58 protein-coding genes (2 of these 58 running past the window's edge) are annotated in these 57,671 nt (G+C 43.1%); 21 read left to right on the top strand and 37 right to left on the bottom strand.

Going from position 1 to position 57,671, the window contains the following annotated elements; all coding sequences use genetic code 11:
• The 24 genes from L1070_RS04270 to L1070_RS04155 all read right to left on the bottom strand — a co-directional run.
• A protein-coding gene (locus tag L1070_RS04270; RefSeq protein WP_237124605.1) for a chemotaxis protein CheA crosses the window boundary here: on the bottom strand, positions 1-2,014 show its 5' portion. Its footprint begins 182 nt before the window's first position; the window shows 2,014 of its 2,196 coding nt (coding positions 1-2,014); it begins with the start codon at positions 2,012-2,014; the stop codon falls past the left edge of the window.
• A gap of 13 nt (positions 2,015-2,027) precedes the next feature.
• Entirely contained in the window at positions 2,028-2,810 is a 783-nt protein-coding gene (locus L1070_RS04265) for a protein phosphatase CheZ (protein ID WP_070984552.1), read from the bottom strand.
• Between the two features lie 20 nt (positions 2,811-2,830).
• On the bottom strand, positions 2,831-3,214 hold the full coding sequence (gene cheY, locus L1070_RS04260; RefSeq protein ID WP_070984550.1) for a chemotaxis response regulator CheY: 384 nt from the start codon (positions 3,212-3,214) through the stop codon (positions 2,831-2,833).
• Positions 3,215-3,253: 39 nt separating this feature from the next.
• Complete coding sequence (locus tag L1070_RS04255) at positions 3,254-3,988, bottom strand: RNA polymerase sigma factor FliA (protein WP_237124604.1); 735 nt, start codon at positions 3,986-3,988, stop codon at positions 3,254-3,256.
• 2 nt (positions 3,989-3,990) lie between these two features.
• A complete protein-coding gene (locus L1070_RS04250; protein WP_070984548.1) occupies positions 3,991-4,851 on the bottom strand; it encodes a MinD/ParA family protein in 861 nt (286 codons plus the stop codon).
• Positions 4,844-6,316: a flagellar biosynthesis protein FlhF gene (gene flhF / locus L1070_RS04245; protein ID WP_070984545.1), complete on the bottom strand. Its 1,473-nt coding sequence runs from the start codon at positions 6,314-6,316 to the stop codon at positions 4,844-4,846. The genes L1070_RS04250 and flhF overlap by 8 nt, the downstream gene beginning before the upstream one ends.
• A 21-nt stretch (positions 6,317-6,337) precedes the next feature.
• Positions 6,338-8,434, bottom strand: coding sequence for a flagellar biosynthesis protein FlhA (gene flhA, locus L1070_RS04240; RefSeq protein ID WP_237124603.1), 2,097 nt, complete (start codon positions 8,432-8,434; stop codon positions 6,338-6,340).
• 64 nt (positions 8,435-8,498) lie between these two features.
• Entirely contained in the window at positions 8,499-9,629 is a 1,131-nt protein-coding gene (gene flhB, locus L1070_RS04235; protein ID WP_070984540.1) for a flagellar biosynthesis protein FlhB, read from the bottom strand.
• A gap of 3 nt (positions 9,630-9,632) precedes the next feature.
• Complete coding sequence (fliR, locus tag L1070_RS04230; protein WP_070984538.1) at positions 9,633-10,412, bottom strand: flagellar biosynthetic protein FliR; 780 nt, start codon at positions 10,410-10,412, stop codon at positions 9,633-9,635.
• A 2-nt stretch (positions 10,413-10,414) separates the two neighbouring features.
• Complete coding sequence (fliQ, locus tag L1070_RS04225) at positions 10,415-10,684, bottom strand: flagellar biosynthesis protein FliQ (RefSeq protein ID WP_070984537.1); 270 nt, start codon at positions 10,682-10,684, stop codon at positions 10,415-10,417.
• A 1-nt stretch (position 10,685) separates the two neighbouring features.
• Positions 10,686-11,426, bottom strand: coding sequence for a flagellar type III secretion system pore protein FliP (gene fliP / locus L1070_RS04220; protein ID WP_070984535.1), 741 nt, complete (start codon positions 11,424-11,426; stop codon positions 10,686-10,688).
• Positions 11,419-11,781 (bottom strand): flagellar biosynthetic protein FliO, encoded by a 363-nt coding sequence (fliO, locus tag L1070_RS04215; RefSeq protein WP_070985574.1) that lies wholly within the window; start codon positions 11,779-11,781, stop codon positions 11,419-11,421. The genes fliP and fliO overlap by 8 nt, the downstream gene beginning before the upstream one ends.
• Before the next feature lie 35 nt (positions 11,782-11,816).
• Entirely contained in the window at positions 11,817-12,218 is a 402-nt protein-coding gene (gene fliN / locus L1070_RS04210; protein ID WP_070984533.1) for a flagellar motor switch protein FliN, read from the bottom strand.
• Between the two features lie 28 nt (positions 12,219-12,246).
• Positions 12,247-13,338 carry a flagellar motor switch protein FliM gene (fliM, locus tag L1070_RS04205; RefSeq protein WP_070984530.1) on the bottom strand — a complete coding sequence of 364 codons (1,092 nt, stop codon included), beginning with the start codon at positions 13,336-13,338 and terminating at the stop codon, positions 12,247-12,249.
• An 8-nt stretch (positions 13,339-13,346) separates the two neighbouring features.
• Positions 13,347-13,868: a flagellar basal body-associated protein FliL gene (fliL, locus tag L1070_RS04200; protein ID WP_070984524.1), complete on the bottom strand. Its 522-nt coding sequence runs from the start codon at positions 13,866-13,868 to the stop codon at positions 13,347-13,349.
• Between the two features lie 57 nt (positions 13,869-13,925).
• On the bottom strand, positions 13,926-15,962 hold the full coding sequence (locus tag L1070_RS04195) for a flagellar hook-length control protein FliK (protein ID WP_237124602.1): 2,037 nt from the start codon (positions 15,960-15,962) through the stop codon (positions 13,926-13,928).
• Between the two features lie 143 nt (positions 15,963-16,105).
• Positions 16,106-16,546: a flagellar export protein FliJ gene (gene fliJ, locus L1070_RS04190; RefSeq protein WP_070984519.1), complete on the bottom strand. Its 441-nt coding sequence runs from the start codon at positions 16,544-16,546 to the stop codon at positions 16,106-16,108.
• Positions 16,546-17,877, bottom strand: coding sequence for a flagellar protein export ATPase FliI (fliI, locus tag L1070_RS04185; RefSeq protein WP_237124601.1), 1,332 nt, complete (start codon positions 17,875-17,877; stop codon positions 16,546-16,548). Before fliI ends, fliJ begins: the two co-directional genes overlap by 1 nt.
• 14 nt (positions 17,878-17,891) lie before the next feature.
• Positions 17,892-18,710 (bottom strand): flagellar assembly protein FliH, encoded by an 819-nt coding sequence (gene fliH, locus L1070_RS04180; protein ID WP_237124600.1) that lies wholly within the window; start codon positions 18,708-18,710, stop codon positions 17,892-17,894.
• Between the two features lie 3 nt (positions 18,711-18,713).
• Positions 18,714-19,751, bottom strand: a complete 1,038-nt coding sequence (gene fliG, locus L1070_RS04175) for a flagellar motor switch protein FliG (protein WP_070984512.1) — start codon at positions 19,749-19,751, stop codon at positions 18,714-18,716.
• On the bottom strand, positions 19,744-21,453 hold the full coding sequence (gene fliF / locus L1070_RS04170) for a flagellar basal-body MS-ring/collar protein FliF (RefSeq protein WP_237124599.1): 1,710 nt from the start codon (positions 21,451-21,453) through the stop codon (positions 19,744-19,746). The genes fliG and fliF overlap by 8 nt, the downstream gene beginning before the upstream one ends.
• Before the next feature lie 22 nt (positions 21,454-21,475).
• Complete coding sequence (fliE, locus tag L1070_RS04165; protein WP_070984510.1) at positions 21,476-21,808, bottom strand: flagellar hook-basal body complex protein FliE; 333 nt, start codon at positions 21,806-21,808, stop codon at positions 21,476-21,478.
• A gap of 155 nt (positions 21,809-21,963) precedes the next feature.
• On the bottom strand, positions 21,964-23,358 hold the full coding sequence (locus L1070_RS04160) for a sigma-54 dependent transcriptional regulator (RefSeq protein ID WP_237124598.1): 1,395 nt from the start codon (positions 23,356-23,358) through the stop codon (positions 21,964-21,966).
• On the bottom strand, positions 23,355-24,458 hold the full coding sequence (locus L1070_RS04155; protein WP_070984505.1) for an ATP-binding protein: 1,104 nt from the start codon (positions 24,456-24,458) through the stop codon (positions 23,355-23,357). The genes L1070_RS04160 and L1070_RS04155 overlap by 4 nt, the downstream gene beginning before the upstream one ends.
• 172 nt (positions 24,459-24,630) lie before the next feature.
• Here L1070_RS04155 and L1070_RS04150 point away from each other — a divergent pair, with 172 nt between their 5' ends.
• Positions 24,631-25,236, top strand: coding sequence for a DNA-3-methyladenine glycosylase I (locus L1070_RS04150; RefSeq protein ID WP_070984502.1), 606 nt, complete (start codon positions 24,631-24,633; stop codon positions 25,234-25,236).
• On the opposite strand, the gene L1070_RS04145 is transcribed toward L1070_RS04150, so the two are convergent.
• Both L1070_RS04145 and L1070_RS04140 read right to left on the bottom strand, forming a co-directional pair.
• Positions 25,233-26,672 (bottom strand): sigma-54-dependent Fis family transcriptional regulator, encoded by a 1,440-nt coding sequence (locus L1070_RS04145; RefSeq protein WP_237124597.1) that lies wholly within the window; start codon positions 26,670-26,672, stop codon positions 25,233-25,235. The genes L1070_RS04150 and L1070_RS04145 overlap by 4 nt on opposite strands.
• 148 nt (positions 26,673-26,820) lie before the next feature.
• Positions 26,821-27,606 carry a flagellin gene (locus tag L1070_RS04140; RefSeq protein ID WP_070984498.1) on the bottom strand — a complete coding sequence of 262 codons (786 nt, stop codon included), beginning with the start codon at positions 27,604-27,606 and terminating at the stop codon, positions 26,821-26,823.
• 224 nt (positions 27,607-27,830) lie between these two features.
• Here L1070_RS04140 and pseB point away from each other — a divergent pair, with 224 nt between their 5' ends.
• From pseB to L1070_RS04125, 3 genes are read left to right on the top strand one after another with little or no spacing between them, the layout of a single operon-like run.
• Positions 27,831-28,832, top strand: a complete 1,002-nt coding sequence (gene pseB, locus L1070_RS04135) for a UDP-N-acetylglucosamine 4,6-dehydratase (inverting) (protein ID WP_070984497.1) — start codon at positions 27,831-27,833, stop codon at positions 28,830-28,832.
• Positions 28,829-29,989, top strand: coding sequence for a UDP-4-amino-4,6-dideoxy-N-acetyl-beta-L-altrosamine transaminase (gene pseC, locus L1070_RS04130; protein WP_237124596.1), 1,161 nt, complete (start codon positions 28,829-28,831; stop codon positions 29,987-29,989). The genes pseB and pseC overlap by 4 nt, the downstream gene beginning before the upstream one ends.
• 31 nt (positions 29,990-30,020) lie before the next feature.
• Positions 30,021-31,154 (top strand): Gfo/Idh/MocA family oxidoreductase, encoded by a 1,134-nt coding sequence (locus L1070_RS04125; RefSeq protein WP_237124595.1) that lies wholly within the window; start codon positions 30,021-30,023, stop codon positions 31,152-31,154.
• 20 nt (positions 31,155-31,174) lie between these two features.
• On the opposite strand, the gene L1070_RS04120 is transcribed toward L1070_RS04125, so the two are convergent.
• Genes L1070_RS04120 through pseI form a run of 4 tightly spaced genes read right to left on the bottom strand, consistent with a single transcriptional unit; the run spans position 31,175 to position 35,566 of the window.
• Complete coding sequence (locus L1070_RS04120) at positions 31,175-32,680, bottom strand: class I adenylate-forming enzyme family protein (protein WP_237124594.1); 1,506 nt, start codon at positions 32,678-32,680, stop codon at positions 31,175-31,177.
• Between the two features lie 20 nt (positions 32,681-32,700).
• Positions 32,701-34,281 carry a pseudaminic acid biosynthesis protein PseG gene (locus L1070_RS04115; protein WP_237124593.1) on the bottom strand — a complete coding sequence of 527 codons (1,581 nt, stop codon included), beginning with the start codon at positions 34,279-34,281 and terminating at the stop codon, positions 32,701-32,703.
• Entirely contained in the window at positions 34,278-34,529 is a 252-nt protein-coding gene (locus tag L1070_RS04110) for a phosphopantetheine-binding protein (RefSeq protein ID WP_070984484.1), read from the bottom strand. Before L1070_RS04110 ends, L1070_RS04115 begins: the two co-directional genes overlap by 4 nt.
• Positions 34,526-35,566, bottom strand: coding sequence for a pseudaminic acid synthase (gene pseI / locus L1070_RS04105; RefSeq protein WP_070984481.1), 1,041 nt, complete (start codon positions 35,564-35,566; stop codon positions 34,526-34,528). The genes L1070_RS04110 and pseI overlap by 4 nt, the downstream gene beginning before the upstream one ends.
• A gap of 184 nt (positions 35,567-35,750) precedes the next feature.
• On the opposite strand from pseI, the gene L1070_RS04100 reads away from it, so the two are divergent.
• The 17 genes from L1070_RS04100 to L1070_RS04020 all read left to right on the top strand — a co-directional run bounded on the left by L1070_RS04100 (position 35,751) and on the right by L1070_RS04020 (position 51,240).
• The gene (locus L1070_RS04100) at positions 35,751-36,476 is read left to right on the top strand and encodes a glycosyltransferase family protein (protein WP_237124592.1); all 726 of its coding nucleotides are present in this window, start codon (positions 35,751-35,753) and stop codon (positions 36,474-36,476) included.
• A gap of 158 nt (positions 36,477-36,634) precedes the next feature.
• Positions 36,635-37,582 carry an SDR family oxidoreductase gene (locus tag L1070_RS04095; RefSeq protein WP_237124591.1) on the top strand — a complete coding sequence of 316 codons (948 nt, stop codon included), beginning with the start codon at positions 36,635-36,637 and terminating at the stop codon, positions 37,580-37,582.
• A complete protein-coding gene (locus L1070_RS04090) occupies positions 37,579-38,190 on the top strand; it encodes an SIS domain-containing protein (protein ID WP_237124590.1) in 612 nt (203 codons plus the stop codon). Before L1070_RS04095 ends, L1070_RS04090 begins: the two co-directional genes overlap by 4 nt.
• Entirely contained in the window at positions 38,183-39,172 is a 990-nt protein-coding gene (locus tag L1070_RS04085; RefSeq protein ID WP_237124589.1) for a GDP-mannose 4,6-dehydratase, read from the top strand. Before L1070_RS04090 ends, L1070_RS04085 begins: the two co-directional genes overlap by 8 nt.
• 7 nt (positions 39,173-39,179) lie before the next feature.
• Positions 39,180-39,842 (top strand): class I SAM-dependent methyltransferase, encoded by a 663-nt coding sequence (locus L1070_RS04080; RefSeq protein WP_070984473.1) that lies wholly within the window; start codon positions 39,180-39,182, stop codon positions 39,840-39,842.
• Between the two features lie 12 nt (positions 39,843-39,854).
• A complete protein-coding gene (locus L1070_RS04075) occupies positions 39,855-40,754 on the top strand; it encodes a sulfotransferase family 2 domain-containing protein (protein ID WP_237124588.1) in 900 nt (299 codons plus the stop codon).
• Entirely contained in the window at positions 40,755-41,561 is an 807-nt protein-coding gene (locus L1070_RS04070) for a thiamine pyrophosphate-dependent enzyme (protein WP_237124587.1), read from the top strand.
• Positions 41,558-42,478: a transketolase C-terminal domain-containing protein gene (locus L1070_RS04065; RefSeq protein ID WP_237124586.1), complete on the top strand. Its 921-nt coding sequence runs from the start codon at positions 41,558-41,560 to the stop codon at positions 42,476-42,478. Before L1070_RS04070 ends, L1070_RS04065 begins: the two co-directional genes overlap by 4 nt.
• Complete coding sequence (locus tag L1070_RS04060; protein ID WP_237124585.1) at positions 42,475-43,086, top strand: HAD family hydrolase; 612 nt, start codon at positions 42,475-42,477, stop codon at positions 43,084-43,086. Before L1070_RS04065 ends, L1070_RS04060 begins: the two co-directional genes overlap by 4 nt.
• Positions 43,087-43,114: 28 nt before the next feature.
• The gene (locus L1070_RS04055) at positions 43,115-44,425 is read left to right on the top strand and encodes a hypothetical protein (RefSeq protein ID WP_237124584.1); all 1,311 of its coding nucleotides are present in this window, start codon (positions 43,115-43,117) and stop codon (positions 44,423-44,425) included.
• Positions 44,415-45,086 carry a methyltransferase domain-containing protein gene (locus L1070_RS04050; protein WP_237124583.1) on the top strand — a complete coding sequence of 224 codons (672 nt, stop codon included), beginning with the start codon at positions 44,415-44,417 and terminating at the stop codon, positions 45,084-45,086. Before L1070_RS04055 ends, L1070_RS04050 begins: the two co-directional genes overlap by 11 nt.
• 3 nt (positions 45,087-45,089) lie before the next feature.
• Positions 45,090-46,052: an aminoglycoside phosphotransferase family protein gene (locus L1070_RS04045; protein WP_237124582.1), complete on the top strand. Its 963-nt coding sequence runs from the start codon at positions 45,090-45,092 to the stop codon at positions 46,050-46,052.
• Positions 46,053-46,062: 10 nt separating this feature from the next.
• Positions 46,063-47,139: a class I SAM-dependent methyltransferase gene (locus L1070_RS04040; protein ID WP_070984458.1), complete on the top strand. Its 1,077-nt coding sequence runs from the start codon at positions 46,063-46,065 to the stop codon at positions 47,137-47,139.
• Between the two features lie 14 nt (positions 47,140-47,153).
• Entirely contained in the window at positions 47,154-48,209 is a 1,056-nt protein-coding gene (locus L1070_RS04035) for a zinc-binding dehydrogenase (protein ID WP_237124581.1), read from the top strand.
• The gene (locus L1070_RS04030; RefSeq protein WP_237124580.1) at positions 48,209-49,066 is read left to right on the top strand and encodes a sugar nucleotide-binding protein; all 858 of its coding nucleotides are present in this window, start codon (positions 48,209-48,211) and stop codon (positions 49,064-49,066) included. The genes L1070_RS04035 and L1070_RS04030 overlap by 1 nt, the downstream gene beginning before the upstream one ends.
• Entirely contained in the window at positions 49,066-50,520 is a 1,455-nt protein-coding gene (locus tag L1070_RS04025) for a PfkB family carbohydrate kinase (protein ID WP_237124579.1), read from the top strand. The genes L1070_RS04030 and L1070_RS04025 overlap by 1 nt, the downstream gene beginning before the upstream one ends.
• Before the next feature lie 3 nt (positions 50,521-50,523).
• Positions 50,524-51,240 carry a nucleotidyltransferase family protein gene (locus tag L1070_RS04020; RefSeq protein WP_070984449.1) on the top strand — a complete coding sequence of 239 codons (717 nt, stop codon included), beginning with the start codon at positions 50,524-50,526 and terminating at the stop codon, positions 51,238-51,240.
• A 46-nt stretch (positions 51,241-51,286) separates the two neighbouring features.
• Here L1070_RS04020 and L1070_RS04015 read toward each other — a convergent pair whose 3' ends face one another.
• The 7 genes from L1070_RS04015 to L1070_RS03985 all read right to left on the bottom strand — a co-directional run.
• A complete protein-coding gene (locus L1070_RS04015) occupies positions 51,287-53,359 on the bottom strand; it encodes a 6-hydroxymethylpterin diphosphokinase MptE-like protein (RefSeq protein WP_237124578.1) in 2,073 nt (690 codons plus the stop codon).
• Between the two features lie 17 nt (positions 53,360-53,376).
• Entirely contained in the window at positions 53,377-53,670 is a 294-nt protein-coding gene (locus L1070_RS04010) for a hypothetical protein (protein ID WP_237124577.1), read from the bottom strand.
• The gene (gene fliS / locus L1070_RS04005) at positions 53,660-54,088 is read right to left on the bottom strand and encodes a flagellar export chaperone FliS (RefSeq protein WP_237124576.1); all 429 of its coding nucleotides are present in this window, start codon (positions 54,086-54,088) and stop codon (positions 53,660-53,662) included. Before fliS ends, L1070_RS04010 begins: the two co-directional genes overlap by 11 nt.
• Positions 54,089-54,099: 11 nt before the next feature.
• A complete protein-coding gene (gene fliD / locus L1070_RS04000) occupies positions 54,100-55,521 on the bottom strand; it encodes a flagellar filament capping protein FliD (protein WP_237124575.1) in 1,422 nt (473 codons plus the stop codon).
• A gap of 24 nt (positions 55,522-55,545) precedes the next feature.
• The gene (locus L1070_RS03995) at positions 55,546-55,965 is read right to left on the bottom strand and encodes a flagellar protein FlaG (RefSeq protein WP_070984439.1); all 420 of its coding nucleotides are present in this window, start codon (positions 55,963-55,965) and stop codon (positions 55,546-55,548) included.
• An 85-nt stretch (positions 55,966-56,050) separates the two neighbouring features.
• Positions 56,051-57,013: a flagellin gene (locus L1070_RS03990; RefSeq protein WP_070984437.1), complete on the bottom strand. Its 963-nt coding sequence runs from the start codon at positions 57,011-57,013 to the stop codon at positions 56,051-56,053.
• Between the two features lie 149 nt (positions 57,014-57,162).
• Positions 57,163-57,671: the 3' portion of a flagellin gene (locus tag L1070_RS03985; RefSeq protein WP_070984434.1), read on the bottom strand. 457 nt of this gene lie beyond the right edge of the window; the window shows 509 of its 966 coding nt (coding positions 458-966); the start codon falls outside the window, past its right edge; the stop codon is at positions 57,163-57,165.

Here is a 57,671-nt window from a genome sequence, read left to right as displayed (position 1 = left end):
CTATTTGTACTATAACTACGTGTCCGTGCGCTTTACGGGTTGTTCTGTCAGCACCTTTAACTAGCCAATGTTCCAGATAAAATAACGGAATCGCTTTTTCACGTACGATTATCGTCAACTGTCCGTCAACAATATTCGTCTTGGTTAAGTCTAAGTGGAAAATTTCACTAACACCGGCAAGCGGCAACGCAAATGTTTGCTCGCCTACAATGACCATGAGTGTTGGTAAAATAGCTAAGGTCAGCGGTACTTTTATTTCTAAAATAGTACCCACTCCTAACTCAGATTGGATATTAACTGAGCCATTGAGTTGGGTGATTTTAGTTTTTACCACATCCATGCCCACACCACGGCCTGAAATATCAGATATTTCTTCTTTGGTTGAAAAGCCCGGCGCGAAGATTAAGTTGTATGCCTCAGTGTCCGATAACCGACTAGCTTGGTCCGAATCTATCACGCCCTTACTAATTGCTATCTTCTTGAGCTTTTCAGGGTCCATACCCGCACCATCATCGCGAATGGTTAGCAAGATATGATCCCCCTCTTGAGATGCAGACAACGTCACAGTACCTGTACGTGATTTACCCGCGGCTTCACGTACGCTAGGCATTTCGATGCCGTGATCGACAGAATTACGCACAAGGTGAACAAGCGGGTCTGCCAGTGCTTCTACCAAGTTTTTATCTAAATCGGTGTCTTCACCTTCCAATACCAAGTTTATATCTTTTTTCAGGCTTCTAGCTAAGTCTCTAACAACTCGTGGGAAACGACCAAATACTTTTTTAATCGGCTGCATGCGCGTTTTCATTACCGCGCCTTGCAAGTCAGCCGTCACCACATCTAAATTTGAAATGGCCTTGCCCATCGCTTCGCTGTTGGTATTATTTGCCAAACTCACTAAACGATTACGTACTAATACCAGCTCACCCACCATGTTCATTATTTGATCAAGCCGCTTGGTATCTACGCGAACTGTGGTTTCAGCTTGAGCTGCTGGCGCTTTTTTCGCAGCTGCTTTATTTTCAGCAGCAGGAGCAGGAGCGCTCTTCGCCGCTGGCGCTGTAGGTTGAGAAGCCGCTGGTTTCACAGGTTGCGCTGGCTTTTCTGGTTCCTTAGGTTGCTCAACTTTAGGGGCTGCAGGCGGAGGTGCTGCATTTTCAACTGAACGCGGCGCAGTTCCTTTCCCATGAAGCTCATCTAATAACGCTTCAAATTCGTCGTCATTAATTTCATCATCGCTATTGCTTGTCGACTGAGTCTCAGGTTCGCTTGCTGCAGCAGCGGGAGCCGGTTGTGACTTACTAATTTCACCAAAGCTGCCAACACCATGTAACTCGTCTAACAGGCTATCAAATTCATCGTCAGTAATGTCACCGTCACTGTCTGTTTCATCACTGGTTGCCGTTTCACTCACTTTTGCGGGGCCATTACCCGCTCCATGTAACTCATCCAGTAAGCTTTCAAACTCATCTTCAGTGATTTCATCGATGCTACCGTCACCTTGGTTCGACTCAGTGACATCCGCATCCAGATCGAAGAAAATATCATCAGTGCCGACATCTTCGGTTGAGGGTTGTTCAGCTATAACTTCTTGTTGTGGAATATCAATGACTTCGTCTTCTGTTTGCGGCTTGCTAAGTTGATGAAGTGTTTCAAGTAGTGCAGGGTCGGCAGGTTCAGGTTGCTCTCGATTTTGAATATGCGCGAACATTTCATTAATCGTATCGAGGGATTGCAAAATGACATCCATTAATTCTGATGTAACTTTGCGTTGCCCTTGGCGTAGCACATCGAACACATTTTCAGCACCATGACAGGCATCAACCAGTTCGGTCATACTTAAAAATCCAGCACCACCTTTAACTGTGTGAAAACCACGGAAAATTGCGTTAAGCAGCTCTTTGTCTTCAGGGTTATTTTCTAACTCTACGAGCTGTTCAGACAGTAACTCAAGGATCTCTCCAGCTTCAACGAGAAAGTCTTGTAAGATATCTTCATCGACCTCAAAGCTCATGCATACTCTCCTATTAGAAGCCTAAACTTGACAGTAAATCATCCACTTCATCTTGACCTGAAACAACATCATCTCGCGCTTCAGCATCAATAATGGGACCTTCTGGCCCTGAAATTTCATTTACGTCAATATCAACCTCACTTTTCGCAGCGACCTGAGCTTCAGAACCTTTCTTCTTGCTCGGTAGCTCGTCCGTGGTGCCAAAAACGGTTAATAAATTAATTAGGCTATCTTCGACTTCTCTAACTAGCTCTATAACCCGACGAATAACTTGCCCTGTCAAATCTTGATAGTCTTGAGCCATTAATACATTTGTCATCAAACTTTGTAATTCATCTGTACGTGTTTGTGACCCCTGCATAAACTTGTCTAAATCGTGACATAAAGACTTAAACTCTCCTAGCTGAATGTCACGCCGCATAAGGCGGTCCCAAGTTGGTTTAATATTCGATAAGTCATCTGCTAGCTCTTGGGCTAACGGAAGACTCGCCTCAACTGCATCCATGGTTTTGTTGGCGGCATTTTCTGTCATTTCCATGACATAGTTTAAACGTTGTTTAGCATCGGGGATGGCATCAGTCGTCAAATCAGCAAGACGCGTGTCGAGTTCAAAGTTTTTCAAAGATTCATGCAGTTGGCGAGTTAATTTACCCACCTCAGCAAACAACTCTGATTGCTCTTTGTTGGCAGCTTCCAAAATTAATTGATCTGCCTTTTCTTGTTCACCTTGTTCCAAATAAGCAACTAGCTGCTTTGCCTGCTCAAGGCTGATCTGAGGCACAGAAGGCGTTGACATTAGCCTCTCCTTCTTATTAATTAGCCTAAACGTTCAAACACTTTTTCTAACTTAGTTTTCAGTGTTCCTGCTGTAAAAGGCTTAACGATATAACCATTAACCCCAGCTTGGGCAGCCGCTACGATTTGTTCTTTCTTTGCTTCCGCTGTTACCATCAACACTGGGATATGCTTAAGATTCTCATCTGCTCTAATCGCGCGCAGCAGATCTATCCCTTGCATACCAGGCATATTCCAATCAGTTACCACAAAATCAAAGTCTTGATTTTGTAGCATTGGAAGCGCAGTACTGCCATCGTCAGCTTCTTGTACATTGGTAAAGCCTAAATCTCTTAGCAGGTTTTTGATTATTCTCCTCATTGTAGAAAAATCATCAACCACGAGAATTTTCATGTTTTTATCCAAAACATCCTCCAGTGAGGTTTGAACCTATTATTTTTTACTCTAATTTACCCAGTCATTGATCTTGGCACGAAGCCTTATCATTGCCTGCCCATGAATTTGGCTAACACGAGATTCACTTACATCTAGTATCTGGCCGATTTCTTTTAAATTCATTTCATCGTTGTAATAAAGCGACAACACTAGGGCGTCTCTTTCTGGCAAAGATTTTATCGCTGCCACCAACGATTCGTTAAAGCGTTCATTTTTAACGTTATTAAATGGTTTGTCTAGCGATAAATCATTGTCTGCAGGCGAAATGACGTCTTCATCTACACCTAAGTCCTCAATACCTATAACTTTACTGGTATTTACATCATGTAGAATATGATGGTACTCATCCAGAGTAATAGCAAGTTTTTCAGCTATTTCAGTATCTTTTGGTTCTCGATTGAGGAGGGATTCAAGTTCAGCAATAGCTTCTGCAACCATGCGGCTTTTACGGTGCACTGAACGAGGTGCCCAGTCGCCTCGACGAATTTCATCCAGCATAGCGCCACGAATGCGAATGCCAGCAAAAGTCTCGAAACTTGCTCCCTTTGAGGCATCAAAGTTCTTGGTTGCTTCAATCAGACCAATCATGCCAGATTGCATCAAATCATCTAGCAAAATATTAGCAGGCAGCCGAGCCAATAAGTGACATGCCACTTTTTTTACAAGTGGCGCATGTCTCTCTACCACCTTATGTAGATGTTCTGATGTTTGATACCCCATCGCTTTACTCACCGATGATGCCATAGTTACCCATTGACAAGTTGTTCAATAAAAAACTCAAGATGCCCTGACGGTTGATGTGGAATGGGCCATTTCACGGCCTTGCTAGCTAGACCTCTAAATGCAACTGCTGCTGGTGAGTTAGGGAAGAGTTCTACGATGGTTTTTTGACGTCTTGAAGACTTCCGCATATTTTCATCAAACGGGATCGTTGCAACAAGTTCTAGAGCCACATCTAAAAACCTGTCTGTTACCTTAGACAGTTTAGCAAACAATTCCTGTCCTTCTCGTAAACTACGCACCATGTTAGCCACAATTTTAAATCTATAAACGCCATGCTCACGGCTTAATACTTTTATTAGTGCATAGGCATCAGTAATAGATGTTGGCTCATCACACACCACCACTACGACATCCTGTGCAGCACGAGAAAAGCTTAATACCATATCGGAAATACCTGCGGCAGTATCGACAATTAAGATATCAAACTCAGTATTGAGTTCACTAAATGCGCGAATTAAGCCAGCATGTTCAGCAGGCGTCAACTCCACCATGTTTTGTGAGCCCGATGTTGCAGGAACGATTTTTATACCAGCAGGACCTTCTACCAATATTTCGTCTAATTCGCATTCGCCCGACAAAACGTGTGACAAATTCTTTTCGACTCTTAAACCCAACATCACATCACAGTTTGCCAACCCCAAGTCGGCATCGAGTACCAATACCCGGTTTCCTTGCTGGCCCAGCGCAATTGCGGTATTCAAAGATACATTGGTTTTACCCACTCCGCCTTTACCGCCCGTTACCGCTATAACCTTAACACCGTGATTACTATTTTGACTCATTTTACGCAGGCCACTTGCTTGATCTAATACTGTGTTAATCATACATTCCTACTGTCTGAGACGCTACTGGTACAGGTCTCGAATGTTGTGCTTTTATTCTTTTTAAATACAATTGCTCAGCCTTTTTGACTAGCTTTTGTGCATTTGCTACGCGAATATCTTCTGGAACTCGCTGTCCATTGGTAAGATACCCTATTGGTAAACGATTTTGAATCGCTATACTAATAATCTCACCCAAACTTAGACACTCATCAAGTTTAGTAAAAATACAGCCAGTTAAGTTCACTTTTTGGAAATGGCGAACCGTCTCTTGTAACACGTGCATTTGTGAAGTCGCACTTAATACTAAATAACTACGAATGTCAACGCGAGTGCTACGCATTAAAGTATTCAACTGTTCGGTTAAACGCAAATCTCTTTGGCTCATTCCAGCTGTATCTATTAATACTAGTCGCTTATTGCGCAAGTGGTACAACACTTCAGCCAGTTCATTCGCATCTTTTACTTGCTTCACTGGACAGCCGATAATTCGACCATATGTAGAGAGCTGCTCATATGCACCAATACGATACGTATCGGTTGTAATTAGAGCTACTTTGTCAGCACCAAATTTCTGTGCGCCTAACGCTGCTAGTTTGGCAACAGTAGTCGTTTTGCCAACCCCTGTAGGTCCTACAAAAGCAAACACTCCACCTTGGCGAAGAATGTCGTTATTGGTCGTATGCATCTGGTTTACAACCATGTTAAGTAACGCATTCCAAGCTTCTTTGCGGGATACATCATCTGGAATAAAACACGCCATTTGTTCAGCTACATCAGCGTCAATACCCATTCCTTGTAGGCGGTCAATTAAGCATGCACGAGTCGGGTCGCGACGCGCCATCTCTTGCTTCATTAGGCCAGAAACTTGATGTTCAAGAAGTTGACGAATGGCATTCATTTCTTCACGCATGGATGACATTTCATCATGTTTAGGGTCGCTGTGCTCCATGTCATCACCAAAGCCAGATTCTAGTTCATCATCAAACTGCCAGTTTGATGTTTGTGCTGGTGTACTGTGACTAGGTTTGGGCTGCTGAAAACGCTCTTGTTCATAGTTAGGGTTATGTATCTCAGCTTGTTGCTGACGAGATTTGAACACTTGCTCGGTATCAATACCAGATTGTGAAAACATTGAGGCAAGCTGTGGCGAACGAGGGCGCGGTGCTTGACGCTCTAATAGCGCCTCTAAGCTGTCTGCCACTTGCGCTTGTGGCTCTGGACGTGCTTGCTGAGGCTCTGGACGCACAAAACGAGGCGCAGTAGAGCGAGGAGGCTGTTGCTGAGGCGCTTCTTGTACACTCGGCTTAGGCGTTGCTGGTGCGCGATCATTATCAATTGCAGCGACAATCTCGACGCCATCGGCCAATTTCTTATTCGACATAATTACAGCATCTACACCAAGCTCTTCTTTCACTTCTTTTAGTGCTGTTCGCATATCTTTGGCAAAAAAACGTTTGATCTTCATGTTACAACCCCTTAAATCCTATTACTGTCCAACTGAGCTCACAATCTTAATTTGTCTTTCATCTGGCACTTCTTGATATGACATCACACGAAGGCCGGGGATCGTATGTTTAACAAATCTTGAAAGCACACTTCTTAACATACCTGAGGTTAATAAAATGGACGGGTCACCTAGCATTTCTTGCGTTTGATGCGCTTCTCTCAAAGAGTTTTGAAGCCGCTCTGCAAGGCCTGGTTCGATACCTGCCCCTTCATCACCTGCGTTCTGAAGTGACTGATGCAACATCTGTTCCAACTCAGGTGCCAATGTTATGACAGGGATTTCATCAGCATTACCAACGGCATCTTGAACGATAAGTCTGCGTAGCGAAATTCTTACCGCAGCCGTTAGTACATCTGGGTCTTGGCTACGTGGTCCATACTCAACAAGCGTTTGTACAATCGAACGCATATCTCTAATTGCAACGCCTTCGTTAAGTAGATTTTGTAGAACTTTTACCACAGTTGTAAGTGGTAACACGTCAGGCACTAAGCCTTCGACTAAGCGTGGATGGCTCTTAGCAAGCATGTCTAATAAGTTCTGTACTTCTTCATGACCTAACAGCAAAGCAGCATTATTTGTCAGCAACTGACTAATATGGGTCGCAACGACAGTGGCTGCATCCACTACGGTATAGCCTAACGAATGTGCTTCGTCTTTTTGTTCTGGCTTGATCCACACTGCGTCTAGACCAAACGCAGGGTCTTTTGTTTCAATACCTTTAATTGGACCGAATACCTGACCCGGATTAATAGCGAGCTCATCGCCATGCTTGAGCTCCCCTTCACCAGAACCCACACCCATTAAGGTAATGTTGTAAGCATTTGGATCTAGTTCTAAATTGTCGCGAATATGTACCGGTGGTACTAAGAAACCCAACTCTTGAGATAGCTTTTTACGTACACCCTTAATGCGGTTCAATAGCTCCCCACCTTGTGACTGGTCCACAAGTGGGATTAAGCGATAACCCACTTCTAAGCCAATCACATCAACAGGTTGCACATCATCCCAGCCAAGTTCTTTTTGCTCTTGTTTATTAGCCACAGCAGTACCCTTGGCTTCTTCTTCGGCGGCATTTTGCGCCGCATCTTTTTTCTGTTTTTGGGTAAAGTAAGCCAAATACCCGAGTAATGCGCCTAAGCTCAAGAATGCAAAGTGAGGCATTCCCGGTACGAGACCCATAACAATTAAAATACCTGAAGCGATAAATAAGGATTTTTCGTTTCCTAATTGCGTTTTGAATTGATCACCCATGTTATGGGATTCATTTTGACGGGTAACAACAATCGCAGTACCAATAGATAGCAACAGTGAAGGAAGCTGGGCAACCAAGCCATCACCAATCGTTAGCAATGTGTACACTTCCATTGCACGGCTAAAAGGCAAATCATGTTGGATCATACCAACAAACAAACCGCCAATAATGTTAATAGCAAGAATCACAATACCTGCTATCGCATCCCCTTTTACAAATTTACTGGCACCATCCATTGAACCATAAAAATCGGCTTCGCGTGTCACTTCTTCACGTCTTGCTCTGGCTTCATCAGCACTGATAAAACCCGCATTCAAATCGGCGTCAATCGCCATCTGCTTACCTGGCATAGCATCTAATGTGAAACGTGCTGAAACTTCAGATATACGCCCCGCACCCTTGGTAATAACCACGAAGTTGATAATGATTAAGATCAGGAACACCACTAGACCGACAGCGTAGTTGCCCCCAATTACAACTGACCCAAATGCTTCAATCACTTTACCCGCGGCATCACCGCCGTTGTGACCTTCCAATAGTACTACCCGAGTACTGGCAACATTCAAGGCCAGACGCATGATAGTCGCAATGAGTAAAACGGCAGGAAACATACCAAATTCAAGCGGCTTCATGGTGTATACCGTCACCAATAACACCACTAAAGCTAATGCAATGTTGAAAGAAAATAGAATATCCAGCAAAAAAGGTGGTAGGGGTAGTATCACCATCCCCAAAGCCGCCAATACCAGCAACGGTGTACCAACACCTTTGGCGTATTCTTTTTTATCTTTGTTGAGCTGTGCTAAAACCGCTTTAAATTCCATAACTTAACAACTGCAAAATATTGACACTATGCAGATAAAGCAAGTTACGAGCCAATTATTAGGTCTAATGTTTTAAGTCATCAGGGATAGGTAAGTCTTTGCTGAGTGACGTAGGGCGACGTCCTCGGCCTTTATTGAAGCGCTTTAACTGAAATACATAGGCCAACACTTGTGCCACTGCGGTGAATAGCTGATCTGGAATTTGCTGTCCTATTTCAGTGGTGTGGTATAACGAGCGCGTCAGCGCAGGCGATTCAACAATGGGTACTTCATTACCAATCGCGACTTTTCGAATCTGCATGGCAATTTCATCCACCCCTTTTGCAACAACCATTGGCGCACCTGCTTTTTCCGTATCATATTTAAGCGCAACAGAATAATGTGTTGGGTTAGTGACCACCACATCCGCGTCGGGTACATCTTGCATCATGCGTCGCTGCGACATTTCTCGCTGCGTGCGCCTAATTCTAGCTTTTATCTGTGGATCACCTTCAGAATTCTTATATTCATCTTTCACCTCCTGCAGTGTCATTTTTAATTGTTTGTGGTGGTTGTAGCTTTGGTATGGGGCATCGATCGCTGAGATAACCACTAAGGTGCAGCTTAAGCCTAAAAACATCCACGCTAAAATCTCCAACGCGTGGATCACACTGCTCGGCATAACTTCTATGCTCAGGTGAAGAATTTCATAAAAGAAAGCGCTGATCAGGAAAATCGCGCTGCCAGCCACCAACACAAATTTGAGTATTGACTTTACAAGCTCGACAGCGGCTTGTGGCCCTAACATTCGTTTAAGACCCTTCATGGGTGACATCTTACTCGCTTTTGGTGCTGCGGCCTGCCAACTGAAATTAAACCCTCCCAGCAAGGTATTACCCACCACTCCCGCAATAACAATGATTAAAACAAACATCGCCATTGGAAAAAAAAGTTCAGAAAAAACACTTTCCCATACTGCAAACATTTTGGTGGTATCGTAGCTTTCGTTGCGATTTAGGTTCAGTGCGCGGCCCATGATGTTATACAAACCTTTACCTATCGCTGGCCCATACAACAATAAAGCAATGGCTGAAAAGATCAGCACAAAAGTTGTTCCCAACTCTTTAGAGCGAGCAACCTGCCCTTTTTTTCGAGCCTCACTAATTTTCTTCTCGGTGGGCTCTTCCGTGCGTTCTTGACCAGAATCTTCTGCCATATGCTAAACCGTACAACCTATTAAGTTACACATCAGTTCTGTCATTTTTAGCCATTGAAATTCAAACTGCACAACAAAATTACCCAGGGTGGCCCAAATAATGGTTAAACCTGCTACGAGTGTGAATGCAAAGCCCACAGAGAAGATATTCATTTGTGGTGCCGCACGTGTCATTATGCCAAATGATATATTAATCACTAACATTGCAGTAAGAGGAGCCAGCGAAAGCGCCAGCGCGGTCGTAAACATCCACCCCCCCCAATTAACAATCTGCCAGTAGTTATCTACCAGCCACCACTGACCGTTAATGGGAAAAGTTTCAAAGCTAAAAATGATCATATTCATCATCATCAAATGACCATTAAAAACAAAGAATAGCAAAGTTGCCAAGATAAGATAAAACTGCCCCACTGCAGGTACACTCAAGCCATTCGCAGGGTCAACAACTGAAGCGAATCCCAGACCCGTTTGCATTGCCAGAATTTGTCCAGCAATGATAAACGTATTGAGTAGCAACAGTGACGCAAAACCAATGGCAATGCCGATGATCATCTGTTGGATTACCACTAGTAACATTGAAAAAGAGAACAGCTGAACAAATTCAGCCTTTGGAAGTGCAGGCATAACCGCAAAAGTTACGACAACAGACAAGGCCAATTTAATTCTTGTGGGTACTGTTTGCGCTCCCAAGCCGGCCATAACCATGACCATTGAGCTGATCCGCACCAGAGGCAGTAACAAGTCACTTAGCCACTGCATGACAATTGCAATTGGAAATTCCATCACTAACCTGCTATTTCAGGGATCCGCATCACAAGACTCGTGAAGAAGTCCATGAGTTCTTGGGTAAACCAGTGACCTCCAACTATCAATGCAAGAATAGTAACTATCAAACGGGGCAAGAAACTCAAAGTTTGTTCGTTGATTGAGGTTGCAGCCTGAAATACAGCAACTACCAAACCAATCATTAATCCGGGAAGTACAATTGCCGCAACCAGTTTTATGACCAAAAACAGTGAGTCGCTGAGTATATCGACAAATACTTCGGGTTCCATATTACACCCCTAGACCAAAACTACGGGCCAACGTACCCATCACTAACCCCCAGCCATCGACCAATACGAATAGCATGATCTTAAATGGTAAAGAAACAATCATGGGTGACAACATCATCATACCCATTGCCATTAATACACTGGCGACCACCAAATCAACGATCAAAAATGGTATAAAAAACATAAAGCCAATAATGAAGGCTGTTTGCAACTCACTGGTCACAAATGCAGGTATGATCACCACAAAGGGAGTGTCTTCTGGCTTATCTAATTTGTCATACCCAGCTATCTTGGCAAACGTCTCCAAATCTTTAATACGCGTTTGAGAGAGCATAAACGCTTTTAGTGGTTCTTTTGCCTGTTCTAATGCTTGCAGTGATGTCAGTTGCTCATTCAAGTAAGGTTGAACAGCTCTGTCATTTATTTGGCTGAATATGGGAGCCATAATAAAAAACGTTAAAAACAAAGACATACCTAATAAAATTTGGTTTGAAGGTGACTGTTGAAGGCCAATTGCTTGCCTTAAAATGGCTAAAACCACAATGATACGTGTGAATGAGGTCATCATTATCACTGCTGCCGGAATGAAACTCAGCGCAGTCATAATGGCAAGCACTTGTAACGTTACTGAGTACTCTTGCGAGCCATCTGGGTTTGTAGTAACACTCAGTGCATCAATGCCTTCAGCGCCAGCGAAAGGTAAAAAACCTAGGCCGATAAGCGCTATTAAAAATTTAATCATAAGAACTATTCTTGTTATTTTGTCTACCTACAAATCGCCCAAGCTCTTTTGCAAATGCTGGCACCTGCGCCTCTTCAAGGGGCTGCTCTAATTGATATAAATAATTTATGCTATGGGGCGTTACCCCCAGCAAATGTTGTTTATTGTCTATTTCTACCACCATCAGGCGTTCTTTAGTACCCAATGGTAGGCTTCGTATCACCTTGAAGTCTTTGTTATTACCCAAGTTAGGATTGAACTTTTTAACTAATAGCCCTAACCCGATAATTAATGCTACAACCAGCATCAATGACAAGCCCATAGACAAAAGCTCTGTACTTAAGCCTGTCATTTCCTGTTTTGCTATAACTGGCATGGCGGCCACAAGCAAAAATATACTGGTAAATATTTTCATCGTAGCTTCTTGATACGCTCGACTTGGCTAATTACGTCAGTTAGACGTATACCAAACTTATCATTTACGACAACAACTTCACCATGCGCTATTAGCGTACCATTAACCAGCACATCTAACGGCTCACCCGCTACTCGGTCAAGCTCAACAACCGAACCCTGGTTGAGCTGTAGTAAGTTACGAATATTAATTTTAGAACGTCCCACTTCCATTGAGATAGTAACAGGGATATCTAAAATTGTATCTAACTTGCGTTTTTCGTCTGGAGATAGGTTGGCATTCGTGTCTTTTAGTTCATCCAGCTCAGCCACCTCAGGCTCGCTGGAGACATTTTCATTTTCTTCTGCCTCGGCGAGTGCTGCCGCCCATTCGTCCATTGTATCTTGATCATCGCTCATACTATCAAAACCTTTATATAATCAATTCTTACCAATCTAAGTCCACACCTTCTGAAAGATGTAAGTCTTCTTCCAACTCCGCAAGCTCAGCATCTGAGTCAAGCTTCTTGCCACCTTTTGTGAACACATGTAGTTCAGATTTAACGGATTCTGGACGTTTAATTTTTTCGCTAATTTGTAATGCGACATTATCTCTTGAACGCCCCATCTTCGCTCTGAATGTGGGCAACTCTTCGATAAATACAGTGATATATTCCGGCATTTCTACAGGAATAACATCACCCGCTTTTAACCCCATAATTTGCTCTAGGGTCAAATCTATCTCAAGTAATTGCGTCGATAGCTCAACTTCCACATCCATAATTTCATCGCGTAAAGCTTTACTCCAACGCAAATCAGTATCTTCAGTATCCGACTGTACACCAGCGTCTAACAGTTCACGGATCGGTTCCAGCATTGAGTAAGGAAGTGAAATATGAAAGTCCCCCCCACCACCATCAAGCTCAATATGGAAAGAGCTGATTACCACAACCTCTGTAGGACTCACGATATTTGCCATCGCTGGGTTAACCTCAGAGTCAAGGTACTCAAACGAAACATCCATCACGGGAGCCCAAGCCTCTTTATAATCTTCGAAGATTATTTTTAACAGCATTTGCACTATTCGGCGTTCGGTAGGCGTAAATTCGCGACCTTCAATTTTTGCATGATAGCGACCATCCCCACCAAAGAAGTTATCTACCAGAATGAACACTAGGCGCGCTTCCATGGTGATCAGGCCAGTTCCCTTTAACGGTCTAAAGCGCACCATATTTAAGCTAGTTGGAACAAATAAGGTATGAATATACTCACCAAACTTTAGCATTTGTACGCCATTAATTGATACTTCGGCTGTGCGACGCATCATATTGAACAGGCTAATGCGCATATGGCGAGCAAAGCGTTCGTTAACAATTTCAAGGGTCGGCATACGACCACGAACAATGCGGTCCTGTGATGAAAAGTCATACTGTAACGCCGTTGACTCCCCGTCATCACCTTCGCTTATTTCTTCCTCTTCGACATCATCAACACCATGAAGTAGCGCATCAATTTCGTCTTGGGATAATAAATCACTCACTTAAGACCTCACTGCATTACAAAGCCGGTGAATAGTACACGTTCAATGACTTTACTGCCCTCAACCCCTTCCATTGCTTCTTGTACTTTGTCCACTGCTGACAAACGTAATGATTCTTTCCCTGCACTTGTACTTAGTTCATCCGCTGTCGTTGTCGAAAAGACGCTCAACAACGTGCCTTCTATCAAAGGAATATGCTTCTTAGCAATTTCTTCGTTGATATCTCCACGCACCAGTAACTGCACTTTAATTTGCACAATGCGGTCTCTACTTGCCCCTGGCACGTTAAATACAAATGGCCTTGGCATAGCGACATAAAGCGCGCTACCTGTTTTTGCCGACGATGAACTGGCTGTCACTTGCTGGGCTGTTTCTTCTTCTGCCAACGTCTCAACTGGCGCATCTTCCGAAGAGGTCAGAAACCAAATACCAGCTGCAACCAATACCACTACTGCAACGGCCGCAATGATGATAATCTTTTTCTTATTGCCACCCGCTTCTTCTATTTCTAAGTCGGTATCTTCTGCCATTGTTAATCCTTATAAAAGCCAATTAGCTCACGGTCTATTTCTATATAATAGCAGTAGTTAGGCGTAATAATCTATTGAAGAACCATCGTTTAGAGCACCGTTTGCACGTGATGTCATGTTTTCATCCTGCTCGGATTGTTCTGCTGACGTTGAATGTGCTTGGCCCTGCTCATTTGAACCCAACATTTGTTCCTGCTGCCCTTCACCGCCTTGCTCAATATTACTTTGCCCCAACTCAATGCCTTGTTCAGCTAACATTTCTCTGAGTTTTGGCATAGATTGCTCAAGCAAGTCTTTCGCTTGCTGATTTTGTACCACAAAGTTTACCTGTGCTTGCTCTGCATCAGTACGTATTCTGATCTGCATACTACCAAGCTCACGTGGGTCAAGTCTGATTTCAGCTTCTTGATTGTTAAGATTCAGCATCATTGACACTTTTTCTTGCAAAATTTTTGCAGCATCATTACGAGCAATATTTACCGCTTGTAGCATTTGCGCATCAACTTGTACTTTGTGAGAGGTAGCGTTGAGCTGTTGCGTTTGTGTGCTCTGAGGCGCAGCATCCAACTGTTCAAAATACTGGGCTAGTTCGCTAAATTGCGAAGATAGCGGGTTGGTCTGAGCAGGTGTTACAATCGCTTTAAAGAGCTGTTCAACCTGAGGGGTTGGCATCACTTGAGCCAACTGTACCGCGCTCAATGCTTCTCGCTTAATGTCAGAATTAAAATTTCCTCCATCAACTGAGTTCATGGCCTTGAGCGACTCTTTCATGTCTTGCTTTATCATATCTTTATCGACTTTGGTACTGTTGTAAGAGTAACTTTGCTTATTTGCCATGGCAGCACTCGCAGCAACCGTAACTTCGCTACGAACTGCTTGTTTCGTCACCGCCATCAGGCCTTCGTCAAGCTCTTTTAATTGCTGTAACGCTTGTTCAACTAGCGGGGATGCTTTGCCTTGATTACTAAGTTGCTGTAGCCCCTGCTGTAGGGCGCTTCTTTCTTTAGGTGACAATAGTGCTAATTGCTGCTCTAGTGTTGCTTTAAGCTCTGCTGGAACTTGAATTTCTCGACCGCTACCGTCTTGAGTAACTTTGGCACCGATTTGCTTAGCTATATCACTGACCTCTTGCGCTAATTCACTTTTCTTAAGGTTTGGAGTGTTTTGTTTGTGCTCAGCCAAGCTAGTGTGTTCTTGCACCGTTGTTGGCATTATTTTAGTCGTAGTACTTTGCTCTTTTAGCTGTGCAGTGACTTGCTCTACATCATCGGTCGCCTCTATGTGCTCTTGTAACAACGGTTTTTCTGGTTTCACAGCAGGCTCACTGACTTTTTCTTGCCCATCAGTTAAGCTCTGTTTTTGTGATGCTAATTCACCAGTTGGGTTTTGCTTCGCTTTTGATTCTGCCAGCTCAGAAAGAGTGCTTCCTTTACCTTCAGTGGATTGAGAGCTGCCTTGATGCTCAGCACTTTTCTCACCTTCGGACATTACTCGAAACCCAGGGGGAATAACAATTTTATCAACAGGTTCTTCAGCTAACTGAGGTTTAACGTCAGGTTTGCTGATTTGTAGCCCTGACTTCAACGCATCATTCGTTGTTTTTGCAGTCAACTGTGCTTGCGCGTCGGGCTTCTCAGCCTGATATTGAGTCACAGCTGTTTTTTGCTGATTGGCAGCATTTATTTGAGCAAGGAGATCATCAGCTGAACGCTGGTTTTTCTGGTTATTTGCTTGCTCAGAGTCAGCAAGCACATTCACTGCTCTATCAGTTTCCGATGATTCAGATACCACCTCTCCATCATGCTCGCCATCGTCAGTTTGATCTGTATCTAATTCATTTTCTGATAGGGGCTTAGCTCCCGTTTTATGCTCGGTCTCTACCTGCTGCTCATCATGCGTAATGGCTGAGCTGTCTGTCTCTTTACTGGTGTCAGAATTGCCACCGTGTTGCCTGGTATCGGCATCGCGCAACTGTGTGAAAGTTGCCAAAAAGCTCAGCTCTTCACTCGCGCTATCTTCTTGAGTATTCGTATATTCCGCAGCACCAGCATCCACGCTAGTTTTAACTGAGTTATTAATAGTTACATTAAGCATATTTTTACCTGCCAAAGCGGCAATTAACAGCCGCGGATACATCACTATAAGTTTAAAAGCAAAACTCAGGCCACTTTTATTTTTGTGAGGACATCGCGCTCAGTTGGGCAGCTTTGCCATCACTAAGACTCACTATTTCTAGCTTAGGCCCTACGGCGCATAAATTGATTGGTAGCAAATTCATCCAACATTTTCTGCTCTGCTTTGTCACGCTGTTTTTGCAGCTGTAGTTGCTTTTTCTCAATGAGTTTTTCGATTGCTTTCGCCTTAACTTGCTGCGCCAACCACAGTTTTTTTCGCTGTTCTACAACTTGCTTGGCTGTATTAACTGTTTTGGCCTGCTGCTGCATTGCATCTTCTATTTTTTTTATAAAAGCTTGATATTGAATGAGACCACTGCTGGTTAAGCCTTGTTTAGCTTTGAGGTGGAGCTGTTGACTGTATTCGAGACGAAAATCATTCAAACCAGCAAGCTTTTGCTGGTTATCGTTTAGGTGATGTTGAGCCTGCATATAGTTTACACGCAAAGACTCTTCTTTTTCGGACTCAAGCTTGTACAGTAAGTTAAGTTTATCTGCTGCCATTATTCTTGTCCCAATAACTTCGCAAGTTCTTGTAAGCACTGATCATAATTGAGTACTTCTTTCATACCTTGCTGTAAAAATGCATTCACTGTGGGCATCATATTGATGGCTTGATCGAGCATAGGATCACTGCCTTTTTGATACGCCCCAAGTGTGATCATATCCTTGTTCTGTTGATACATCGCATACACTTGCTTAAGCACTCGTGCCTGTTGCAAATGGCTATCGGAAACCACTTGCGGCATAACACGACTAATAGACTTTTCTATGTCAATCGCAGGGTAATGACCACTATCGGCTAAGTCCCGAGATAACACAATGTGCCCATCCAAGATAGCCCGCGCTGAGTCCGCTATCGGATCCTGCATATCATCACCTTCACTTAATACCGTGAAAAATGCGGTTATAGAACCTTGACCTTCACCGCCGTTACCCGCTCTTTCAACCAAAGCCGGTAGTTTTGCAAACACTGATGGTGGATAACCTTTCGTCGCGGGCGGTTCACCTACCGCTAACGCTATCTCACGCTGAGCCATGGCATAACGAGTAACAGAGTCTAAAAGTAACAATACGTTGAGCCCTTGATCGCGAAAATACTCCGCAATAGTGACCGCACTTTCACACCCTTTCAAACGCATTAGTGGCGAAGCATCGGCTGGTGCTGCTACAACAACTGCACGTTTACGTCCCTCAACACCCAATATTTCATCAATAAACTCTTTAACTTCCCGTCCACGCTCACCCACCAAACCAACAACAATGACATCGGCTTCGCTTCCACGAGTCATCATACCTAGCAAAACAGATTTACCCACACCACTTCCTGCAAACAAACCCATACGTTGACCTTGCCCAACAGTTATGATGGAGTTTATGGCTCGTACTCCCACGTCCATAGGCTGACTAATCGGCCGCCTTGCAAGCGGGTTTATCGAGTTTTGCGCAAATTTCAAAGTATGTTCAGCGTTGATGGGTCCCAATCCATCTAATGGCCTGCCTAGACCATCCACCACACGTCCAAGTAAGCTCATCCCCACGGGCAATCCGGTTTCTTTTAGTTGAGGTATTACGCGCGCACCAGGAAGTACACCTGAAATATGATCGTTAGGCATTAAATAAAGTGTATCATCGTTAAAGCCAACCACTTCAGCATCCACAAGGCCTCGGGTTGTTTCTATTTTGCAGTGGCTACCCACAGGCGCACTGAGCCCTTTTGCCTCGAGTGTTAACCCGACAACTCTGGTTAAACTACCTGCAACGGGCACAGCAAATTGATGTATATGTTTTTTATATTGTGATAAACGTTCAGCTAAAGGACTTTCAACACTCATGAGGTAGCCAAAAATTACGACTGGATACCACTACCATGCAAAAAATCGTCCAAGATTTCTTTGATTCTTGTTTTCAGCGTCATATCGATTGAAGATTGAGAAGTTTTAACCTCTACATCACCACGATGTAATGTAGGCTCAGGTAATAGATGCCAATGCTGTTGTGCAAGCTGTTCCTCACCATATGCCTCTTTTACCAGCTCTAAGTCATCTGGATGCAGATGAATTTTAACCGTTTGCTCCGAAATAGGTAACGCATCCATAGCCTTCTTCAAAGCCAGCAGTACGATGTTGGGATCCAGCTCTACTTCCCGGAAAATGACCGCTTGCGCCAATAAATTGGCAAGCTCTACAAGTTGCTTTTCGCAACGCTCATCAACCAGTCGCAACGGTTCATGTAGTTCATTGACAATAAGGGTTAAAGTTTGTAACTTTTCTTCTATAAGCGGTTTTGCATCATCATGTCCTTGCTGTTTACCAATCTCCACACCTTCTTTGTAACCCGCTTCTTTCCCCTCGGTTACACCTTTGTCAAAGCCATCAATATAACCTTGCTCATGGCCTTGTTTGATACCTTCATCGTAAGCGTCTTGACGAATTTGTTCTAATTCTTCCAAGGTCAATGTCGGAAACTCTGGCTCATCAGTGTCCGGCTCATCAGCGCTTTTATCTGGCTTTTGATAAACCTGCTCCAACGGTTTGCCAAAAGCAGTTGAGCGCCCCGAATACTTGCGAGGATCTTCTGTTACATCAGGGATTGGCCAATTTTTAAGAAGTTCATCTAGTGCTTCTCCTTCGACTGGCCGACCCTTATAAAACTTGGTGTTACTCATAAATTATAAGAACTCCTCACCACCGCCACCACCGAGCATGATTTCACCGGAATCAGCAAGACGACGAGCCGTTGATAGAATTTCTTTTTGAGCCGCTTCAACTTCACTGATCCGAACAGGTGGCATGGCTTCTAGATCATCTGCCAGCATTTCCGCAGCACGTTTTGACATGTTGCTGAGGATTTTCTCTTTCAGAGCATCATCTGTACCTTTTATTGCCTTCATCAGTACATCTTGTTGAACTTCACGCAAGATAGTTTGAATACCCCTATCATCAACATCCAATAAGTTTTCAAATACAAACATGAGGTCTTGAATTTGTTGAGACATCTCTTCATCATGTTCACGAATAGAGTCCATAAGTTGACCTTCAATATTCGTATCTAAGTAGTTCATAATGTCTGCTGCTGCTTTCAAGCCACCCATCTTGGCAGCTTGTGCACCCGCTTGGCCTGCAAACTGTTTCTCCATGATTTCATTAAGCTCTTGCAGCGCTGCTGGCTGAACTTCTTCTAAGTTTGCAATACGCATGGTCAAATCTAAACGCACTTTTTCTGGGAATTGAGACAATATCTCCGCCGACTGTTCTGGTTCTAAATAAGACAACACAATCGTCTGGATCTGAGGGTGCTCGTTACGAATAATGTTGGCAACCTGTTTTGAGTCCATCCACTTAAGTGAATCCAAGCCCTTCGCGCCCGACCCCATGACAATCTGATCAATAAGGCTGGCAGCTTTGTCTTCACCAAGCGCTGCGGTGAGTGCCTTTTTAATAAAGTCTTCTGATTGAAAACCTATTGTACTGAAGCTCTGGATTTGCTCTATAAATAGATTGTGTACTGCGCTTATCTTGGCTTGTGATAAATCATCTAATGCTGCCATCGCCATACCAACGCGCTGTACCTGCTTTGGTTCAAGATGTTTTAAGATTTGCGCAGCATCTTCTTCAGATAAACTTAGTAACAAGATGGCGGCTTTGTCGACGCCATCAAGTTTATTTACATCATACGCAGCGGGTAGTTGTTTTTGTTCATCAGTCATCTTCTGTTAACCACGCTTTCACTACTTGAGAGGATAATTCTGGTTCATTGGCAACTAAGGCACGTACGGCTTTTAGTAGGTCCTCATCACCATGTAAGTCTGGCAATTGTAAAGTACCATCCGAAGAGAAGCCAACAGCTGATGAATCAAACTCATGATTTAACATATCTAATGTGCTGTCTCCTAAGTCTACGCCCGATGTAAGTGAATCTTCATCAAATTCTTCTAGCGTGTCATCTGGGTAAATCAAGCGTTTAAGCATCGGTCTGACAACTGCTAAAATAAGTACAATAATGACCAAAGCACCCAATGCTAAGCGAGCCATCTTCATAAACCACTCTTGTTCCCAAAGTGGTACTTCAGCAACTTCACTTAAATCTTCACGTACGAATGGAACAGTAACAACCTCTAAGGCATCGCCACGTTGCATATCAAATCCAACACCACCTTGTAATAAACGGCGAATGTTTGTTAACTCTTCTTGCGTGCGTGGTTGCAGTGTTACGTTGCCCTCTGCATCTGGCTTTGGTAGATAATCTACGGCTACCGAAACACTGATACGACGGATCACACCAGTTTGCTGACGCTTATGGCTAATTGTAGTGTCTAATTCGTAGTTTCGCGTTGCTTCTTTTTGCATTCTGCTTGGGTTGGTACCATTCGCAGCGCTGCCATTACCCGCTACTTCTGGAATATTTGAATCAAGTGGTGGCTGATTGGTCAACGCACCTGGAATCCCGGCAGTAATGCCACCGATATTATTTTCTTCAAATGTTGTTTCACTGCGCACTGCAGGTAAATCTGGGTTAAATCGCTTCTGTGTTTCCTCAACCGCACTAAAGTCCATGGTTAAGTCAACTTGCGCGGTATACTTACCTAGGCCAACAACAGGGATCATAATACTGTCAATTTTCTCTAAGTATTCCTGCTCTCTTTTACGCTCTATCTCATACTCTTTTCGAGAGCGAGCGGCCAGTGAATCCTGTGAGCCAGAGTTTAATAGACGACCATTTTGATCTGTCACGGTTACACGCGCAGGCTCAAGACCTTGTACTGCAGATGCTATGATATCTACAATAGAATCAACTTCTTCACCGTCTAGTGTTCTACCACGTTTTAAAGTGACAACCACCGTTGCTGAAGGCTTTTTCTCACGTCGAGCAAATACATTTTCTTTAGGAATTGCGAGTAATACTTTCGCACGGCTCACGTCTTGCAGTTCTTCAATGGTGCGTGCTAACTGTTGCTCACGGCTATGCTTTAGCCGTTCACGTTCAAGTCTCTGACTGACGCCAAAACCCATGTCCTGCATAAGTATGTCAGTGCCAGAGCTGGGACTTTGTGAAAAGCCATCGCGTGCCATCTGTAACTTGATATTCTGATAGTCACCTTCTGCAACCATGATGGTGTTGCCGTCAAGCTCATAGTCAATTTTCTGAGCATCTAGAAAATCAAGCGTCTGTACCAACTCTTCTGTTGGGTACTGACCCAATGGTCGCATATCTGGCTGGCGGGCCCAAATGATGATGAATACTGCAATTGCCAAGCATATTGCCAGCGCTATTACTAAAGTAACTTGGCGCAGCATATCAACGCCACTTAGCGCACTCAGATAGCCTGACTTTTGCTCTTGCTGCTCTTCAGCTTCGGTGCCAGTCGCGCCGTCTGATAAAGCTAGTTCTGTTGATTGATTCGTTGCCACAGTTACTCTCCACTACCTAGGTTTAAACAGGCATGCTCATAATTTCTTTATAAGACTCAACAAGCTTATTACGAACTTGCACGGTAGCCTCAAACGCCACAGATGATTTTTGCGATGCAATCATAACTTCGGCTAAAGAGACACTGCGATCACCCATTTCTAACGCTGTTACTTTGGATTTTGCCTCTTTTTGCAAACCATTAACAGTGTTAATCGCATCCGATAGTAACTCACCAAACTGCGCCGATGACGTCGCAGAAGATTGTACGGGCAAACTCTCTTGTGGTTTATTACGTGTAGCCTCTAAAGCTAGAGACTGCATTTCCTGATATAAGGCATTGGGTTGAATGTTCATAGTGCTCACCCTTTTTATTAAAGATATTAGGTATTAAGCACAAAGCATGCCAACAAAAAACACATTAAAATCATAATCTTAATGTGTTTTTTGCGGCTGTCATGTTTTTGACAAAGCAAAACCAGTGACTACTGGCTTTGCTTTAAAGGCTGGACTTATGCAGGTACGGATATCCCCATATCTCGCATTTTTGCAAGCTTGTAACGTAAAGTTCTTGGGCTCATACCCAGCACTTCAGCCACATCCTTGCGCTTACCTTGGTAACGAGACAGAGTGTCCAAAATAATTTGGTGTTCTTTGTCCTGCAATTCAGACTTGTAGCTCGTAGCATCACTATTATCCATAGCTGGTGCTTGCTCAGAGACCTCACCGTCTTGATTCGTAGTTGCTAAATTCAGCATAGGTGATGCTGTGGCCATTACAGGCTGATAGCTTTCTATGAAAATATCATCCGCGGTCACTGTCTCACCTTGCTGTAAAATCAATGCGCGCTGCACCACGTTATCCAGTTCACGTACATTACCTGGCCAACTATGCGACAGCAGCTTCTCTTTTGCCTCACTCGTCAGGCTCGGCACAGGTTTACTGGCTTTCATACAATGCCTGGTAATGAGGTGCTCCGCTAAAACCACAATATCACCAGGGCGTTCACACAGAGGCAACCACATAAGAGGGAACACATTGAGACGGTAGTACAAATCTTCTCTAAACTTGCCCGCAGCTACAGCTTCTTTCAGATCTCTATTGCTGGTTGCAAGGACTCTGACATCAAGCTCAATAGTCTTGCGTCCACCTAAGCGCTCAACTTCACGCTCTTGCAACACACGCAGTAGCTTAGCTTGTAACCCAAGATCCATTTCAGTGATCTCATCAAGCAAAATTGTACCTTTTTGGGCCTGTTCAAACTTTCCAGGACAAGCTTGGATCGCACCTGTAAAAGCACCTTTTTCATATCCAAACAGCGTCGCTTCGAGCATATTCTCAGGGATCGCCGCGCAATTTATAGCCACAAATGTTTCATGCGCTCGCTCAGATTTATCATGAATGTAGCGAGCTAGTACTTCTTTACCTGAGCCACTTGGGCCTAATACCATAACGCTAGCATCGGATTTAGCTACCTTGTTTGCAAGCTCCAATAACTGAATGCTTTTAGGATCCTTTACAACAGGACCATCCGTTTCTTTGTCCTTTGGCGGCATATATCGGCTTACCATATTGAGCAATACTTCTGGCGCAAAGGGTTTTGCCATGTAGTCAATGGCACCCAATCTCATTGCTTCTACAGCATCATCGATGGTCGCATAGGCAGTCATCATTAATACCGGCAAGTCTGGATAATTCAACTTGATAGTTTTAAGTAAATCAATGCCACTCATTGCTCCCATCTGCACGTCGCTTACTACCAATGAGAAAGATTGTTGCTTCAAAAGCACTACTGCCTGCTCAGCACTGGACGCTTCAATACAACTGAAGCCTGATAACTGTAAGGTATCGATCAGTGCTTCGCGTAGACCTGCATCGTCTTCCACTACTAAAATTGAATGACTCATACAACCTCCAATTGTTCGGTATCAAATGAAATGGGGAGCAGCAAACTAAAACACGCACCACCGCTTTCCATATTTTTAACTTCTACCTGCCCTTTGTGGGAGTGTGCGACTGAGCTGACTACTGCTAAACCAAGACCTGTGCCCTGACTTTTGGTCGTAAAAAATGGTTCGAAGACTTTATCTGCCACTTGTGGATCAACACCTGGACCATTATCAATGACCGAAATTCTGACTTTATCGTGCTCTCTTTGCACATTAACTTTAACCTCTGCGCCCGTGCCAATAATTTGAATACTATTATGTATTAAGTTTTGCACAGCACTGGCAAGGGCAGTTTTGTTGCCTATCACTGCAATATCTGGTTCTGGCAGCGCTACATCTAACGAGCTGTTATTCGTCGCAACCATCGCATCAGATCCAGCTTTAACTTCGTTCAGCAACTGCTGCATTGATACTTTTTCTACAACTTGTTGATCACCACTTTTGGCAAACAAGAGCATATCGTTCACTTGTGATTCCAAATCTTTGAGTCGAGACATAAGCTTCTCGTGAAAACGCGCACGGGATGTATCTGGTAAACTACGACTACCTAGATTGGCCGCATACAACATAGCCGCTGACAGAGGTGTACGTACTTGGTGTGCCAATGAAGCAACCATTTTGCCAAGCGCACTTAAACGCTGCATATGTGCAACACGGGATTGCAAACGACGTGTCTCTGTTAGATCCGTCATTAAAATCAGCTGCCCAGGCTCCGGTGCTAATGCCGTGATATCTAGCTTGATCAGTCGACCATCTTTGAGTGATATCTCATGCCCATCATCTTGCTGGGGGCTAAAAGAGCGCTGTATGATGTTAAACCATTTCTCACCTTCAAGCGGCTCGCCCAACATATCAATGGCAATTTGATTCGCTTTGGCTATCATGCCTTGACCATCCAACACCACCACACCCGCAGGCATCGTATCAACTAGGTGACTAAGCCAACTCGCTTGCTGGCGAAGTTCACTTAGCTCACCGACATACGCTTCTTGTAGCAAACCTGGACTAAATTGTGCAGGCGTCACAAATTGTGGATTTAAAACATGTGCCAAAGCCATAACATCACTCTCTCATAAAGACTCTACACATGAATAAGCAGGATTTGGGCCAACATTAATTTCTTTTATAATCATAACGTTATAAATGTTTTTCTGATAACACTTTTTTGACACTGTATTTTTATACAGCAATATGTACAATCAATTAATCGATCTGTATAAGGAAAGTAAAATGTGCACTAGATGCTTGTGGCTAGACCAAAGTAAAGAAGATTATATTCGATACCATGATGATGAGTGGGGAATACCAGTACTTGATGATCAAACCCTATTCGAATTTATAACGCTAGAGTCGGCACAAGCTGGCCTCAGTTGGTATACCATATTAAAAAAAAGAAATGCATACACAGAAGCATTCTATGAATTTAATGTGCAACGTGTTGCTCAGATGAATCATGGAGATGTCGCGCGGCTGTTGAATGAATCATCCATTGTTCGCAATGAGAAGAAAATTATAGCGACCATCAATAACGCCCGAGCATTCATTGACATTCAAAATGAATTTGGCAGCTTTGCGAAGTACCAGTGGCAGTTTGTCGACTACTTCCCAATAGTAAACCACATTGCCAGTAGAGCAGACTATCAGTCTCACAGTGAGATAAGTGTTGCATTCGCAAAGGATTTGAAACGTAGAGGGTTTAAGTTTTTAGGGCCAACCACTGTTTACGCGCACATGCAGGCATGTGGCATGGTGAACGATCATGATAATGCCTGTTTCAGAAAGGAGCAAATCATCACAGGCTACGAACATACAGATTTTGAAGCATTAAAAAGCTAATCACGATTAAGGTTATATTTTTTCATTTTTTCAACCAATGTGGTACGACGCACACCTAACACTTCTGCTGCGCGTGCCACAACATAGTCGTACCGCTCTAGCGCTTGCGTAATCAAACTCACCTCTAAATCGGCTAGATACTCTTTAAGCTCGATACCTTCATCAGGCAACAGCCCAAGATGTGCCGCGTTGTTCATCGCGCCCACATCATCATCGGCGTCATCATCGAAGTCACTAAAACCATCACTAAAGAGCTCGTTGAAAGCATCTTTTTCCAGTAGCTCCTCTGGATATTCTGGCTCATATGCTTCCACGTCAATATATCGATATTTATTGGGTAAGTCCGTAACATCAACAACTTTGTCTGGAAACATGATTACCATCCGTTCGACTAAGTTGGCGAGTTCTCGAATATTACCTGGCCAATCATGGGCCTTTAAACTTTCAATAGCACGCTCAGTAAACTTGGCTGTGGTACCGCTTTGTTCATTAACGCGACGCATTAACTCTTTAAGCAACAAAGGAATATCATCAGCACGTTCATGTAAAGACGGGTTTTCAATAGGGAAAACATTTAGCCGATAGTATAAATCTTCTCGAAACTTACCAGATTCAATCATTTGTTCTAGGTTTCGGTGCGTCGCGGCGATAATTCTAACATCTGCCTGAATTGCCTTGGTCCCACCCACTCGCTCATAGCTGCGCTCTTGCAATACTCGTAATAATTTCACTTGCATTTGCAAAGGCATATCGCCTATTTCGTCTAGGAATAACGTTCCGCCCTGTGCCAACTCAAAGCGCCCTTTACGCGCCGAAATCGCCCCCGTAAAAGCACCTTTTTCATGGCCAAATAGTTCACTCTCTAGCAATTCACCGGGGATCGCCCCACAGTTTACCGGTACAAACGGTCCATGGTTACGTCGAGATAGCAAATGTACGTTACGGGCTACAACTTCTTTACCTGTTCCTGACTCGCCGAGAATTAAAACATTAGCATCCGTCTTGGCAACTTGAGATATTAAAAACCTGACTTGTTTTACCGCTTCGGTTTCGCCCACCAGACCATCGAACGACTTACCGCTATTTTTATCTGATTGTCCTGGAAGCATTCTTTGGTACTGCTGACAGTCGTGTAACAGTTGCATTGTGACATCATGACCGAATGGCTCAGAAATCAAACCTACAACATTAGCTAGGCTCAACAGCGGCTTGAGTGTTTCTCCAATCAACAAAAACGGAGAGGCGGGTTGCGATTTAACTACTTGCTCGTGATCAAGTTCTGAAAGTGCACCAAGCACGATGATAGACTCTTTTGAAAAGGAACTTTGCAAATCCAAATCGGACTCTTCAATGACTCTTGCGCCCTGACCAACAAAAGTCAACGCACTATAAAGACTATTAGCTCGGTTATTATTGTTATCTAAGATCAAAACCATCTTACGAGTCCAACTACTTATGGCAAGAATATACTATGATTGTAAGGTAGTTAGGAAGGGATGCAATACCTTGGTGGCAAGTTTTTGACACTTTCGCCAAAAAAACGCCACCAAGTCTGACCAGAATCAATACTTTTGCATTAATTCTCTATAAAAGACCAAGTACCGCAGATGCAGACTGGTTGGCCTGCCCTCTTAGTGCGATTGATGCTTGCGATAAAATATCGTTTGCCGTTTGTTCAGAAACAGCTCTTGCGTAGTCGGTATCTTGAATACGACTTTGGCTCGCTGCAATATTTTCTCTTTGATTATCTGCGTTACGAATTGTGCTTGAAACAGTGTTCTCGAAAGCCCCCAATTGGGTTCTTTGCGTATTTAAATCCTGAGAAACTGTATCCGCCACATCAATTGCTGCTTGAGCGCCCGCTTCAGTTGATATATCCACACTGAGGATAGCGCTTGCAAAGCTACCATCTGTTTGAGTCAACTCTTTGGTTGTCAAAGCATCAGGCCCGATTTGAAATGTTGCAGACTCACCGTTGAACAGCTGCGCTCCACCAAAAGTGGTGTTCTCGAATGTCTCGGTGATTTGTGTTTGCAGCTGCGATACTTCCTCTTGTAGCGCCTGCCTATCGTTATCGGTCAATGCACCGCTTCCCGCTTGGATGGATAGTTCTCGTATCCTAGAAACGGCGTCGTTTACACCAGATAACGCTGAATCAGCGGTTTGTGCATAGGAGATACCATCGTAAGCATTGCGAATTGACTGGCCATAGCCATTTTGCTGTGAGGTCAATCTATCTATGATCTGCAAGGCTGCCGCATCGTCCGCAGCAGAATTAACCCGCTTACCAGTTGCAAGCTGTTGGTTAAGTTTATTGCTCGTATTTTCGATTCTATTAAAAATACTACTACTTTGTGATTGGATTTTCATACCGCCCCCTATCAAGTGGTACTACTATGACCATACTCCTTTTTGTTCAATATGTCATCTATAGCCACATAAACTGCATTCTGTCACTCCATAAATACTGCAAAGTTGAGAAAACTGATATAAAGTATTGACTAGTATTCGATTTATAGATTTCCACAAAAGTACCTAAATTTAACCTGTTGTGGATATTGTAAAGATTTAATTGCACCACAAGGTGGATCAGCATGTTCGATAATAAAACTATTTTAATAACGGGTGGCACGGGTTCTTTTGGAAAAAAGTACACTAAAACGCTATTAGAAAGATACAAGCCCAAAAAGATCATCATCTTCTCTCGTGACGAACTCAAACAATTTGAAATGCATCAAGTATTTAATCAATCTTGTATGCGCTATTTTATCGGAGATGTCCGCGATAAGGAGCGGCTACGTAGAGCCATGCAGGGTGTGGACTACGTGATCCATGCAGCAGCATTAAAACAAGTGCCCGCCGCTGAATACAATCCGATGGAATGTATCAAAACAAATATCAATGGTGCAGAAAACGTTATTGATGCTGCGTTAGATAATAATGTAGAGAAAGTGATCGCACTATCAACAGATAAAGCCGCTAATCCCATCAACTTATACGGTGCGACCAAGTTAGCATCGGATAAATTATTTGTGGCTGCCAACAATATTGCCGGTGGACATAAAACGATGTTCTCTGTGGTTCGTTATGGCAATGTGGTGTGCTCTAGAGGCTCTGTAGTTCCAGTATTTCAAAAGTTCATTGATGAAAACGCAGGGCACATCCCAATCACGCACGAAGATATGACTCGGTTCTGGATTAGCCTGCAAGAAGGTGTAGATTTTGTTCTCAAGAATTTTGAACGCATGCTCGGCGGCGAAATTTTCGTCCCCAAAATCCCTTCTATTAAAATTACTGATTTAGCCAGTGCAATGGCACCAAATTTGCCACAGAAAATCATCGGTATTCGACCAGGTGAAAAGCTGCATGAAGTCATGTGTCCTCAGGATTTGAGCTTCGATACGTACGAATTTCCAGATCACTTTGTGATTGCACCTGGGATCAAATTTAGCAGCAGAAACAACCGCTTTGACACCAATGCGTTAGGTGACCAAGGACAGCGTGTTAAACCTGGTTTTGAATACAACTCACTGACCAATCCGCATTATCTAACTGTAGAAGAAATTAAAGCATTCAACGCAAAGGCACTACCATGATCCCATACGGGAAGCAGAATATCAGCCAGCAGGATATCGATGCTGTTGTTGATGTACTAAAATCTGACTGGCTGACTCAAGGTCCTAAAGTCCCTTTATTTGAGTCAGCTGTCGCACAGTACTGCAAAAGTAATTATGCCGTTGCGACTAACAGCGCCACATCTGCGTTACACGTTGCATGTATGGCTCTCAATGTATCAGAGGGAGACATCGTTTGGACGTCACCTAACTCGTTCGTCGCCTCAGCAAACTGTGCGAAATATTGTGGTGCCAGTGTAGATTTTGTCGATATAGAACTAGATACTGGGAATATGTGCGTTGCAGCACTTAAACGTAAGCTTGCTGAAGCTGCTCAACAACAGTGTCTTCCTAGTGTTTTAATCCCTGTACATTTTGCAGGCCAATCGTGTGACATGAAAGCGATTGCTCAATTAGCCAAGCAATACAATTTTAAGGTCATTGAAGATGCTTCCCATGCAGTTGGTGGCAAATATAACGATAAACCCGTTGGGAACTGCGAATACTCCGACATCTGCATTTTCAGCTTTCACCCAGTAAAAATTATCACTTCTGCAGAAGGCGGAATGGCAATAACGAATGATGAGAAGTTGGCAGCTACAATGCGCCAGTTGCGCAGTCATGGCGTTACCTCCGATGAAAGCCTTTTCACTCAAACCAGTCATGGTCCTTGGTATTATGAGCAACAGGCGCTTGGTTATAATTACCGCATGACAGATATACATGCTGCTTTAGGCTATAGCCAGCTCAACTCCCTTGGCGAGTTTGTGCGCCAACGGAATGTTTTAGCGCAGCGGTATGATAAGTTACTAAGCGCCAGCAAAAAGGTTATACCATTAGAGGTGCATAACAGTTGCTACAGCGCATACCACCTGTACGTGGTAAAGGTGTTAGACTGTAACCCCACAAAGCACCGTAATGTGGTTAATAAGCTCAGAGCATTAGGTATCTATGCGCACGTGCATTATATACCAATTTACCTGCAACCCTATTACCAACAGCAGGGGTTTAAACCGGGTTACTGTCCTAATGCGGAGCAATATTATCACAGTGCAATCACATTGCCTTTGTTTCCTAAACTGAGTGAAGAACAACAACAAGATATCGTCGATAATTTGCTTGCTCTAATTAACGACTAAGTCAATTTAACAACTGCGGATGGAAAGTTCTATGAGTAATCAACCTCTAAATTTGGCATTTATTGGTGGTGGCGTAAATTCCGCTGTCGGCTATGTGCATTTTTCAGCAGCCCATTTAGACAACAAATTTCAGGTTGTGGCAGGTGCGTTTAGTCGCGACCCTAGCAATAACTCATTGACTGCTGCACAGTGGGGTATCACGACTAATAGAACCTATAATGATTGGCGTGAAATGATAGACATCGAATATAAGAATATTGATGCTGTCGTCGTGCTTACGCCTACCCCACATCATTTAGAGGCATTGCAATACCTTTTGCAAAAGAATGTACCCGTCATATGCGAAAAAGCGCTGGTATGCGGCACTGAAGAGGCAACGAAGTTATTACAGTTATATGATCCTCAACAACACTTTTTAGCCGTTACCTACAACTATAGTGGTTACGCTATGGTGAGAGAGCTGAAAAACATCATAAAGCAAGGCAAGTTGGGAACACTGCAAAAAATACATTTGGAAATGCCACAGGAGGGATTTAAAAGGCCCCCAGATATAGCAGGTAAACCAAGTTTACCTCAAGCTTGGCGTCTTCAAGATTATTCAGTACCAACTATTTGTTTGGACTTAGGCGTGCACTTGCACCACCTTTCGAGTTATCTGCTTGAATGCGAACCAACCGAAACGTGCGCCCAGTTCGCCAATCATTCAGAGTACACCAACCTGATCGATGACGTAACTATGCTACTCAAATATCCAAACAATGTAACAGGTAGCATGTGGATGTCAAAAACAGCAATCGGCCATCGCAACGGGCTGGAGGTGAGAATCTATGGCACTCACGGTAGTGCTCGCTGGTATCAACTTAATCCCGATGAGTTGGAGCTTCAATTTAATGACGGTAGAAGGGAAATTCTAGACCGCGCAGGCCAATGCCAATATGCCAACCAGTTTAGGTATAACCGTATGAAGCCTGGTCACCCAACAGGCTTTGTTGAAGCATTTGCCAATTTATACACCGATATCCACCAAGCGCTCAGCAACTTTAAGGCAGGGCGCCCTATTACCAATGAATACGTATTTGGGTTAGAGCAAGCCAAACAGGGGCTTGATCTTTTTAGCGCGGCTAAACGCGCGAGTCAAAGCAAAACGTGGGAACGCGTTGGGTGATTAAATTAATCACCCCATTTTCACGATTTATACAGTTCTTTCACTTTGTTGCGTAATACTTTTCCCATAGGGTTTCTAAGTAGCTCTGCTACCTCTAGAAACTCTCTCGGTTGCTGATAATCAGTTAACTCTTTTAAACATAGCTTACGTAGCTCCATCGAAAGGTCTTGCTCCCCTCGACGTTCATACACAACCTTTACATACTCTCCTAATTGAGGATGCTGACAGCCAAACGCTACACAATCTATGATCATTGGGTGTGATTTCACAACCGCTTCAATATCTTGTGGGAAAACATTAATACCGCCGCTGGAAATGACTTCTTTTTTCCGTCCCACATAATACAGATATCCGTGCTCATCTAAATACCCTAAATCACCCGTTCTAAAAAAGTCGCTGCTATCATAAGCGTTTGCGGTAGCCTCTGGCATTTTGAAATACTCATTGAACGCAGTGGTTGTTTTACAGCAGATCTCACCAATCTCATTGTTAGGCTGTGTATGACCGCGCTTATCAGTTATTTTTACCTCAACAAAAGGCAGTGCTTTGCCAACACTACCGCTCAACTGAGGGTGTTTTGAAACACAAAAATCTGTTACCACGCCAACCTCTGACGCCCCATAACATTCGTGAAAATCACAGTCCAAACGCGCCATTAACGCTTTTTTGCTGGCATTGTTTAATACCGCGGATGAAGAGACTAAACACCTTATTGAACTGATGTCTTCTGTAACACTGTCCTGGACAAGAAAGCTTTCGAGCTGGGCCGATACAGCAAATAAAAAGCTCACTGCGTGTTGTTCAATCGCCTTTAACCAATGTGGAAGTGAGAATTTAGGCATAATCACTGTCGTTGCGCCTAGCATCAAAGGCATCAACACACCCCGTTGCGCCAATGAGTGATACAAAGGGGTCGCGACTAAAACAACATCTTCTTTATTCAAGCAATAGTAATCTATAGTAGCTGCAAACGCGCGCTCGATTTTACAGCGCTGACTTAATACGATGGGTTTCGGCTGGCCTGTGGAGCCTGATGTCATCGTTAAAATATAAGGCGCTGAAATGTCAACATCTGGCGCGTCACATGACTCATGAGTTGATGTCAAGATAGCCTGCCACGTTTGCTCCCCATCAACAGCGTCACCTATCGTGATAACACTTTCTCTTTCCACCAGCCTCTGTTGTAGAAGTACTTTGCTGATGGTTGGCCAAGCAATTGCCGCCGCGACAGGCATCACTTTAAGCGCTGTGATCAGTGCATCACCTTTTAAACTAATGGGCAATGGCACGATAGCTAATCCTAATTTTGCCGCCGCTAACATTACCGTGGGATATTCCAAACCATTTGGTGCAAATAACGCGACTCGGTGGCCTTGCCTTAAACCTAATGAGGTAAAATAGCTGCTTAATGCTCCAACCTGCTTATCGAGCTGTTGATAGCTCAGGCTATTATCATTGAAGATAACAGCCACCTTGTTTGGATTGGTTTTCACATGTTCTTGAAATAGTTGATATATACTGTTCAAAGTGAATTACTCTTGACGGTCTATGTATTGTTATCGGCAAACTTAGCCACAAAGTTAAATTGCTCAGGCGTTGCATCAGGAAAGAGCGCCAAAATACTTTCAAATTCAGGACTTCCCTCTGCCACAGCAACAAATCCAGCACGTTGGTTAAGCAGGTTTACAAATTTGTTTTCTTTGTTGATCACCGCTAACCAATGCGCTTTTGGCCACAGCTTGGCAGTTTCTTTAAGTTGCCAGTCTAAGATGAGCTGAGCATGGGCAAAACCAACATCATCACTGGCAGCAAACCACCCACCTATTAAATATTGCTGTCCTCGAATCTCAAACAGTTGGTGCCAAATATATAGTAATGCTCCACCTTCGGATTCAAGTACAAATGAAGCGCGTTGATTAGCAAACCACCAGCGATAGTGTTGTAACTGGCTTATTTGCTTGGTAATGGTCATACGCCAAGCATTGTCTGCCCGATTTCTAGCATTGAGGTAATGGTTAATATCTGTGTCTTGAACCGGCCTGAGTGTAAGATCTGGCGTAATTTGTATGCTGGTTTCCTCATAGGACGCCTTTGGCAATACTTGTTTTTGTGAATGGTGGTTGTTTAATAGCACTGAACACACCCTTTGTGCTCCTAATCCATCAACTTTCACCGCCGCAGATTGAGCCAGTTTATTAAGGCGTTCTCGATACTGCAATAAAGCATGTAACGTGCTTGCAATCTCATTTACAGGATAATCTAGTAAATCTGGAATATGGAAGTAGTGGCCTAACTGCTCTAAGTCTTGCTGATCATTATGCTGGTTATCTGCGATACTAAAGGTCACCGCACTGGTTTGTGTTGCTGCCAGTTCATACAAAGATGTGCCTAACGCCCCTACAAATAAGCCACACTGAACATAATAGTGATAAAGACTATTTTCACCCGTTATCAAATGCAGATTCGCAAACTTTTCAGCGAGTTGACTGAGCTCCTCGGTAGAGGTCGCGTAGGGGCCAATGATCACTTCAATTTTAAGCAAACCATTATCTTGGTGTAGCAAGTGACTTATGAGCTCGGTCAGCCGCGACCAATCACCTCCTCCCCCCAAAGAAAACAACAAGCTGTTTTGTCTTTGTAATTGCGGTTTGAACTGCGCATATTGTGGGGATAGTAACGCATATTCTGGGCCAAGCAACAACTGAGTATCCTCAGATACTCTATCATCATAGCGACTAAACGTTTGATGACCTTGCCACTTAGCATCTATTACCCAATCCGCCTCATGTGAGCGAGCCAGATCATCTATCACTACGACGCCAACTTGCGGTGATTTTACCGCCAATTCCCATTGCATAGAAAATTTATAACCATCTATTACCCAGTGACTTGGCGTCAAACCCTGCTCAGACAAATACTGAGTGCACCAACTTGCTTGCTGCACTTGTGTCAGCCCACGGGGTACGATCACAACATCCTGACAAAATGGCTCACATAATTCTTTGTTCGGCTGATTATCTAGGAAAAGTTTACAGGCAACCCCCTGCTCTTTTAGCGCTAATGCAAGCCATTTGGAGCGCATAAAGTGCCCAAGACCACTTAGGCTATCTATACGAAACGCTATCATGCCAATCCTAGAATGGCATCAACTAGGTTGCCAATTTCTGCATTGTTTTTATCTAGTAATAGTTCTGCTGGTATACTGATTTGACAGTGCATTTCAATGTGCATGATCAAGGATAAAACCTCAAATGAATCAAGGCTTCCTGCAGCCATAAAATCATAGCTCGGCAACTTCTCATCTGGAATAACAACCCCTCGCTCTAAAAAGAATTGTTGGATCAGGGATAATAACTCGCGCTTATCTGTACTCATATCAAGTCTCCCCATGCTAGTTGCGTGCCTCTTGCCAAAGCTTTACGAGTGGTTCGTCCAATAATTGTAGGGAGTGCCTCAGGCATGATTTCTCCACCTCCTGGGCGCATTTGAGCCACGTGTTTCTCGGTCAACACTTCCCCAGCTGCAACATCTTTAATTATATAGACACAGCGACGAGCCTTTGAAGGTTCACTCGGATAGTGGACTGTTCCCATTGCCTGTTCTATCTGTCTGACGCCATGCACTAATGCAGCAAGTTCATCTGGCGTCATTGAGAAAAAGCTATCCGCAGTTTCGTCTTTTTTATCCATCACAAAATGTTTTTCAATCATACAAGCTCCCACCGCCACAGAGGCAAGCGGTACATCGTTACCTAATGTGTGATCGGAAAGACCTACTGGGCATCCAAATGCCTCTCGCATGTGAGCAATGGTGCGAAGATTGATGCTATTGGCAGGTGCTGGATAGGTACTTGTACACTTCATTAAGGCTAACTCTGTCACACCGGCATCATGAGCGACTTTGACCGCATTGGCAATTTCCGCAAGCGTTGCGCCGCCTGTCGACATAATCACAGGCTTTTTAGTTGCTGCAACGTCTCTAATTAACTGGTGATCAATTAGCTCTGGAGAAGCGATTTTGTATGCAGGCGCATCGAACTGCTCAAGTAAATCAACGGCTGTTTTATCAAATGGCGATGAGAAACAAGTTAGACCAAGCTTTTGTGCAAGTTCAAATAGCTCAGCATGGAAATCCCATGGCATGTATGCTTTTTTATATAGATCGTACAAGTATTGGCCTTGCCAAGGGCCTGTAGCTTCAAAGTGCGGCAGTTTGCAATCCATGGTCAGCGTATCGGCTGTATAAGTTTGTAGCTTGATTGCATCTGCTCCCGACTCTTTGGCTGCGTACACAAGCTCCTTTGCCTTAGTTAATGATTGACCATGGTTTGCTGACATTTCGGCTATCACATAGCAAGGGTGTTGATGTCCAACAAATGTGTTAGCAATTTGAAACTCTGTTTTAAACGTCACGGTAATTCCTATATTTTTTCATGTCGCTGACTATTTCTAAGCAAATTACAAGCCGAGTTTTGACCTCTATCGTACAAAGTTGCAGCAATCGTAATAGTCGTCTTGGCTGGCTCACATTGATCACTGTCTTTGAGTGTAATGATTTGCTATATTTATCTCAAATATAATGATAACAAAGACTTCGATGCACCCAGTACAAATCATCATTCAAGCACGAATGACCTCTACTCGGCTTCCTGGCAAAGTTATGTTGCCATTGTGTGGCAAACCAGTTTTGCAAGTTATGATCGAAAGGCTACCACGCTGGCGTGATTCTATTATTGTAGCAACAACCAATGATGGAACAGAAGCGCCCATAATGGCACTATGTCAAAAGTTAGGAGTAGCAACTTTTCAGGGAGATACTGAAGATGTACTTGGGCGCTATTACGGTGCCGCAACAAAGTTTGGTGCAAAGCCAAACACCACGATAGTTAGACTCACCAGCGACTGTCCGTTGATAGATGAATCACTGTGTTCCGACGTTATCAAACTACATAAAGAAAACCAGTTTGATATGGTTAATTTAGGTCCGCACAGTGGTTTTCCCAGAGGGTTAGACTGTTGTGCTTTTTCATTTCAGTTACTTGAAGCCGCACATTTAAACGCCACGGATCCTGCCGCACGCGAGCACGTCACCTTAGGAATGCCAAAATTCCAAACCATGACCACACATACACTCAGTGCAGGCTCTGACTACAGTCATTTGCGAATCACTCTGGATGAACCTGACGATTACAAGGCCATCAGTGCTATTTACGCTCATTTTAACAATCGCCTAGACTTTTCTTTTGCAGATTTAATGAAAGCATTAAAGGAAAAGCCTGAACTTACCGATATAAATAAACATGTAGAGCAAAAGAGCGTTTAAAAGTATGAAATACATTACTTGTAGCGCAGGTAACAAATAAAACATCAAAACCGAAACAGTACGGCATTTATTTTGCATAACTCACCGACAATATGAGTTGCGCAGAGATGCCACAAGTATAAGTACTGGCTAAAGATTAGAAAAGTTGAGTTAACAACATGCGTAATAAAACAGTTTTAGTAACAGGTGCCACTGGTTATAAAGGCACCGTTTTAGTTCCAAAGCTTTTAGACAAAGGCTACCGAGTCATTGCATTGGATACACAGTGGTTTGGTAACTTTTTACCTGAGCATGACAATCTTTCTGTAATCAAAGGAGACGTCAGGCAAACCGCTGATGTCGATTTAGAAGGTGTAGATAGCATCATTCACTTGGCATCCATCGCCAATGATCCATGTGGAGACTTAGATCCTAAGTTAACATGGGAAGTCAGTGCGCTCGCTACAATGCAACTGGCTGATAAAGCTAAGCGTCAAGGTATCAAGCAGTTTATTTATGCCTCTTCTGGCAGTGTTTATGGTGTCAAAGAAGAAGAGCAAGTTACCGAAGACCTGACGCTTGAGCCGATTTCAGAGTACAACAAAACAAAGATGGTCGCGGAGCGTGTACTGCTTAGCTACGCTGACGACATGACTGTGCAAATAGTTCGCCCAGCAACAGTCTGTGGCCTATCTGCAAGAATGCGCCTTGACGTTTCCGTCAATATGTTGACGATGCAAGCGTTAAAAAATGGCAAAATCACTGTTTTCGGTGGTGCGCAGGTCCGTCCAAATATTCACATCGACGACATCACTGATCTGTATATTTATATGCTTGAAAATCCTTCAAAAACCTCTGGCGTATTTAATGCGGGATTTGAAAATATCTCCATTATGGATATTGCTAAGATGGTGCAAGAGAAGGTTGAATGTGAAATAGAAGTAACCCCTTCAAATGATCCTCGTTGTTACCGCATCAACTCAGATAAGTTATTAGCAACAGGCTTTATACCTAAAAAGTCAGTTGCCGTTGCGATTGATGAAATCATAGCGGCCTATCAGCAAGGCAAACTCACCGATGAAGATCGTTACTACAACCTTAAATGGATGCAGCGAGAAGTATTATGACTAAGCAACAAAGTACCGTAACACCATTGCCCTCAAAAGATAACGTTGTGAGTTTAACGCAGGATTACGTTGCCACTTTGAGTAAAGTATTATCACAACTGGATGGCAAAAAGATAAGAACCTTTGTCGATACATTGCTGGCAATGAAAAAGCGTGGCGGTACTTTGTACTTATGTGGTAACGGCGGGTCCGCCGCCAACGCCATTCACTTGGCTAACGACTTTACTTTTGGGATCAACCCACAAGGGGACGCGTTAAAAGTTGAAGCCCTGCCAGCAAATAGCTCAGTGCTTACCTGTTTGGGCAACGATATTGGTTATGACAATATATTTGCCCACCAACTGAAAGTGAAAGCTGACAAAAATGATGTGCTGCTAGTTTTGTCAGGCAGCGGTAACTCGGGCAATATCATAAACGCAATCACACAAGCTCAATCCATTGGCATGTCCACTGTTGGTATTCTTGGGTTTGATGGCGGTAAAGCTAAGCCAATGCTAGAACAGGTCTTTCATTTTGATATTCAAGATATGCAAATCTCAGAAGATACCCAAGTTGTTATCGGCCACATCCTCATGAAAGCCTTATATCAGGAATTAAAACATGGCTAGTTCCCCAATTTTAGTACTGGGCAGTAACTCTTTTTCGGGCGCATCATTTTGCGCTCACCTGCTTAAACAAGAACATTCGGTCATAGCAGCAAGTCGCTCTCATGAGCCTATTGATGCACTACTTCCGTATCGCTGGCAACCCAATCAACCAGACTTCCATCAGCTAGACCTGAATCATCATCTTGATGAAATTGTCGCTTTGATCAAGCAAAAGAAAATTAAACAGGTATACAACTTCGCGGCACAAAGCATGGTTGGTCAAAGTTGGCAGTATCCGGAACACTGGTTTATGACCAATGCAGTCTCGACGATAAAACTGCATAACGCACTACGCCAACTTGATGGGTTTGAAAAATACATTCATATTTCAACACCCGAAGTGTATGGCAGTTGCGAAGGGCTAGTACCAGAGCATAGAAATTATCACCCCAGCACCCCTTATGCGGTGTCACGCGCAGCAGCGGATATGAGCCTGCACACTTTCAGCGATGTGTATGATTTTCCAGTGGTGTTTACCCGCGCAGCAAATGTGTACGGCGAGGGTCAACAACTTTACCGTATTATTCCTAGAACAATTCTATTTGCTTTGTTAGGCAAGGTGTTACCTTTGCACGGCGGTGGCCACTCTACCCGCTCATTCATCCACATAGATGACGTTTCTGACGCGACACAGCGTATTGGTGAGCATGGCAAGACTGGAGAAATTTACCACATATCAACAGAGCGCATGATTACGATACGCGCCTTAGTCGAAATGATCTGCAACATGCTAAATGTCCCCTTCGAGCAAGTATGTGAAGTAACAGAAGATAGACTCGGCAAAGATGCCGCATATCTGCTGGACAGCCAGAAAGTACGCAACGAACTCAGCTGGAAAGACAAAGTGTCGTTAGAAAATGGTGTAGAGCGCACCATCAACTGGGTGAAAAATAATTTAGATGTGTTAGCAACACAGCCAAACGAATACATACATAAGGCTTGAGAAATCTATGTTAGGAAACGAAATCGACTTACTAAGAAATTATCCAAAGTCTAAACGTGACACAAAAGGTCGAGCAAAAGTTATTACTGAAGCTGATCGTGAAATAGCCCGTCAATACGGTAAAGACTTTTTCGATGGCGATCGTACCTATGGATACGGCGGCTTTAGCTACATGCCTCGTTTTTGGCAACCAGTAGTACCCGACCTACAAGCGCATTTTGGCCTTACAAACGACAGCTCTTTGCTAGATGTCGGATGTGCCAAAGGGTTTATGCTTTATGACTTACAACAGCATATTCCAGGGATCACGCTGCGTGGCGTGGATATTTCTCAGTACGCTTTAGAAAATGCAAAAGAGGAAGTTAAAGATTTACTCTCTCAAGGTGATGCAAAGGCGCTGCCTTTTGAAGACAACAGCTTTGATGTTGTGATGTCTATCAATACTATCCACAACTTAGACGAGCATGAATGTGCGATGGCGCTGAGAGAGATCGAACGTGTGAGTCGTGGGAAATCATTCATCACTGTGGATGCTTATCGCAACGATGAAGAAAAAGAGCGTATGCTCGAATGGGCATTAACAGCAAAAACCATTATGCACGTAAATGACTGGAAGCAATTTTTTGCTGATAACGGTTACACGGGCGACTTTTACTGGTTTATACCATAAGGGAACGAGTTCATGAAAAAAGTTGGAATAGTCGGAACAGGTAAAGGCGCCAAAGAACTTTTCCAGTTCTTAACCAAAGTCAACCATAACATCGAAGTCAGTTGCTTTGTAGATGAGCCCAGAGAGGTCTCTGAGCTACCAGCCACCTATTATCATATTGACGAGTTTCTTTTTGAGAAACCTAAATTGGACATTTTATACCTAGCGTCAGAGCGACAAATGTTCAACGACATCGTGCACCTACATTTAAACGCAAGTTATGAATGTAGAAGATACAACTGGCCGATGCATAACTATCTGTTTGATAACAAAGCTAAACTGATTTACAAGCGCTGTCCAAAAGTCATGAACTCATCTGTTTCGAGTCATTTTTACACCGCTACCTATGGTCAAGCACCTCAATTTGATCCTCAAACTCAACGTAGTCTGGACCTCGATCGATACTTTATGGAAAGCCAAAGTATTTGGGAAATGGACTCTGACCTTCAGCAATACTTTAAGTTTGCCATCATGCGAGATCCAATCAAGCGATTCATTTCCGCATATAACCATATTGTATTACGTTCAAAACGTTTTAAATCGAACGATATCAACGATTTCATTAGTAACTTTGCGTTTTACTTGGGTAACTATGATATTCATGACCATTTCTGCCCACAGAATGAATATGTTGGCGATAACATCAGTTTCTATAACCAATTGGTTGATATCAAGCAAGTCTCAACGCTCGAGCAAAAACTAGGGGTGACATTTGCTGAGCATAATGTAACCAAATCGGTTGCGCCTTCATTGGATGGAGAGTCAACCTATGAAATGCTAAGTGAGCAATCTCTCAACACGCTTTATGCCTATTACCAGCGTGATTACGAGCTATACGCGGATATCGTTGGTTGGGATGTCAGGAGAACCTAAGTGGTAGAGTTAGAAAAAATCAGCGCAAATATTCGCTATACGCTGTGTGATGTATCATCCAAAACATCAACACCTCACTTGGGGAGTTGTTTGTCGTGTACAGACATTCTTAGCACGCTATATTGGCAAGTGCTAAATGTAGAGCCACAGCAACCAAAGAGCAAAGACCGAGACTACTTTTTACTGGGCAAAGGCCACGCGGCCAGTGCACTGTACACTACACTCGCTTATCGTGGGTATTTTCCCATCGAAGATTTATATCAACATGGTAGCGACGGTTCTCAATTTGAAGAACATCCAGGCATTCACGCACCAGCCGGCGTAGAAACCGTATCAGGTTCATTAGGGCACGCATTGTCTCTTGCCTCTGGCATGGCCTTGAGCGCTAAAGTTCAGGGTCTGAGCAATCGATTTTATGTGCTTATGGGTGACGGTGAAATCAATGAGGGCACGGTGTGGGAAGCTGCTATGTTTGCGCCTGCAAAACAATTGAATAACTTAGTTGCGATTGTTGATTTTAATAAATTGCAAGGTACTGGAGAAAGCTGCGAGATCATGCACCTCGAACCTCTTGATGAAAAGTGGCGTGCTTTTGGCTGGCACACCATACGAGTGAATGGACATGATCATCAAGCACTGATAGAAGCGTTTGATGCAGCGCAAGTACAACAACAACCTGTTTGTATTATTGCAGATACTATAAAGGGAAAAGGTATCTCTTTAATGGAGAACGATAACAACTGGCATTACCGAATTCCTACTGTTGATGAAGTCATGATGGCAAAAGAGGAGCTAGGCCTAAAATGAGAAACGCATTTGCCGCCAAACTAACAGAATTAGCCAGTAATGATGATAGCATCGTGCTGTTTTATGCGGATATTGGTAACAGGCTGTTCAACAACCTAAAAGAAGTTGCACCCACTCGTACAATTAACGCAGGGATAGCGGAAGCGAATATGGCGTCCATGGCATCTGGTGCAGCCATGATGGGGCATAAACCCTTTATTTATACTATTACACCCTTCACCACCGCTCGTAATTTTGAGCAAATCAAAATCGATATTGCATATCAGAATCAGCCAGTGATCATTGTTGGTACGGGCTCAGGTTTGTCTTACGCTAATTTAGGACCAACTCACCATTCGTTTGAAGATATCGCATTAATGCGAGCGTTACCAAATATGAATATCGTGTGCCCAGCTGATGCTGACGAGCTGGCTATCTTGATGCCTCAGTTAATCGCTCTCAATGCACCTTGCTACTTTAGAATTGGTAAGAAAAATGAACCTAAAGTACACAGTACACTACCAGCTCTAAAGTTTGGTCAAGCTTACGTGATGAATCCAGGAAAATCTGTAGCCATCTTGGCGAACGGTACAATTATGCCCGTAGCCCAACAGCTTCACCAAGAATTGCTGCAACATGGTATCGAAGCCGAGCTAGTGAGCTTTCATACGGTAAAACCACTAGATTCCACATACCTCAGCAACGCAGCATCAAGGTTTGAACACCTTATCACACTCGAAGAGCACAACGTCAACGGTGGCTTTGGTAGCGCAGTATTGGAGTATTACAATGAACAATGCATGGCGGTGAATTTACATCGCTTCGGTATCCCTGACAGGTTTATTGATCAGGTGTCATCACAACACACTGCTCGGATAAAAGCAGGGCTTGATATAGATACTATTGTGAACACGTTAAAAAGCAGGCAGGTACTATGAGGCTCGGAATAGATTTCGACAACACCATCGCCAATTACACAGGGGTGTTTCATCGAGTTGCTCATCAGCTAGGCTGGATGCCTGAACATATCGGGCACTCAAAAGAGCAGGTTAAGCAGTACTTTTTTGATCAAAATAACGAAGCACAATGGACGCAATTGCAAGGCATAGTGTATGGAGAAAAGATCAATGAAGCTTCACCATTTCCTCATTGCTTGGAGGTACTCAAAGCGCTTCAAGCACAAGGGCATGAGCTATTTCTCATCTCACATAAAACACAGTACCCTTTCATTGGCAAAAAGGTGGATTTGCATGAAGCTGCACGTAATTGGCTGGTGGACCAAGGCCTGTTAGGGGGTGACGATGCTGTTTTTTGCGACAATCGGATATTTTTTAATACCACAAAGGAACAAAAACTAGAAAGGGTTGCAACACTCCAAATTGATGTATTTGTCGATGACTTAGAGTCAATCCTGTTGGCGGAGTCTTTCCCAAGTACAACGATAGGTGTTCTGTTTGCAGAGCAATCACACCCAGTGTTATCCAGCATTCAATGTTGGTCCAAACTGCCTGCATTGGTGGCCAATCTGCACGCAAAGAGCATTTAGCTGTTTTTAAGAGTAAGAATTTATCGTTATGAGTAAAGAGATTACTATCGTCTATGGCGTAACATCTTCTGCCTATAAATTTATTGGCTCAGTGTTTAATACTGGGAACAACCTTTTTGTAACCACAGACGGTGGAGAGTTTTTTGAAAATGAACGTGCGCTGTCACTCAAAGAGCTGGCTGACGCCAAGGATTTGCACATTGCACGCATAGTTATTTGTTCAGAAGCTGTTACTGCTATCTTGTCATCGTTATATGAAGCAAATTTGCCGGTTGAAAAAAGTTTCTTTTACAATCACTCCATCAACAAGCTTGTGCCATACAACGAGCTAAAAACACCAACCATCAATGAACATTCAGTGTTATATGCGGTATATGATTTGTCGTGCAACTTGCCTTGCTTTGACATCACGAACTTTGTAATTTTGTCTGAATTTGAAAGACGACAAAGAGGCCTTGAACACATATGCTTTGTGATCTTACCCAATCAATCATGTTCTGAGTCATACATGGGAGTAAGGCAGTTTCACGCAGTTGACGACTATCAGTGGCGCATAGACCATATAATAAAGAGTATGATGCGCTGTATTCCTAGTTGCATCTCTATCGTTGAGTTACCTTTTAGGGAAAAACTGTCTACGTTAATTGGCACTCATACTCATGTTTACCCCGAAGAGGTCGTTTCTGGTTCAGCAAAACACAAATCATCGACTCTTCTCCTTAAACCACTAGCCGATGCAGGACATAGCCTGTCTTTTTTGCAGCCTCCGACAAATGCTGTTGCGCTAGTAAAAAATTTTCTCGACCAGCGCGTACAAGGGAAAAAGCTCATTACAGTGACTTTGCGTGAGTACCAAGAGCAAGCGGTTCGTAACAATGATTTGAACAGTTGGGGCCAGTTCTTAAGTGAGCTGGATACTTGTGAATATTATCCTGTGATTATTCGGGATTCATACTACTCCACCTCAGCCATGCCTGAGCAACTTAAGCAATACAGTACATTTACAGCGGCATCGTCTGACTTTTTGGTCAGATTAGCACTGTATCAGGCGGCCTATATGAACATGGGTATTTCCACAGGACCAACCTACACGATTAGTTTTCTGCAAGGCGCTAAATCACTTATTTTTCATCCCATAAATGAAGATAACCCAGCATCAAGCTCCATGACCGCTGAGCGTTGCGGATTAACTGTCGGCCAAGATTACTTTTTTAACGATAACGCATTGCAAAAAACCATTTGGCAACGTGATACATATGAGAATATTACTAGTCAATTTAACCAGTTAGTCGCGTTAATAGCTCAACAAGACAATGCAAGAGGCAACTATGGCAACTAAAGACAACCAAGCTGACTATCTAGAAAGCTACCACGATTTCTTAGATGAAACAGAAGTAAACCGTTTAGGCCTGATGAGTAACGGCACATGGGATCTAGACCCAAGACGCCTCGGGATCATGCTATCGCGCTATAAATTCGTATCAAAAATGTTTGCTGGCAAACAAAACGTCATCGAAATTGGCTGTGGTGATGCTTTTGGCAGCCGAATTGTAAAGCAGGAAGTGGAACAACTAACAGTAGCAGACATAGAGCCGCGATTTATTGCCGATGTAAAACAGCGCAACTCCAAAAAGTGGCCACTTATTCCGATTGTGCATGACATTCTTGAAAAGCCTCTGGACGCAAAATATGATGCAGCCTATTCTTTAGATGTCTTGGAACATATTCCAGCAGATCAAGAAGATAGATTCATCAGTAATATAACATCTTCTCTAAGCAGTGATGGTATAGTGATTTTAGGTATGCCTTCTTTGGAGTCGCAGCAGTACGCATCACCAGCAAGTAAAGCTGGCCATATAAACTGTAAATCAGGACTGGACTTTAAGGCACTGTGTAATAAACACTTTAAACACGTATTCTTATTTTCCATGAATGACGAAGTCGTGCATACTGGCTACTACCCCATGGCTCACTATTTAATTGCCTTGTGTATTAAATAAACGATGAAAGATTTTGTCCATCAGCATGTCGTTGCCCCATTTGAGTTACAAGCGCTATCAGGTGGTGCCAACAGCCGCGTGTATTATGTTCATAGTGCATGTGGCCAGTACATACTTAAGCAATTCTTTACTCGCTCAGAAGATTATAAAGAAAAGTGCTTAAGAGAGCTTAATTTTCTTAATATGCTGATGCGCAAGGGTATGCCAAACACAGCAAAAGTGATAGCCCATGACATTGAACTGGGGTTGCTACTGACAACACATTTGCCTGGGGAGAAAATCACCTCACCTACAGCTGAAAATGTAAAAAAAGCGTTCGAGTTTATCGTTGACTGCAACCAGACCTGCGCCCAGCCGCTGCGTTCATTGCCTCAAGCCAAAGATGCAGTAACTACATTACGTGATTTCATCACGTTAGTTGAAAACAGAATAGCCGCTACAGAACAATCAGGTATATCGCCCGCCTATCAAAGGCTCATAAACACGAAAATCAAACCTTTGTTCGCTGACATTCTTACAACACACGGTCAATTGAATTGGGAGCAGTCAGTTAATTGCGTCCACCTGTCTCCTTCAGATTTTGGTTTTCATAATATTTTACAAGCTCAAGATACACTATACTTTTTTGACTTCGAATATGCGGGCATTGATTCATTATGGAAGCTCACAGCAGACTTTTTTGCACAGCCGCAAATACCTGCGCCAATAGAAAGTATTTCGGTACTCAAAGATATGCCATTGTTTGGTTTCATATCTGAGTTTAAAGAGGAATTTATCGTTGCATATCAACTAACAAGAATTAAGTGGTGCTTCATAATTGGCAGTTGTTTTATCACTCAGGTTCAAAAAAGAAGAGCATTTGCCGATAAAGGTAATGTGCTAGATGAGCATCAAACAATTAAGACGATAGAGCACTACCTTGCACAAACTGCACAACACGTGCAATTAATGACCAAACAGCTTTAAGGACACGCTCGTGAAGTGTATTGTTTGCGAACAAATTTCCAGTAATATTACTCACTCTATCACTGTGAGTAAATCTATTGCCTCTGATTGCCGGCCATTGAACTTCGCCGCACAGATACAGCAGTGCCCCCATTGCAAACATTATCAAAAATACGCAGATGAAACTTATCTGACAAACACACAAAGCATCTATTCCAGCTACGCACCATACGATATCAATCAAGGCAAAGAACAACAAAACTACAGCGCTGACGTCCCTTTTACACGTTGTAGTGAGATTTTGTCTATATGTGCTCCCATGCTCCCCGACACAGCGCGATTTCTAGACATCGGCACTGGCAGCGGTGTAATGCTAGAAGCGGCCACACAAAGCTTTAAGCACTGGCAGTTAAATGCCCATGATGTATCAGATCACCAACAACTCAAGTTACAGGAAAAATATAACCTACACGCGTTTTTTTGCGGTGATCTATCACTAATAAACACAGTGTTTGATGTCGTGACATTAGTTCATGTGCTGGAACATGTTCCTACACCCAACGCATTCCTAGCACAGTTATCGTCACGGTTATCAGAACAAGGTATCGCAATAATTCAAGTGCCAAACATCACTGAAAATGAATGGGACTTTGCCATTTACGATCATGTCTCCCATTTTTCAAAAGAAACGCTAGCTAAGCTGCTCAACAAGCACTTTAAACATGTATTCTTTCCAAGCGCACAGCTGAACAAAGAAATCACCGTGTTGGTCTCAAATTCAATGTCATTTGATTCAAACAAACAAGCATGTAAAGACGAACAAAGTAATCCAATCAAAAAGCTGTCAGAAAAGTTGGACATGTTAGCGCAACTCCCTCAATGTTATGTACTGGGTACAGGGCCTGCTGCCTGCTTTTGTGCACATCTGCTTGATAATAGATTTCTGGGGTGGTTAGATGAAGATCAAAGTAAAATAGGTAAGTTCATGGAGAACAAGCAGATTCTACCTGCTAACCGATTATATAACGCACCCATACTACTCCCTTATCCACGGGCACAAATTGAGAACATTTGTGCCAGATTGCCCGACAATCACTACATATATTAAATGGAACAATCAATATGAAAGCTGCTGTATTATTTAAAACTGGTGAACCACTGACTTTAGTCGACAATTTGGTCGCACCCGAGCTGGTTAGCGGTCAAGTCAAAGTCGACATCATATACACAGGTTTATGTCATTCTCAGCTCATGGAAGTAAAGGGACTACGTGGTGAAGACAAGTATCTTCCTCATCTGCTCGGCCATGAGGCCGTTGCCAAGGTCAAGGAAATTGGCCCACAAGTAACAAAAGTACAAGTAGGTGACATCGTCGTTTTGGGCTGGATCAAAGGTGAAGGTTTGGATGCACCTGGCGGTATTTACAGCTACCAAGGCACGAAAATAAATGCCGGTGGTGTGACAACATTTTCACAAGAATCAATTGTCTCAGAGAATAGGGTTGTAAAATTACCCGCTGGTATACCGTACAAATTAGCCATTTTACTTGGCTGTGCACTTCCCACTGGTGCAGGGTTGGTACTCAATCAGCTCAAGCCGCAGCACAACGCTAAAATTGCGGTGTTTGGTTTAGGTGGTATCGGTCTCAGTGCACTTATCACCGCTAGACTGTTCAAACCAAACATGCTTATCGCCGTTGATATTGAACCTAAAAAACTTGAGCTAGCCGGTGCGCTCGGCGCAACACACTGCATCAATGCGCAAGATGAGAATTACCTCGAACAAATTGTCGAACTTACGCAAGGTGGATGTGATTACACAATCGAAGCTGGAGGTACATGTAGCTCAATTGAAGATGCCTTCACAGCGGTAAAAGAGCAAGGTGGAGAATGTATTTTTGCATCTCACCCAGAAGAAGGAGCGACCATACAATTAGAGCCTCACGCATTTCACCGTGGCAAACAAATTATGGGGAGCTGGGGCGGCAGTTCACACCCAGATACTGATATTCCAAAACTCGTAGAGCTGTATAACGAACATAAACTACCGTTTGAAAAGCTACTATCCGACAGCTATAGCTTGGATGAGATAAATCAGGCCTTGCAAGATTTAGATGAGCGTAAAATAACCCGAGCACTCATTGCCGTGAACCCACAACTGGATCCGGATAATGGCTAATGAGTAAAAGCAAAACGCTAATCATAGGTGGTGATGCAGCATTAGGCCGCTACTTGTGTCAACAGGATAATACTTTGCGTTATACATCAAGGCGCAATACACTAGGTGCAATCACGTTTGATTTAGCAAAGCCTGAGCATTTTGACTCTCTTAATCACTTCATTAAGTCGGAACGAATCCAAAACGTGGTCGTGTTAGCAGGCATTACTAGCATAAAGCTGTGTGAACAACAGCGAGAGTACAGTGAATTTATCAATGTTGAGCGCACCAAACTATTGTTAGATATGTTACACACCGCGGGTTGTTTTAGTATTTTTCTATCTACAAATCATGTTTTTAGTTGTAACAAGGCTTATACGCCATGGAATGAGCCGCCTTCTCCGTGTTCTGTGTATGGCCGCCAGAAGCACCAAGTAGAGCAGTTTATTCAATCACACGGTTTAAACACCATGGTAGTCAGGCCTTCGAAAATACTGACTAAACCATTTCAACTTATTGATAACATGGTAAATACCTTAAAACAAAAGCAAACGTTTGATGCCTTTGACGACCACTACTTTTCGCCTGTTTCAGCACCATTTTTCGCGCGCCACATAAACACTATACTTAATAAGCAAACCAGTGGGATTGTTCAAATAAGTGGTGCACAAGATATTTGTTATTACGAGTTTTTAAAAAAGGTGGCTGGCATGCTTAACTTGAATGCAAATTTAATTAATCCAATAAAGGCTGCAACAAAGGGCGTACTAGCAACTAAGTTTGGCACATTGCAGCCATATACCCCTTATCAAGAAACAACGTCAAGTCAGAGTATTGAAGATGCCATCAATGATTACCACTATTTAGGGGAGCGCTAATGGCCAAAACAAAAAAGACAGTGCTCGTTGTAGGCAATTTTGACGTCCTACACCCGGGCCATATTCGGTTATTAAAATTTGCCAAAGAGTGTGGCGATCACCTGATTGTAGCGGTAAATAAAGACGACAATATGAGTGTGAAAAGTCGCGTATCCGAACGCCACCGCCTCGAAATGGTTCAATCACTAGAGTGCGTTGATGAAGCATTTTTAAACGAAGCCGACAGTGTCACCTTAATTAATCAACATCAGCCGTACGCTGTGGTAAAGGGCAAAGAATACGAAGAAAAAGACAACCCTGAATTAGACGCATTAAAAAACTATGGTGGTAAGCTCATTTTTGGCTCTGGAGAGTTTGAGACCAATGCAGAGCAATTTATTCGCCGAACGCCAAGTATTGGTAAAAACTTCGATTATTCGGAAGCTAAGCGCTACGCCAGTCGTCATAACATCACTCTAGAATCAGTATTAGAAGCTTTTGACTCAATAAAGCGACTTAACGTATTGGTCATCGGCGAAGTAATTGTTGATGAATACGTACAAGGTAGCGCCGTGGGCTTATCGCAAGAAGATCCAACTATTGTAATGACGCCTAATAAAACGGATACCTTTTTAGGTGGAGCGGCTATCACAGCGGGACACATCAAGGCCATCGGTGCCAATGAAGTGAGCCTTATTTCAGTACTCGGGGAAGACAGTGCCGCTGACTATGTAACTCAACACATTGATAAATATAATTTGAGTGAACACTTACTGGTTGACAACAGCCGCCCAACTCCGCTCAAAACGCGCTACAGAGCCGGCAATAAAACCCTGCTAAGGGTGAATCAAGTACGCCAGCACAAGATTTCCAAAGAGTTACAAAACACCATTATCGATATTGTTAAGTCAAAGGTCTCTAGTCTCGACTTGTTGGTTTTCTCTGACTTTAACTATGGACTGTTACCACAAAGTTTAGTCGATGCTATTACCCTATTATGCCATGAACACTCAGTAAAAGTAGTCGCTGATAGCCAAACCTCTTCCCAAGTAGGGGATATTTCAAGATATAAAGATATGGATCTTATTACACCGACCGAGAGAGAGGTTCGAGTCGCACTGAACAACCCTGATGATGGCTTAGTTATACTCGCACAAAAGCTGGCTCGTAAATCTGGTGCCAAAAATATTGTTATCACCTTAGCCGAAGAAGGCATTCTGATCCATTTACCCAACAAAGACTTTAGCAACTGGGAAAATGATAACCTTTCAGCTGTTAACAAGCATGCCGTTGACCCTGCAGGTGCTGGAGATTGCTTTCTTGCAGCCAGCTCATTGATTATCGCAGCCAACAAAATGCCTTGGCTGGCCTATTACTTAGGAAGCATTGCAGCAGCTTGCCAGGTCGGCGCTGTGGGTAATACTCCTTTAGATTTTAATGTGCTTAAGAAAGCCGTAATTGACTCATTTGAATAAACTATGAAAGCAATACTATTAGCGGCGGGTTTAGGGACGCGCTTGCGTCCACTCACCAATCATATTCCAAAGTGCTTAGTACCAATTGATGGAGAATGTTTACTTGGTTTGTGGATAGATAAACTCATTCATTTGGGCGTAACTGAAATTCTAATTAACACTCATTATTTCTCACAACAAGTTGAGCAGTATATTGCCAAACACCCTCATCGAGATTTGATAACGCTTGTTTACGAACCTCAATTGCTAGGTACTGGAGGGACATTAATTCAAAATAAGGGGTTTTGGAAAGACGATACATGCTTCGTTATACATGCTGACAACTACTGCCATAGTACACTGACCGATATGCTCCGAGCGCACCAACACAGACCTAAACACACAGACCTGACTTTGTTGTTATTTCAAACGGAACACCCAAGTAGCTGTGGGATAGTAAAGTTAGATAAACATCAGGTTGTCTGTGAGTTTCACGAAAAGGTCGCTAACCCACCCGGTAACTTAGCTAGCGGTGCACTATTTCTCTTTTCGCCACAAGTCTATGAAAAGTATTTTCGCACTTTGTCTGAACAAAAATTCTATGATCTAAGCTCAGATATTGTGCCTAATATGATTAATGCAATGCTAGGTTGGTGTACAGATGGCCCCTACTTAGATATTGGCACTATGGACAATTACAATAAGGCGCAAGAACTACACCGCCAAAGTGGCGGCACTTAGTTTAGCAGTGACAATACCCAAATAAAGGATTGTAGCCAAAATAAGACTACAATCCCCAGTCACATTTGGACTCTATGTTGATTGCATAGTCCTCTTTTATTTCTGTGACATAATCAATCCACAGCTGATTTAAGCCTGCGAATTTTTCTAACGTAAATTGCTCATCTTGATAGCTATATAGCAATGTGAGCAGCGGACAATGGTAATACAGCAATGAGCCTTTAATTAGATGGAACAAGTGTCCTAACGCAGTATCACGATATGCATATACATAACGTTGTTGCCGCTTTAAGTTATCGGCAGCTTGCTCTCTGCTGGTTACAGTTTCATTAGCAATCGATAGAATATTGTCACATAGAGCGTTAAACTTCTCGATAGCTTTATACTGTTCAGTCACCTCATCTACCGGTAGCGAGCTGAAAAAACGTTGCTTGATGCGTTCAACTTCTTCAAGCTTATCTACATCAGACTCAAGATCAATAAGGTCGTCAGCTCGCAGAGGAACCGCATTCGCGATTTTAGCTCCGTTGCCAACATTCATGACACTTGTTACATGATAGTGCTCGATCAACTTTTCCAGCTGCGCATGCGCTATCATAAACAAATCATTAGAGACAACCTCACCATCAAGGTTACCCGGCAATTTCTTGCCCTTAATGGCCATGCTCTTATATCCTTGTGTATCATCATCATTAGACACCTTATAGATACTGTCTTTACTGTGATGTTGGCCATTTTCAGTTTTACCATTATCAACACCGAATAGATAAATATTGCGATATCCCATAAATAAGAAATACGACAATGCAGTATTTGCCACAACGGGATTACAGTATGGTATTTTGGGCAGTGTTCTACCCAATGTTTTCAATGAGATAAGATCCATTAACGAAGTCCCTGCCTCGTTACCCTTAACCGCAACTCCGGACCACTTGTAGCGAAAGTTAGTATCAGGGTACAGCATGTTCAAGCCAAGTAGGTTTACCTGCTTGTACTCATGCTCGGGGAGAATTTCACCAAATATTTTGTAATTTTGATAGGGTCTTTCAACTAACACATGAAAGTCAGTCCGAACCCCTTTTTTGTATAATGACGATATAGAGGTGCCAGCAGATACAACAATGGCCTTATCACAATTGTTTTTAATAAATGTTTCAGCTTCATCTAAAGAAGGCCCATTACCGACAATAAAAATGGGGGTGTCATAATCAATATCTTTGCTTTCTTTGACTAATATCGCAGCTTTATTTCTGACATGATGAATACTGTGCGCCAACCCGGTAATGGCATCATTGTAGAAGCCGTGGCCGAACTGAAATCTAAAATAATCCGAACACCATTTTCTAATCAGCGTATTTACATCTGCACCCGGTGTGTGTTGATAACAAAAGCTGCGAACCAAAGAAAATGCACCAATGTCTTCACCAATTTTCTCAACATCTTGTATAAAAGATAGGTGGTCAGCGCCCAAGTGAAAAAACAAACACCCACCTTGTTCGTCTACCTCTTCAATCACTTCGTACCAGTCAGTACAAAACAGGCTAGCAAAAAATTGCTCAAAGTCTGGCTCTATCAAAAATGTGTAGTCAAATTTAGTTCGTTGCATTAATTGAGGTACATGATAGCCAAGACCAATACCAAAAATAATCGCGGTTGGAAATGAGTCTGGTAACGACTTTATCATTTCTTGGCTATCCTCTCGCACTTTTATCATGTAGCGAGTTAGTTTAGTCATATACTTAGTGTGTATACGGCCGTCTTCTTTTTGAGGATAACCAGTGTAGTCTGTCAAACTGTAAACAGGTGATTGTGTTTGAGCTTGGATCTGCTCTTTTGTTTGCTCAATAGGATCTTGACTATAAAGCAATGCAGACATGCCTTTAGGGATAAAGTTTCCGTGACCACTTTTGGTAACATGTAAACAAAAGTCATCCCTAACTTGGAATGATTTAATTGCATTAGCAATGTCTGGATAGTATTTTTCAAAACACTGAACGTTCTTCTCAAACCTTACATTCGCTTCTTCTGCGAACTTGGCCTCTCGCTGCTGATGTTCAAGTGTTTCAGATAAACGCTGATCAAGCGCTTCTATTTGCTTTTCGAGTGAGTCTTGCTTCATTACATCAACCAGCGATGTTAAGTTTGTTTATAGGCGTTGATTTTCTTTTTATTGCCATGCATTTTCGCTAATTCCGATGCCGTTTTGGAACGTTCATCAGAAAGCGTATTGGAGAGCAACTGCATTTTATCTTGAAGGTTTTGTAGTTCAGAAATCAAGGGATCACCTTCTTTTATTCCCTTGTCAAAGATTTGGCGAAGCTGACTGTCAAGCGCTTTCATAAGCCCTGCGGCGATATCATGTTCACCATTTTTTACTGCCAGCTCAATCTCATTTAGATGTTCACTAAGAGACTTGCCATTATCCTGCATGCGCATCCGCACCATTTTGGCTTAGTGTTTGCTCTCGTACATCATGTGGAATCGCGTCCCATGCTGATTTAATTTCTTTCAGTAAGGTCGATGTTTCTTCTACAAACTTAGCTTCATTTTGTATACTGGCATCCAGTAGCCGATCTAACATGTACGAGTATAGCGCATACAAATTTTCTGTTACTTCACCACCCACTTCAAAGTCTAAACAACCTCTCAGTGCTTCGATTATCGCTGAGGCTTTTGAAATATGCTCAGCCTTTGCTTCAAAGTTACGTTTTTCTATCGCCACCTTAGCTAATACCATTTTTTCAATCGCACCAGCCATCAGCATTTGGATTACTTCGTACCGATCAGCCCCTGCAATTTGCGTTTTTAAAGCTTCTCGTTGATAATTTTTTACTCTCGCATTGTACATAGTAATACCCTCTATGATTTAGCTTTTGTGAAACCTGGCAAATTAGCAAGTTGAGCGCCTAAATACTGCTGAGTCTGTTGCATTTGTGCAAGCAACACATCTAAGCCAGCATATTTCTTACGTAATCGCTCTTCCAGTGATGCCATTCGATACTCATGATTTGCAATATCATCTTCAAGATCATCTAACTGACCATTTAAGTTAGTTTCACGTTCTTTAATCAGGCCACCCGAATCGATATAGCCACTAAGTAACGTCTCAAGTTGTGACGCCACCCCTCCCTCTCCAGCAAAAGCCGTGCCAATATCATCGAAGTTACTGTCCATTGCTTCATTTAGACTTCGTACCAAGGAGGTTTTTTGCAAGTAGCCTTCTTTATCAACACTGATACCAATGTCAAAAATAGATTCAAAAGGCCCTGCATCGGTTAGTGGGGTAGAAAGAGTATTAACCAACTGACCGCTTAATGAACGCATTGACGCATCACCGTTAAGTGGTTTGCCAATTCGAGTTTGAAAACCAATATTACCAATTAGGTTGTTGTAGGCTGTAACAAACTCATCAATCATCTTATTGACTGACTCTCGGTCGTATTCAACGCTCAGTTTCGCTTCATCATAGATGCCTGCTCCAGCTGTTTGTTCACTTTCAGCTAAAGCTTTGATGGTCATATCCTGAACGGCATCTTTAAAAGTGTTCGTGTCACTGTTTACCGTTAACCCATCGACCAAGATAATTGCATCTTGTGCTGATTGCTCTGATGTCATACCACCTGCACCGCCGGCAAAAGCAGTTGTACTGATAGCATCCAGCTCTGCGGTATCTGAGGTCACAGTAAGATCATTAGTATCACCCGTTACGTTCGAGGTTAACACTAGCTTAGAACCTACTGCCGGATCACCGGTGTTCACAATGTTTGCTGTTACGCCAAAGTTATCTGACGAGCTATTGATCGCATCTCGAAGCTCAGACAACGTAGCTCCAGCGTCTAGCGTTAGAGAAAAAGAGTTGTCAGCACCTGCGCCGAAGGTAAGAGTACCTCCAGATGCAGTTACCACATCATCTACAGAAGAAAATGCGGCGTCCGCAGAAACCAACCGACTACCTTGTGCAAGTTGTTGCACTGCAATATCAAAAGTACCGACTGATATATCAGAAGTCGGTGTAACACTAATGATATCTCCTGTAGAGGGCTGTGTTATATTAGCAACACGTTTACCGAAGTTGTCGGGATCAGCTAACTTCTCAACGATGTCCTGCAATTTAGACATGGCCGATTTAACTTCGCCTATTGCCGATAACTCAACCTGAAGCGACTCCTCTTTTTTCATAAAAGAAAGCATTTTCGGGCGATTTTCCGCATCAACTGACGCCTTGATAATACTCTCTAAATCAAGACCTGAGCCAATACCTGCAGATGTAATAAGTGGCATAAACGACCTCCAACTCCAATAATACTAGGCTGTTCTGTCGAACAAAAAGCCCTTTCCATTTAACTTATCGGCAAATTCGTCCAAAGCTTTAGCTACAGCTCTAAACTCTTCCGACGGGATTTCCCTAATCACCTTATCATTATCTCTATCAATCACCCGAATAAACGGAGGATCACCATCTTCATCAAACTCAAACGACAAGTTTGTTGAAGTCACGGGTATAAACTCATTGAGCTTTTCAAGGTTTTGCTTCACCTCGTCAACAAGTTGCTGCCTGTTTTTTTGAGTATCCAGTTGTGAACCTTCTTCCCCAGCTGCTTCCTTTTCAGACTTAGATGGTTTTTCAATCGCACGCGCCGACTCTTGATTTTTCACTTCATTCAGTTGAGATGAAGGAGAAGTCAAAACATTGGCTACTAGATTTGAAGAGTCAAAATCTTTCATTGAACACCTCCTAGACCCTATACATTATAGCATACGCCAAATCCGGATACCTTGCATCCGGACTGGCTGTATACTTCAAGCTAAATTACCCTAATAGCGACAATGCTACTTGAGGTCTTTGGTTAGCTTGACTCAAGATCGAGCTACTAGCTTGCTGCAAGATTTGCATCTTAGTTAGCATTGCTGTTTCTTGTGCAAAGTCAGTGTCTTTGATTCGTGAACGTGCAGATTCTAAGTTCTCAGAAACGTTTGATTGGTTACGAATTGTAGACTGGAATCGGTTCTGCACCGCACCTAGCTCAGCACGTTTCTTATCAACAACTGCGATAAGTTGGTCCATACCCGCTAACACAGCTTGTGCGTTTGCTTGCGAAGACACAGAGATGCCACTTGCAGTGAATACGCCAGAAAAAGAAGCATTGTCCGCCGATGCACCAACCACAGTACTGATAGTACCCGCTACGGCACTTAATGATGCACCTGTAACTGAACTCGCAATCCCCGCGATACCAGAGAGAGTAAAGCCATTGTTTGCTGTTAATGAGTTGGCCGTGCCACCCACGTTTTGCATACTAAAGCCGATTGTTTGGATAGCATCAGCACCAACTTGGAAGTTAGCGTCATAAGTACCGTCCAATAAGTTTTGACCACCAAAGGTTGTATCCGCTGCGACACGGTTTACCTCTGAAGAAAGAGAACGGATCTCTTCTTGAATTGCCAAACGGTCTTCATCAGTGTTTGAACCATTAGATGCCTGTTGCGCTAGCGTACGAATACGTTGAAACATTGATGTTGTCTCGTCAAGCGCACCTTCAGCTGTTTGCGCAAGAGAAATACCATCATTAGCATTTCGAACACCTTGGTTCAGACCATTGATCTGGCCTGTTAAACGGTTCGAGATTTGCATCCCCGCCGCGTCATCTTTCGCACTGTTGATTCTGAAGCCAGATGATAATCTTTTAAAAGATGTATCAAGCGACAGAGCTGAGTTATTCAGCTGTCTTTGTGCGTTCAATGAACTCACATTTGTATTTACATATAAAGCCATAATAGCCTCCGCTTCTTTGTTGGATTGGTGAGTAACGGGATACCCCTACCCTGTTACACCCAAGTTAGAGTCCTAGATTTATAGTTCTCTAAGTCAACTATCGGCTTATGAAGCGGAAGCTTTAGCTTTATTTGTAATTTTTTTTAATTTTATCCTTGTAGCAAGCTCAATGCTGCCTGAGGTCTTTGATTTGCTTGACCTAATATTGTTTGGCTTGCTTGTTGTAAAATTTGGTTTTTAGTCAATTTTGCCGTCTCTAACGCAAAATCTGCATCTTTAATTCGTGATTTCGCAGCTTCTAAGTTCTCAGAAACGTTTGACTGGTTACGAATGGTAGATTGGAAACGGTTTTGCACAGCACCAAGCTCTGCACGCTTTTTATCTACCACGGCAATCATTGCATCCATCCCCGCTAATACGGCCTGTGCATTTGCCTGTGATGACACTGAGATGCCACCTGCTGTAAAGACGTTTGAGAATTCTGCAGCATCTGCCGGCTGACCGACAACATTACTAATGGTTCCAGCAGTTGCACTAAGTGAAGCGCCCGATACGCCACTTGCAACGCCCGCTACACCTGACAATGTAAAACCATTATTGGCAACCATGCTATTTGCAGTAGCGCCCACATATTGCATACTAAAGCCAATGGTCTGGA

The organism is Pseudoalteromonas sp. MMG022 (genome assembly GCF_021654245.1).
In the GTDB taxonomy this organism is placed as follows: domain Bacteria; phylum Pseudomonadota; class Gammaproteobacteria; order Enterobacterales; family Alteromonadaceae; genus Pseudoalteromonas; species Pseudoalteromonas amylolytica.
The sequence above is the reverse complement of the archived record's forward strand: the minus strand, read 5'-3'. Positions and strand labels throughout refer to the sequence as shown.

What these genes read in the sequence shown, in the direction of transcription:
- L1070_RS04265 (WP_070984552.1), bottom strand. Translation starts at nt 2,810, where the DNA reads ATGTCAACGCCTTCTGTGCCTCAGATCAGCCTTGAGCAGGCAAAGCAG.
- fliL (WP_070984524.1), bottom strand. Translation starts at nt 13,868, where the DNA reads ATGGCAGAAGATACCGACTTAGAAATAGAAGAAGCGGGTGGCAATAAG.
- flhA (WP_237124603.1), bottom strand. Translation starts at nt 8,434, where the DNA reads ATGGAATTTAAAGCGGTTTTAGCACAGCTCAACAAAGATAAAAAAGAA.
- L1070_RS04075 (WP_237124588.1), top strand. Translation starts at nt 39,855, where the DNA reads ATGAAAAAAGTTGGAATAGTCGGAACAGGTAAAGGCGCCAAAGAACTT.
- flhF (WP_070984545.1), bottom strand. Translation starts at nt 6,316, where the DNA reads ATGAAGATCAAACGTTTTTTTGCCAAAGATATGCGAACAGCACTAAAA.
- L1070_RS04035 (WP_237124581.1), top strand. Translation starts at nt 47,154, where the DNA reads ATGAAAGCTGCTGTATTATTTAAAACTGGTGAACCACTGACTTTAGTC.
- L1070_RS04050 (WP_237124583.1), top strand. Translation starts at nt 44,415, where the DNA reads ATGGCAACTAAAGACAACCAAGCTGACTATCTAGAAAGCTACCACGAT.
- L1070_RS04055 (WP_237124584.1), top strand. Translation starts at nt 43,115, where the DNA reads ATGAGTAAAGAGATTACTATCGTCTATGGCGTAACATCTTCTGCCTAT.
- L1070_RS03995 (WP_070984439.1), bottom strand. Translation starts at nt 55,965, where the DNA reads ATGAAAGATTTTGACTCTTCAAATCTAGTAGCCAATGTTTTGACTTCT.
- fliG (WP_070984512.1), bottom strand. Translation starts at nt 19,751, where the DNA reads ATGACTGATGAACAAAAACAACTACCCGCTGCGTATGATGTAAATAAA.
- L1070_RS04065 (WP_237124586.1), top strand. Translation starts at nt 41,558, where the DNA reads ATGAGAAACGCATTTGCCGCCAAACTAACAGAATTAGCCAGTAATGAT.
- L1070_RS04195 (WP_237124602.1), bottom strand. Translation starts at nt 15,962, where the DNA reads ATGCTTAATGTAACTATTAATAACTCAGTTAAAACTAGCGTGGATGCT.
- fliQ (WP_070984537.1), bottom strand. Translation starts at nt 10,684, where the DNA reads ATGGAACCCGAAGTATTTGTCGATATACTCAGCGACTCACTGTTTTTG.
- L1070_RS04095 (WP_237124591.1), top strand. Translation starts at nt 36,635, where the DNA reads ATGCGTAATAAAACAGTTTTAGTAACAGGTGCCACTGGTTATAAAGGC.
- fliH (WP_237124600.1), bottom strand. Translation starts at nt 18,710, where the DNA reads ATGAGTAACACCAAGTTTTATAAGGGTCGGCCAGTCGAAGGAGAAGCA.
- L1070_RS04010 (WP_237124577.1), bottom strand. Translation starts at nt 53,670, where the DNA reads ATGCAGGATAATGGCAAGTCTCTTAGTGAACATCTAAATGAGATTGAG.
- pseC (WP_237124596.1), top strand. Translation starts at nt 28,829, where the DNA reads ATGATCCCATACGGGAAGCAGAATATCAGCCAGCAGGATATCGATGCT.
- L1070_RS04110 (WP_070984484.1), bottom strand. Translation starts at nt 34,529, where the DNA reads ATGAGTACAGATAAGCGCGAGTTATTATCCCTGATCCAACAATTCTTT.
- L1070_RS04145 (WP_237124597.1), bottom strand. Translation starts at nt 26,672, where the DNA reads ATGGTTTTGATCTTAGATAACAATAATAACCGAGCTAATAGTCTTTAT.
- flhB (WP_070984540.1), bottom strand. Translation starts at nt 9,629, where the DNA reads ATGGCAGAAGATTCTGGTCAAGAACGCACGGAAGAGCCCACCGAGAAG.
- fliJ (WP_070984519.1), bottom strand. Translation starts at nt 16,546, where the DNA reads ATGGCAGCAGATAAACTTAACTTACTGTACAAGCTTGAGTCCGAAAAA.
- L1070_RS04080 (WP_070984473.1), top strand. Translation starts at nt 39,180, where the DNA reads ATGTTAGGAAACGAAATCGACTTACTAAGAAATTATCCAAAGTCTAAA.
- L1070_RS04020 (WP_070984449.1), top strand. Translation starts at nt 50,524, where the DNA reads ATGAAAGCAATACTATTAGCGGCGGGTTTAGGGACGCGCTTGCGTCCA.
- fliD (WP_237124575.1), bottom strand. Translation starts at nt 55,521, where the DNA reads ATGCCACTTATTACATCTGCAGGTATTGGCTCAGGTCTTGATTTAGAG.
- L1070_RS04015 (WP_237124578.1), bottom strand. Translation starts at nt 53,359, where the DNA reads ATGAAGCAAGACTCACTCGAAAAGCAAATAGAAGCGCTTGATCAGCGT.
- L1070_RS04045 (WP_237124582.1), top strand. Translation starts at nt 45,090, where the DNA reads ATGAAAGATTTTGTCCATCAGCATGTCGTTGCCCCATTTGAGTTACAA.
- L1070_RS04085 (WP_237124589.1), top strand. Translation starts at nt 38,183, where the DNA reads ATGGCTAGTTCCCCAATTTTAGTACTGGGCAGTAACTCTTTTTCGGGC.
- fliI (WP_237124601.1), bottom strand. Translation starts at nt 17,877, where the DNA reads ATGAGTGTTGAAAGTCCTTTAGCTGAACGTTTATCACAATATAAAAAA.
- L1070_RS04140 (WP_070984498.1), bottom strand. Translation starts at nt 27,606, where the DNA reads ATGAAAATCCAATCACAAAGTAGTAGTATTTTTAATAGAATCGAAAAT.
- L1070_RS04125 (WP_237124595.1), top strand. Translation starts at nt 30,021, where the DNA reads ATGAGTAATCAACCTCTAAATTTGGCATTTATTGGTGGTGGCGTAAAT.
- L1070_RS04030 (WP_237124580.1), top strand. Translation starts at nt 48,209, where the DNA reads ATGAGTAAAAGCAAAACGCTAATCATAGGTGGTGATGCAGCATTAGGC.
- L1070_RS04090 (WP_237124590.1), top strand. Translation starts at nt 37,579, where the DNA reads ATGACTAAGCAACAAAGTACCGTAACACCATTGCCCTCAAAAGATAAC.
- fliP (WP_070984535.1), bottom strand. Translation starts at nt 11,426, where the DNA reads ATGATTAAATTTTTAATAGCGCTTATCGGCCTAGGTTTTTTACCTTTC.
- L1070_RS04100 (WP_237124592.1), top strand. Translation starts at nt 35,751, where the DNA reads ATGCACCCAGTACAAATCATCATTCAAGCACGAATGACCTCTACTCGG.
- L1070_RS04255 (WP_237124604.1), bottom strand. Translation starts at nt 3,988, where the DNA reads ATGGCATCATCGGTGAGTAAAGCGATGGGGTATCAAACATCAGAACAT.
- L1070_RS04060 (WP_237124585.1), top strand. Translation starts at nt 42,475, where the DNA reads ATGAGGCTCGGAATAGATTTCGACAACACCATCGCCAATTACACAGGG.
- L1070_RS04155 (WP_070984505.1), bottom strand. Translation starts at nt 24,458, where the DNA reads ATGGCTTTGGCACATGTTTTAAATCCACAATTTGTGACGCCTGCACAA.
- pseB (WP_070984497.1), top strand. Translation starts at nt 27,831, where the DNA reads ATGTTCGATAATAAAACTATTTTAATAACGGGTGGCACGGGTTCTTTT.
- L1070_RS03990 (WP_070984437.1), bottom strand. Translation starts at nt 57,013, where the DNA reads ATGGCTTTATATGTAAATACAAATGTGAGTTCATTGAACGCACAAAGA.
- fliR (WP_070984538.1), bottom strand. Translation starts at nt 10,412, where the DNA reads ATGGAATTTCCAATTGCAATTGTCATGCAGTGGCTAAGTGACTTGTTA.
- fliS (WP_237124576.1), bottom strand. Translation starts at nt 54,088, where the DNA reads ATGTACAATGCGAGAGTAAAAAATTATCAACGAGAAGCTTTAAAAACG.
- L1070_RS04150 (WP_070984502.1), top strand. Translation starts at nt 24,631, where the DNA reads ATGTGCACTAGATGCTTGTGGCTAGACCAAAGTAAAGAAGATTATATT.
- L1070_RS04025 (WP_237124579.1), top strand. Translation starts at nt 49,066, where the DNA reads ATGGCCAAAACAAAAAAGACAGTGCTCGTTGTAGGCAATTTTGACGTC.
- fliO (WP_070985574.1), bottom strand. Translation starts at nt 11,781, where the DNA reads ATGCCAGTTATAGCAAAACAGGAAATGACAGGCTTAAGTACAGAGCTT.
- fliE (WP_070984510.1), bottom strand. Translation starts at nt 21,808, where the DNA reads ATGAACATTCAACCCAATGCCTTATATCAGGAAATGCAGTCTCTAGCT.
- L1070_RS04250 (WP_070984548.1), bottom strand. Translation starts at nt 4,851, where the DNA reads ATGATTAACACAGTATTAGATCAAGCAAGTGGCCTGCGTAAAATGAGT.
- L1070_RS04160 (WP_237124598.1), bottom strand. Translation starts at nt 23,358, where the DNA reads ATGAGTCATTCAATTTTAGTAGTGGAAGACGATGCAGGTCTACGCGAA.
- fliN (WP_070984533.1), bottom strand. Translation starts at nt 12,218, where the DNA reads ATGAGCGATGATCAAGATACAATGGACGAATGGGCGGCAGCACTCGCC.
- L1070_RS04115 (WP_237124593.1), bottom strand. Translation starts at nt 34,281, where the DNA reads ATGATAGCGTTTCGTATAGATAGCCTAAGTGGTCTTGGGCACTTTATG.